The organism is Oribacterium sp. P6A1 (assembly GCF_000702885.1).
In the GTDB taxonomy this organism is placed as follows: domain Bacteria; phylum Bacillota; class Clostridia; order Lachnospirales; family Lachnospiraceae; genus Oribacterium.
Map to the genome: position 1 here is coordinate 57,672 of NZ_JNKO01000006.1, position 57,671 is coordinate 115,342.

At 40.0% G+C, this 57,671-nt stretch carries 48 protein-coding genes and 1 pseudogene (1 of these 49 only partly in view); 41 read left to right on the top strand and 8 right to left on the bottom strand.

Annotated features, from left to right (window positions below; genetic code table 11):
- Positions 1-281 precede the first annotated feature (281 nt).
- The 7 genes from T515_RS05820 to T515_RS16460 all read left to right on the top strand — a co-directional run bounded on the left by T515_RS05820 (position 282) and on the right by T515_RS16460 (position 10,840).
- Positions 282-2,360, top strand: a complete 2,079-nt coding sequence (locus T515_RS05820; RefSeq protein WP_036608742.1) for a methyl-accepting chemotaxis protein — start codon at positions 282-284, stop codon at positions 2,358-2,360.
- 216 nt (positions 2,361-2,576) lie between these two features.
- Positions 2,577-3,710, top strand: a complete 1,134-nt coding sequence (locus T515_RS05825) for a DUF975 family protein (protein ID WP_036608745.1) — start codon at positions 2,577-2,579, stop codon at positions 3,708-3,710.
- Between the two features lie 84 nt (positions 3,711-3,794).
- Positions 3,795-4,280, top strand: a complete 486-nt coding sequence (gene nrdR, locus T515_RS05830) for a transcriptional regulator NrdR (RefSeq protein ID WP_036608747.1) — start codon at positions 3,795-3,797, stop codon at positions 4,278-4,280.
- The gene (gene aroD / locus T515_RS16455; RefSeq protein ID WP_051671487.1) at positions 4,267-5,556 is read left to right on the top strand and encodes a type I 3-dehydroquinate dehydratase; all 1,290 of its coding nucleotides are present in this window, start codon (positions 4,267-4,269) and stop codon (positions 5,554-5,556) included. Before nrdR ends, aroD begins: the two co-directional genes overlap by 14 nt.
- Before the next feature lie 326 nt (positions 5,557-5,882).
- Complete coding sequence (locus T515_RS05840; protein ID WP_242839337.1) at positions 5,883-6,584, top strand: C40 family peptidase; 702 nt, start codon at positions 5,883-5,885, stop codon at positions 6,582-6,584.
- A gap of 150 nt (positions 6,585-6,734) precedes the next feature.
- A complete protein-coding gene (locus tag T515_RS05845) occupies positions 6,735-7,469 on the top strand; it encodes a hypothetical protein (RefSeq protein WP_051671489.1) in 735 nt (244 codons plus the stop codon).
- A gap of 227 nt (positions 7,470-7,696) precedes the next feature.
- Positions 7,697-10,840: a response regulator gene (locus T515_RS16460; protein WP_051671490.1), complete on the top strand. Its 3,144-nt coding sequence runs from the start codon at positions 7,697-7,699 to the stop codon at positions 10,838-10,840.
- A gap of 44 nt (positions 10,841-10,884) precedes the next feature.
- Here the strand turns inward: T515_RS16460 and T515_RS05855 are convergent, their stop codons facing one another.
- Complete coding sequence (locus tag T515_RS05855) at positions 10,885-11,796, bottom strand: LysR family transcriptional regulator (protein WP_036608750.1); 912 nt, start codon at positions 11,794-11,796, stop codon at positions 10,885-10,887.
- A 367-nt stretch (positions 11,797-12,163) separates the two neighbouring features.
- Between T515_RS05855 and T515_RS05860 the strand changes: the two genes are divergently transcribed.
- From T515_RS05860 to T515_RS05890, 7 genes are all read left to right on the top strand, one after another.
- Positions 12,164-13,687 (top strand): UxaA family hydrolase, encoded by a 1,524-nt coding sequence (locus T515_RS05860; RefSeq protein WP_036608752.1) that lies wholly within the window; start codon positions 12,164-12,166, stop codon positions 13,685-13,687.
- A gap of 332 nt (positions 13,688-14,019) precedes the next feature.
- Positions 14,020-14,517 (top strand): tripartite tricarboxylate transporter TctB family protein, encoded by a 498-nt coding sequence (locus T515_RS05865; protein WP_036608754.1) that lies wholly within the window; start codon positions 14,020-14,022, stop codon positions 14,515-14,517.
- A gap of 13 nt (positions 14,518-14,530) precedes the next feature.
- Complete coding sequence (locus tag T515_RS05870) at positions 14,531-16,048, top strand: tripartite tricarboxylate transporter permease (RefSeq protein ID WP_036608756.1); 1,518 nt, start codon at positions 14,531-14,533, stop codon at positions 16,046-16,048.
- Positions 16,049-16,218: 170 nt separating this feature from the next.
- Positions 16,219-17,265, top strand: coding sequence for a tripartite tricarboxylate transporter substrate binding protein (locus T515_RS05875; protein WP_036608758.1), 1,047 nt, complete (start codon positions 16,219-16,221; stop codon positions 17,263-17,265).
- 307 nt (positions 17,266-17,572) lie between these two features.
- The gene (locus T515_RS17565; RefSeq protein WP_197026399.1) at positions 17,573-18,529 is read left to right on the top strand and encodes a hypothetical protein; all 957 of its coding nucleotides are present in this window, start codon (positions 17,573-17,575) and stop codon (positions 18,527-18,529) included.
- 78 nt (positions 18,530-18,607) lie between these two features.
- Positions 18,608-19,939 carry an enolase C-terminal domain-like protein gene (locus T515_RS05885; RefSeq protein WP_036608762.1) on the top strand — a complete coding sequence of 444 codons (1,332 nt, stop codon included), beginning with the start codon at positions 18,608-18,610 and terminating at the stop codon, positions 19,937-19,939.
- Between the two features lie 11 nt (positions 19,940-19,950).
- Complete coding sequence (locus tag T515_RS05890) at positions 19,951-21,300, top strand: enolase C-terminal domain-like protein (protein ID WP_036608764.1); 1,350 nt, start codon at positions 19,951-19,953, stop codon at positions 21,298-21,300.
- 210 nt (positions 21,301-21,510) lie between these two features.
- Here the strand turns inward: T515_RS05890 and T515_RS05895 are convergent, their stop codons facing one another.
- Together T515_RS05895 and T515_RS05900 are read right to left on the bottom strand one after the other, a co-directional pair.
- Positions 21,511-21,924, bottom strand: a complete 414-nt coding sequence (locus tag T515_RS05895; RefSeq protein ID WP_036608766.1) for a type II toxin-antitoxin system HicB family antitoxin — start codon at positions 21,922-21,924, stop codon at positions 21,511-21,513.
- A gap of 26 nt (positions 21,925-21,950) precedes the next feature.
- Complete coding sequence (locus tag T515_RS05900) at positions 21,951-22,133, bottom strand: type II toxin-antitoxin system HicA family toxin (RefSeq protein WP_036608768.1); 183 nt, start codon at positions 22,131-22,133, stop codon at positions 21,951-21,953.
- A 483-nt stretch (positions 22,134-22,616) separates the two neighbouring features.
- On the opposite strand from T515_RS05900, the gene garR reads away from it, so the two are divergent.
- The 9 genes from garR (at position 22,617) to T515_RS16465 (ending at position 33,623) form a co-directional block, all read left to right on the top strand.
- Positions 22,617-23,504: a 2-hydroxy-3-oxopropionate reductase gene (gene garR / locus T515_RS05905; RefSeq protein ID WP_036608770.1), complete on the top strand. Its 888-nt coding sequence runs from the start codon at positions 22,617-22,619 to the stop codon at positions 23,502-23,504.
- Positions 23,505-23,659: 155 nt separating this feature from the next.
- Positions 23,660-24,559, top strand: a complete 900-nt coding sequence (locus T515_RS05910) for a dihydrodipicolinate synthase family protein (protein WP_036608772.1) — start codon at positions 23,660-23,662, stop codon at positions 24,557-24,559.
- Between the two features lie 15 nt (positions 24,560-24,574).
- Positions 24,575-24,799 carry a hypothetical protein gene (locus T515_RS05915; RefSeq protein WP_036608774.1) on the top strand — a complete coding sequence of 75 codons (225 nt, stop codon included), beginning with the start codon at positions 24,575-24,577 and terminating at the stop codon, positions 24,797-24,799.
- A 106-nt stretch (positions 24,800-24,905) separates the two neighbouring features.
- Positions 24,906-25,817: a LysR family transcriptional regulator gene (locus tag T515_RS05920; RefSeq protein WP_036608776.1), complete on the top strand. Its 912-nt coding sequence runs from the start codon at positions 24,906-24,908 to the stop codon at positions 25,815-25,817.
- Between the two features lie 248 nt (positions 25,818-26,065).
- Complete coding sequence (locus tag T515_RS05925; protein WP_051671491.1) at positions 26,066-27,388, top strand: SLC13 family permease; 1,323 nt, start codon at positions 26,066-26,068, stop codon at positions 27,386-27,388.
- 114 nt (positions 27,389-27,502) lie between these two features.
- Entirely contained in the window at positions 27,503-28,417 is a 915-nt protein-coding gene (locus T515_RS05930; protein ID WP_036608778.1) for an MBL fold metallo-hydrolase, read from the top strand.
- Positions 28,418-28,691: 274 nt separating this feature from the next.
- On the top strand, positions 28,692-29,012 hold the full coding sequence (locus T515_RS05935; protein WP_036608780.1) for a hypothetical protein: 321 nt from the start codon (positions 28,692-28,694) through the stop codon (positions 29,010-29,012).
- Complete coding sequence (locus T515_RS05940) at positions 29,002-29,856, top strand: aldo/keto reductase (protein ID WP_036608782.1); 855 nt, start codon at positions 29,002-29,004, stop codon at positions 29,854-29,856. Before T515_RS05935 ends, T515_RS05940 begins: the two co-directional genes overlap by 11 nt.
- 368 nt (positions 29,857-30,224) lie before the next feature.
- Positions 30,225-33,623 (top strand): DEAD/DEAH box helicase, encoded by a 3,399-nt coding sequence (locus T515_RS16465; RefSeq protein ID WP_051671492.1) that lies wholly within the window; start codon positions 30,225-30,227, stop codon positions 33,621-33,623.
- 260 nt (positions 33,624-33,883) lie between these two features.
- Here T515_RS16465 and T515_RS05950 read toward each other — a convergent pair whose 3' ends face one another.
- Positions 33,884-34,828 carry a hypothetical protein gene (locus T515_RS05950; RefSeq protein WP_051671493.1) on the bottom strand — a complete coding sequence of 315 codons (945 nt, stop codon included), beginning with the start codon at positions 34,826-34,828 and terminating at the stop codon, positions 33,884-33,886.
- Positions 34,829-35,439: 611 nt separating this feature from the next.
- A complete protein-coding gene (locus T515_RS05955) occupies positions 35,440-35,796 on the bottom strand; it encodes a helix-turn-helix domain-containing protein (protein ID WP_036608784.1) in 357 nt (118 codons plus the stop codon).
- A 231-nt stretch (positions 35,797-36,027) separates the two neighbouring features.
- Here T515_RS05955 and T515_RS05960 point away from each other — a divergent pair, with 231 nt between their 5' ends.
- The 8 genes from T515_RS05960 to T515_RS05990 all read left to right on the top strand — a co-directional run bounded on the left by T515_RS05960 (position 36,028) and on the right by T515_RS05990 (position 43,900).
- Positions 36,028-37,959 carry an AAA family ATPase gene (locus tag T515_RS05960; protein ID WP_036608786.1) on the top strand — a complete coding sequence of 644 codons (1,932 nt, stop codon included), beginning with the start codon at positions 36,028-36,030 and terminating at the stop codon, positions 37,957-37,959.
- A 13-nt stretch (positions 37,960-37,972) separates the two neighbouring features.
- Positions 37,973-38,473 carry a hypothetical protein gene (locus tag T515_RS16470; protein WP_155988291.1) on the top strand — a complete coding sequence of 167 codons (501 nt, stop codon included), beginning with the start codon at positions 37,973-37,975 and terminating at the stop codon, positions 38,471-38,473.
- A 237-nt stretch (positions 38,474-38,710) separates the two neighbouring features.
- The gene (locus tag T515_RS05970; protein ID WP_036608788.1) at positions 38,711-40,078 is read left to right on the top strand and encodes a hypothetical protein; all 1,368 of its coding nucleotides are present in this window, start codon (positions 38,711-38,713) and stop codon (positions 40,076-40,078) included.
- A 235-nt stretch (positions 40,079-40,313) separates the two neighbouring features.
- Positions 40,314-41,042 (top strand): IspD/TarI family cytidylyltransferase, encoded by a 729-nt coding sequence (locus T515_RS05975; RefSeq protein ID WP_036608790.1) that lies wholly within the window; start codon positions 40,314-40,316, stop codon positions 41,040-41,042.
- A 51-nt stretch (positions 41,043-41,093) separates the two neighbouring features.
- The gene (locus T515_RS05980) at positions 41,094-42,131 is read left to right on the top strand and encodes an NAD-dependent epimerase/dehydratase family protein (protein ID WP_036608792.1); all 1,038 of its coding nucleotides are present in this window, start codon (positions 41,094-41,096) and stop codon (positions 42,129-42,131) included.
- Between the two features lie 77 nt (positions 42,132-42,208).
- A complete protein-coding gene (locus tag T515_RS16475) occupies positions 42,209-43,294 on the top strand; it encodes a DUF4422 domain-containing protein (RefSeq protein WP_051671495.1) in 1,086 nt (361 codons plus the stop codon).
- A gap of 30 nt (positions 43,295-43,324) precedes the next feature.
- On the top strand, positions 43,325-43,456 hold the full coding sequence (locus tag T515_RS18190) for a transcription termination/antitermination NusG family protein (RefSeq protein WP_278245405.1): 132 nt from the start codon (positions 43,325-43,327) through the stop codon (positions 43,454-43,456).
- A gap of 105 nt (positions 43,457-43,561) precedes the next feature.
- Positions 43,562-43,900 carry a KOW motif-containing protein gene (locus tag T515_RS05990; RefSeq protein ID WP_051671496.1) on the top strand — a complete coding sequence of 113 codons (339 nt, stop codon included), beginning with the start codon at positions 43,562-43,564 and terminating at the stop codon, positions 43,898-43,900.
- Between the two features lie 72 nt (positions 43,901-43,972).
- Here T515_RS05990 and T515_RS17960 read toward each other — a convergent pair whose 3' ends face one another.
- The 3 genes and pseudogenes from T515_RS17960 to T515_RS18430 form a co-directional block, all read right to left on the bottom strand.
- A complete protein-coding gene (locus tag T515_RS17960) occupies positions 43,973-44,560 on the bottom strand; it encodes a HipA domain-containing protein (protein ID WP_330372644.1) in 588 nt (195 codons plus the stop codon).
- A gap of 150 nt (positions 44,561-44,710) precedes the next feature.
- Entirely contained in the window at positions 44,711-44,959 is a 249-nt protein-coding gene (locus tag T515_RS17965) for a hypothetical protein (protein WP_242839339.1), read from the bottom strand.
- A pseudogene (locus T515_RS18430) lies at positions 44,956-45,261 on the bottom strand (HipA N-terminal domain-containing protein); the annotation flags it as partial. The gene T515_RS17965 and the pseudogene T515_RS18430, both read right to left, overlap by 4 nt.
- Positions 45,262-45,575: 314 nt before the next feature.
- Between T515_RS18430 and T515_RS06000 the strand changes: the two are divergent.
- The 10 genes from T515_RS06000 to T515_RS06040 form a co-directional block, all read left to right on the top strand.
- Positions 45,576-46,517 (top strand): hypothetical protein, encoded by a 942-nt coding sequence (locus tag T515_RS06000; protein ID WP_155988292.1) that lies wholly within the window; start codon positions 45,576-45,578, stop codon positions 46,515-46,517.
- Between the two features lie 606 nt (positions 46,518-47,123).
- Positions 47,124-47,249, top strand: coding sequence for a hypothetical protein (locus T515_RS18195; RefSeq protein ID WP_278245406.1), 126 nt, complete (start codon positions 47,124-47,126; stop codon positions 47,247-47,249).
- 416 nt (positions 47,250-47,665) lie between these two features.
- Positions 47,666-48,703 carry a polysaccharide biosynthesis protein gene (locus T515_RS06005; protein WP_036608794.1) on the top strand — a complete coding sequence of 346 codons (1,038 nt, stop codon included), beginning with the start codon at positions 47,666-47,668 and terminating at the stop codon, positions 48,701-48,703.
- Positions 48,700-49,929, top strand: a complete 1,230-nt coding sequence (locus T515_RS06010) for a polysaccharide biosynthesis C-terminal domain-containing protein (protein ID WP_036608797.1) — start codon at positions 48,700-48,702, stop codon at positions 49,927-49,929. The genes T515_RS06005 and T515_RS06010 overlap by 4 nt, the downstream gene beginning before the upstream one ends.
- 60 nt (positions 49,930-49,989) lie before the next feature.
- Positions 49,990-51,165 (top strand): non-hydrolyzing UDP-N-acetylglucosamine 2-epimerase, encoded by a 1,176-nt coding sequence (gene wecB, locus T515_RS06015; protein WP_036608798.1) that lies wholly within the window; start codon positions 49,990-49,992, stop codon positions 51,163-51,165.
- Positions 51,166-51,167: 2 nt separating this feature from the next.
- On the top strand, positions 51,168-52,301 hold the full coding sequence (locus tag T515_RS06020) for a hypothetical protein (protein ID WP_036608799.1): 1,134 nt from the start codon (positions 51,168-51,170) through the stop codon (positions 52,299-52,301).
- Positions 52,282-53,469, top strand: coding sequence for a hypothetical protein (locus tag T515_RS06025; protein ID WP_036608801.1), 1,188 nt, complete (start codon positions 52,282-52,284; stop codon positions 53,467-53,469). Before T515_RS06020 ends, T515_RS06025 begins: the two co-directional genes overlap by 20 nt.
- Positions 53,470-53,491: 22 nt before the next feature.
- Positions 53,492-54,676: a glycosyltransferase family 2 protein gene (locus tag T515_RS06030; protein WP_197026400.1), complete on the top strand. Its 1,185-nt coding sequence runs from the start codon at positions 53,492-53,494 to the stop codon at positions 54,674-54,676.
- A gap of 124 nt (positions 54,677-54,800) precedes the next feature.
- Complete coding sequence (locus tag T515_RS16480) at positions 54,801-57,152, top strand: polysaccharide pyruvyl transferase family protein (RefSeq protein WP_051671498.1); 2,352 nt, start codon at positions 54,801-54,803, stop codon at positions 57,150-57,152.
- Positions 57,149-57,671, top strand: the 5' portion of a protein-coding gene (locus T515_RS06040; protein WP_036608805.1) for an SGNH/GDSL hydrolase family protein. It continues 68 nt past the right edge of the window; the window shows 523 of its 591 coding nt (coding positions 1-523); its start codon is at positions 57,149-57,151; its stop codon lies off the right edge, out of view. Before T515_RS16480 ends, T515_RS06040 begins: the two co-directional genes overlap by 4 nt.

Sequence of the window (57,671 nt, forward strand, 5' to 3'; positions counted from 1 at the left end):
GATATTTTCATCCGGGGCAGGTCTCTTTTTCTTTATTACTTTCATGAGTAAGGTACATATCAATGGAGTACATAAGGATATTTTGCGACCCGGGAGCGCGGAATGATCGAAGCGCGGATTTTTGACACTCATGATATAAAATTTGATTGTATTAGTGGAAATCAAGGGAAATTAATTAATTAAAGTCTGTTATATGTCGATAAAGACTATAGAAAAACTGTAGTTTTATGGAATTAATTATTAATTCCGTGGATAGTTTAGACATACAATCAGGAGGCAGTATGAGTAAGTCTAAAGAGAATATCAGAAAGGGTGGCAGCAAGCCGTATGTTAGTCTTGCTGTGCGTATTCCTGCCATCGTTGCGGCAGCTGTACTTGTAGTTGTAGCAATCATATGTGTTGTATTCGGTTTTATGACTTTCCGGAATGTGGATAATATGGCGAAGGACCAGTTCAGGAATATAGCAGGACAGAATGTGCTCACAGTTCAGAAATATATGAACGGAATGAATATCTATGCGGATGCCCTGGGCAGCAGTGTTCTGAATTATGAGAAGCTCGGGCGTGAGGCAGGAGAAGATGCCATAGTTTCAGCCTTAAAGGAAGCTGTTAATTCGGGAAAGATATTCTCGGCATATTTTGCCTTTGAACCAAACGGACTATTTGCAGATACACCGGATGGCCTTTCCTACTATGTATATCCAAGCGGAAGTGATATCAATACGGACATACTGTTTGATTATGATACCTACAGCGGGGAGGATTATTACGCGCCTACAAAGGAAACACTTAAGACACATATAACAGCCCCCTATGCATACGAGCTTACAGACGGAACGAAGGTATTTCTCATCACATTAAGCACACCCATAATAAAAAACGGTCAGTTCATCGGAGTTGCCAATTGCGATATGCTTGTTGACACTCTTGAGAAGCTTCAGTATGCAAACGGAGGATTTGACAGTACCTATCTTACCCTTTCCGATTCCGAAAATACCTACATCGCACATACGGCTGATCCTAAATCCGTAGGTGAGAAGGCAGGATTCTCAATGGAAAAGACTGAGAAGACATTGAGCGGAGAGACATTTATAAACTCGGTTCATGATTTCATAGGAGATGCCTCTTCCTTCGCCATCTTTACACCAGTCACTCTGGAGGGCTCAGATCTCGGATGGGTACTTACAAATATAGTACATAAGAGTGAATTATACGCAGATCTTTACCGGTCACTTGCCATAGTGGGATTTATCGGAGTACTGGGAATCGTATTTCTGGCACTTATTTCAGCATTCATCGTAAGGCGGGCTTTAGCTCCCATTAAGCCTCTTATGGGCATAGCCGAAGACGTAGGAGCATTCAATCTGAGAAACGATCACTCCGGCTATGATTATCCGAATGACGAGCTTGGCACACTGGCAAAGATATTCCTTAAAATGGCAGATAATCTGAAACTCATCATTCATGATATGGATCAGGTGCTTGCTTACATGGCCCAGGGTGATTTCACAAAGAGCAGCTCCTGCCCGGACAGATATGTGGGAGATATGAGGAATACTCTCGAGTCTATCAACAAGATAAAATCCATACTTGGAAATTCTCTGAAGGAGATCAATGCTTCTGCAGCCAAGGTTGCCAACAACTCTTCACAGATCTCAGACGGAGCACAGGCCCTTGCCCAGGGTGCTACGGAGCAGGCAGGTTCCGTTCAGGAGCTGAGCGCTACCATCAGTTCTGTCAACGAAGAGGTTAAGGGCAATGCCGACAACGCTGAGAGAGCAAGAGAGATTGCTCTGAAGACCCAGGACGCAATCAAGGTAAGTAATGATGAGATGCATAAGCTTACGGATTCCATGGATGCCATAGAGGAAGCATCAAATAAGATTCAGGATGTCATCAGCATAATTGACAATATAGCATTCCAGACCAATATCCTGTCTCTGAATGCCGCGATTGAGGCAGCCCGTGCCGGTCAGGCAGGAAAGGGCTTTGCGGTTGTTGCGGATGAGGTAGGAAATCTTGCTAAGCGAAGTCAGGAGGCAGCACAGAGTACCAGTGATCTTATCCAGATGGTGACTGAGGCAGTCAATAACGGTAAGGTTATAACCGATGACACGGCAGAAGCATTGAGAACGGTATCAGGTTATGCTGAAGAAACAAACAAGATGATAAAAGAGATTTCTAAAGCATCTGTGAAGCAGGCGGATTCCCTCAACCAGATCAGTATAGGAATCAATCAGATTTCGGAGGTCGTACAGAACAACTCTTCAACATCGGAGGAGAGTGCAGCTGCCAGTATCGAGCTTGCCAATGAAGCAAACAGACTCAATGAACTGGTAGAGCCTTTCAAACTGCCATAGGTAAAAGGATAAATTTCAGATATAATCAGTGTAATAATTAAAAAAGCTCAGAAAAAGGACTTCAGGTTGAGACACATATTCATGGAATAACTCTCATGAATATAAGTATGATACCTTGAAGCCCTTTTTTATGTACTAAGCTATAGGAATAACACAAGATGTGGTATAATTACATGGTTCAAGAACTTCATTTTATGAGGAGGTTTTTCCGGTATTATGATGACGATTTCTCAGATAAAGAGCTTTGCAAAGCGTCAGTTAAAGGGCAATCTTTTGTCAGCCATAGGCGCGATGCTGCTTTCTTCTATTTGCTTTTCTCTTTGGGCATCGGTGTTTTTTACCGTGATTCTGGTGGGTATCATAGGTCCCGTAACAGGAAGATTACAGCTTATAAACATTGGCAGTAATCCTGAAACGAGACTTTTATTCTTTGCGATTCTTGGAATCGTTATTGCAGCGCTGCTGTTCCTGGGAGTGTATATATGTGTGGGACTTATGCTGGGAACCCAGATGTTCTATCTTGATATGGTCAAGGGAAAGAGGGTAGGAGCATTTTATATTTTCAGGGGATTTTCAGATAATGCACACCTTAGGCACTATCTGGGAGTGGTTCTTATCCTCTATCTTGTGGAGTTTATCCTTATGATACCCATGAGTTTAGTGGGATTGAATTCGGGATATAAATCTATGGATTATGAACTTACAAAGCTTATCACCAGTTTTGTGAGTTTTATAATCACACTGTTCCTGGGATTTTCGACTTATGCTTCTGCAGACAATAAGGATATGAAAGCCCTTGATGCTTTAAAGGTGTCCTTTCACCTCATGCGTGCACGTAAGTTCAAGCTGATTTTATTTGAGCTCAGTTTCTTTTTATGGTTCCTGCTGGTGATGATCACCTGCGGCATTGCGGCTTTTTGGGTCATACCGTATTTCTACGCGGCTTATTCCGTTTTCTACCTGAGCGCATACAGTCAGGATTTTAAGAGAAAAGAGGAGTCAGAGGAACCGGAGGAAACAGAGGAACCAAAGGACACTTACGTAAGAGGCGATGCGGTGCCTGAAAAGGAAGAGCCTGAGCGGAGCTTTGAGGAAGTCAGAAGACAGTACACAGAGGTGGATAGTGATGCAGAAAAGGATATTGACAGTTCTGCAGTAACCTCCGGCAGCGATAATATCAAGGCGGATACAGAAAAAAACAATTATAAGTCTGAAGAAGATGGATTTGCAGCATACGAGAAGTGGAAAAAGGATCATGGAATAAGCATAGATAATCCGGATCCGTTCCATGGGAAGTATTCCGGTTCAAATGTGAAATCACAGGATTCAGACAACAGTACAAAAGAATAAAACTAACATATGTCCTTAAGCCACAGAGCGGCGGCAGGAAATCGGGAGCACAGGCATGAAATGCCTGACAGAGGGAGGAAGAATATGAAATGTCCGTTTTGCAATGCAGAAGATACGAGAGTTATCGACTCACGACCGGCAGATGACAATACAGCCATCAGAAGACGCCGTCAGTGTGAAGTCTGCGGTAAAAGATTTACAACCTATGAGAAGCTTGAGACCATGCCTATGATGGTCATCAAAAAGGATCAGAGCCGGGTTCCCTACGACCGGTCCAAGATAGAGGCCGGCATAGTCAGAAGCTGTCACAAGAGACCGGTTTCAACAGCTCAGATAAATCTCGTGGTGGATGAAATAGAAAATGAGATTTTTTCAACAGGAGAGCGTGAAATCACTACATCCGCAATAGGAGAACTGGTCATGGATAAGCTGAAGGCTCTTGATCAGGTAGCTTATGTAAGATTTGCATCTGTTTACAGAGAGTTCAAAGATGTAAATACTTTTGTGGATGAAATAGGAAAGCTGTTAAAAAATCAGAAAACGGAGACGGACACAGATGCCAATGCATAAGGTTAAGGTGATAGTTCCAATTACAGGGGCTGATGAAGACGCGATAATGAAGGAAGCCGCAGCTATAGCTGAGACAGATGCGGACGCAGTGGAGTGGAGATTTGATCTTGCAAAAAAACTCTACGATTTTAAATCATGGAATACAGCAGGCGATGCAGAGCTTTACGGTACCGCAGAGACTATACAGGATATACTAAGGCAGCTTTCGGAACGTCTCAGGGGGAAGGAAATACTGTTCACTATCAGGACCGGCTGTCAGGGCGGTGCTTTTCCGGATATTCAGGAGGTGTATGAGAAGCTTCTGTGTGAAGCTGCGAAGAGCGGATGCATTGACCTTATAGATATAGAGGATACAACTGCGGATTTCAGGATGTCTAAAATCATGGAGATCTCCGGGAAATATAAGGTGAAGACCATAGTGTCCTATCATGATTTTGAAAAGACTCCGGATTTTGAGGATATCCTTTCAAAGTTTGAATCCATAAGGAAGACGGGAGCAGACATAATAAAGACTGCATATATGCCGGTAACTGCAAGTGACGTAGCAAGGGTTCTAAGCGCAACTGCTTACTATAAGGAGCATGAGGGCAGGAACAGCAGTATGATCACCATGTCCATGGGGGACCTTGGGAAGATTAGTCGTGTCAGCGGTGCCGTCTTTGGCTCCGACTATACCTTTGCGGCGGTGGGAGAGACCAGCGCACCGGGCCAGCTGCCTATAAAAACAGCACGCTATATTATGGATGCACTGAGAGGCCATGAAGAACAAAATCTATACCTTATAGGCTTTATGGCTTCTGGAAAGTCTACAGTGGCGGCAAAGCTTAAAGAGCTTACGGGAAAGCCTGTTTTTGAGATGGATCAGTGTATAGTCGATAAGATGGGTATGAGCATAGCGGATATCTTCGACAAATTCGGGGAGGAGAGATTCAGAGAGATAGAGACTGAGACCCTGAAGGGAGTCGGGGATATGAAGGGAGCCATAATTTCAACAGGCGGCGGTGCCCCCATGAGGCCTGAGAACCGGGACATCATGGCTAGAAAGGGAAAGGTAGTGTATCTTTCCGTGAAACCCGAGACAGTTGTTAAAAGACTTTCGGTGAATCAGACAGAGCGTCCACTTCTGGCAGGTCACGTGGATATAGATTATGTAAAGGAACTTCTCGGTAAGAGAGATCCTGTCTATCGTGAAGCGGCGGATGAGGTGATAGAGACTGATGCCATGAGTGCTGAGGAAATAGGCAGGGCGATAGCTGATATGATGACCGGGGCTTAATACCTCAGGAAAGTGAGTCTATTGTGACATTGAACTTCACATAAGGATATGAGGTTAAAAGCAGACAGCAGAACCCTTTAGGTGCATCGAGCAGAATTAAAAAGCGTTATTCAGATGTTTTTTTCATCTGAATAACGCTTTTTTGCTTATTTGAAATTTTCAGAAGCCGAAATAAATCTTATAGATAAGGGTCCTGATTCCGGTTGGGGGAGAAGACATATTTTATTCAGGTAAAGTATGGGAGAATGATCCTTGTCCTGATAATCCGAAGGTACATTCTTATTAGGGAACGGTCGGAAAATTCCGGACCGTTTAGGGTGTATAGAGTGAAAAAAGATAGTAGAAATATGAGAAGATATGGCAGAATAAAACATTTTTCGACCGCTTTTATGTCTGTATTTACCGCTTTGTCTGTTTTTATGGCAACACCTGCTTTTTCGGCAGGCAGATATGGCCTCAGAACAGAGTATGGCAGCAGCGGAAGCAGCGGCAGCACCGGAAGTACAGGGAATCTCAATGAAGGAACGGTGGTTTACGATCCGGAAGAGGTACTGACGAAAGAGCAGGAGGAAGAGGTTCTCAGCACTGCCGAGATAGAAAAGTATGTTAAGGCGAACTATTCTGTTCTTCAGCAGTTTACAAATGAAAGCGAATATACCACAAGATCCCGTCAGGCCTTGATCAGTTATGCCATGCAGTTTATAGGGAATCCCTACGTCTGGGGCGGAACGTCCCTTACAAACGGAGCGGACTGCTCGGGATTCGTACAGGAGATATTCAAGCATTTCGGAATAGTGACGGGAAGAACTTCCAGGGATCAGTATGCTAACTGTCTCTATCTTAAGGGCAGGGAGGTTATGCCCGGAGATCTGGTTTTTTATGCAGATTCAACGGGATATATCAATCATGTGGCCATATATGCCGGAAATTACATGATCATACATGCCGCAAACAAAAAGGCGGGGATCAAGGTGAACCGTTATGATTATAAGCAGCCTTATGCCTATGGAAGATTTATCGCAAATTAAGGTCGGGAAATTCAGCTGAAATTATTGCTGTATCATGTTTTGACAGTTATAAAAAGTGAATAATGGTCGATATACTTGTAAGAAGGTAGAACGTATAGCTCTATCTTTGCGTAGTTATATGATGATAATTGTGATAGAGAGGAGACAAGGATGGCACTCGAAATTAACAATTTGACAAGTAAGATCATTAAAACAAGCGACAACCTGAAGAAGACTGAAGGGACAGGGAAGTCCGCGTCAGATTCAAAGGCGACCACAGCAGCGGATGTTTCAAAAGAAGCAGCGGAATTAAACATATCCGTTGATTCCTTTGTACATTCGAAGAGTTCGGAAGAAGGGACAGGAGATGGCTCTGCCGGTTCACAGAAAAAGGACAGTTCCCTTCTTGATGTATCAAAGGCCGACAGATTCGGTGTAACAAAGCTCAGTGAAGCAGACCGTTCGGCACTGGTATCCCAGCTCAAAGATGAGCAGGAATCCATACAGCAGCAGTTTTTACAGAAGATGACTACAGGTACCTTTGGCGAGCAGTTCCGTCAATGGAGTGCAGCCAATTCCCATCTGACCCAGGATGGTGACGGAATCTGGAAGTTCATTGCAAGCGGAAACTATACAGTGGATGCGGAGACAAAGGCTGCCGCCCAGGAAGCTATCTCTGAGGGAGGATATTACAGTATTGAAAATACTTCTCAGAGAATATTTGATTTTGTAGCTGCTATGGCAGGAGATAATGTTGAACTCATGCAGAAGCTTCAGTCATCGGTTATGGATGGATACAATGAAGCCACAAAGGCATGGGGTGGAGATCTTCCTGAGATTTGTTCAAAGACACTGGATGCAACCAATAAGCTCTTCGATGATTATTATAAGGAGCATGGTGCATAAGACACGGTCTTTCATAGCATTAATAGGACGTTAGGAGCTTATTCAAGTTTCTACTATACTTTTGCAAGCAGGGAGCCGAGAGGGGGAATCGGGCTCTCTGCATTGTATGTGGAGTGCAAAGCCTGAGACATCACCGTATCTCATAAAACGAAAAAACAAAAAGATCCAAAAAACGAAAGTCTAAATACCCAAAAAGCAGATTAATAGCATAAAAACAGAGGAAATACATGATTCAGAAGACCTTCATCATTCATGACGAAAGTGAAACATTTGAATTACTGGCGAGCGTGACATTGTATTCATGGTATCAGAAAGCAAAGACAACTCTTGCTTTTTTGAGCTGCTCAAATGTTCAGCATATACAGATGCAGCAGGTTGTGAGAGTGCTGAAAAGCGCTTATCCCGCGATAAAGATTATCGCAGGTTCTCAGGCTGTCAATGATGGAGCCCACGGCAGGTGCACTGTCAGGATCAGTTTCATATATTTTGATGAGTCGGATGTGGATACTGTTGTGTTCGACTATAACAAGCTGAGTAAAGAGGCAGTGATTGAGAATGCCAAGGATTTCCTGAGTAAGCAGATTGATCTGAGAGGTGTATGCCTTCTGAGTATAGGTGATAATCTGGAGATCGGTAGATTTATAGAGGAAGTTTCGGATGAATTTCCCGATGTTCCGTTTTTCGGATGCATCACAGGCGAACCTAAGGGATCGGAACTACCCGATGATCAGACAGGAGTGATCATGGCAGATTCCATGACTGATCGCGGTATCGTCATGGCAGCGATGTCTGGAAAAAATCTTCATATCATGGTGAATCAGCAGATTCCGTGGAAGGCTGTGGGAAGAGAACTGACAGCAAGTGTTAAAAAGAAAGAAACAGGCAATTATTCTTCGGAAGTCTGCCTTTCGCAGCTTGACGGAAAGCCCGCTGTTGATATATATACCCATTATCTTGGAGTGGAGTTCAATGAATTCTTTCTTCAAAATGTCATAGAGTTTCCGTTTATCAGGAAGTGCTACGGTTCAAGTGATGTAGTTTACATCCCCATGGATGTATCAAAGGAGGGCTCCCTGTACTTTAACAACGAGATCAGGGAGGGTGATAAGCTGAGACTCGGATACGGTAATCCGGAGGATTTCCTTTCCATGGCAGATTCCGGAAGCCAGTTCATAGATCTTTTCGGAGCAGAATCGGTTCTGCTGTTTGTTTGCTTTACCCATCCGATGATTCTGAAAAAGGATACTGCTGAGGAGATAAAGTACTATCTACGTAATTGCGTGAGCCTGAATTTCTTTTATTCACTTGGAGAGATATACAGATTTGATCATACAGGCGGAGTACAAAGCGGAAGTCTGACGGCAGTTGCCATGCGGGAAGGTGAAAAAAATGAGGAGGTTAGAAATGATCTCTTCAAAATGAAAAGTACTTCCGAAAAAAAGGATCTCATACCGCTGAATGAACGTCTGATAAACTTCCTGGAAGTCACAACCAGTGAATACGATGAAATGGCCCATATAGCAGAACAGGCAAACAAGGCCAAGTCGGATTTTCTGTCAAATATGTCCCATGAGATACGTACCCCTATAAATGCGGTTCTGGGAATGGATGAGATCATCCTCAGAGATACGAAGGAGGCAAAGACCAGGAAGTATGCAGAAAACATACAGAATGCCGGCAATATTCTTCTGTCACTTGTAAACGATATTCTTGATTTTTCAAAGATAGAAGCAGGAAAGATGAGCATCATACCTGTTGAGTATGACGTAAGATCTACTCTTAATGATCTTCTCAACATGGTAAAGAAGCGTGCCAGTGATAAGGGTCTGGAGTTCAGGGTTCAGATGGATCCGAGAATCCCTTGTATTATGCGGGGTGATGTTATACGACTCAAGCAGATCATCCTGAATATAGTCAACAATGCCATAAAATACACAAATTACGGTTCCATCATGCTCAAAGGAATCATGAAGGATTACGATCAGGAAAAGGGAACCGCCGATATAAGAATCAATATCATCGATTCGGGAATAGGAATCAAAAGGGAAGATATACCACGTCTTTTCAAAGCATTTGACCGTATCGAGGAGGACAGAAACCGGGCAATAGAAGGAACGGGACTGGGGATGAACATTACCCAGAGACTCCTGGAGGCTATGGACAGCCGTTTGGAAGTAGACAGTATATACGGTGTAGGTTCAAATTTCGGATTTACTTTGAAACAGGAAGTTACGGATTGGAGTCCTGTTGGTAATTTCGCCTTTTTCCTGAGTGTGAACAGTAAGCAGAATGAAGTTTACATTCCTGATTTTGAAGCTCCGGAAGCGAGAATTCTGATAGTTGATGATGCCCCCATGAACCTGCAGGTAGTGGAGGGACTTCTGGAGGGCACAAAGATGCAGATGGATACAGCCATAAGCGGTGAGGATTGTCTGAGCTGGGTGCAGGAAAATCAATATGACCTGATACTTCTTGACTACCGTATGCCGAATATGGACGGAATAGAAACTCTGCATGCCTTACGAAAACTTGGAGGTTGGAGAGAGAAAGTACCGGTTATCTGTCTTACTGCCAATGCCCTTACCGGAGCTAGAGAGCAGTACCTGAATGCCGGTTTTGACGATTATGTTACAAAACCCATCAAGCCTCAGGTTCTGGAAAAAACCATATTGCTTTATCTTCCGGAGGAGATGGTCACTATGAAGACTGTACCGGATAATACAGAGCGGGATATCAAGCTGCCTGAAAGCATAGTGGTGGATAACAAGGGTAATGTATCTGAGCCGCCGGTTCCTCTGGAGCTTTATCTCAATGAAGAGCTGGATATTTATCACGCCTTTGAAGCCTGCGGAGGTCCTCAGAGATTCTTTGTGAATCTTAAGGAATTCAATAAGTATCTTTTAAAGTCTGAGGAGGAAATAAGAGGGCTGTACAATGAAAAAGACATCAAAGGCTTCACCATCAAGGTACATGCATTGAAGAGTTCTTCCGGTTTGGTGGGATTTATGAGACTCAGCAGACTTTGCGGAATATTGGAAAAGGACGGAGATGCAGAAGATGTCAGGGATATCGATGAAAAGGTACAGGAGCTTTTTGAACTCATAAATAAAGTGTACTTAAGCATCAAAGATGTGGATTTCAGTAAGATAAGAGGGGATCAGAAACAGGGAGGAGCTGCAGGAGGAATTGATAAAGCCTACGAAGTCATAAGAGAAGCGGTAGAGAATTATGACTATGATAAGCTGACTTCGGTTCTTGAATCTGTTCAGGGATATGCTCTTCCGGAGCACCACAAGGCTAAAATCGGAAGACTCAGTCAGGCGGCAGATGAACTTGACTGGATGCTTCTTCAGGAAATACTTGATGAGTAAATAAAAAATAAGGGCACGGATCTATGAAAATAAATCCGCTGCCCTTATTTTTCGTCCTGCCAGTAGCTGTTGGCGAGCTTGATAAAGTCCTTGGCAGCTTTGCTGAGGTAGGCATTTCTGGGATAGGTTACGCACACCTTCCAGGTTGGGCGAAAGGGGAGCCGTAAGAAGCGTATGCCCTCAGGTTTCTGCTTTACATAGTGATACGGCAGGAGACCACAGGCCAGCTTTGCTCTTATCATGGAAAGGATAGTGATGTTGCTGGAAGTCTCAAAAAGAACCGTTGGAGTGAAGCCGGCGTCTCTGAAAATCTGATCCACAGTCTTACGAATGGTGGATTCCTTGTACATCATTACAAAAGGCTCATATTGTAAGGCTGAAAGAGGCATGGTAGGGTACTTGTCATCGGTTTTCAGATATTCCGGACTTATGGGGTACTCTTCCGGAATTGCGATGTAGATCTCTTCCTTGTACAAGTCTATATATTCATCATTGGTCTTCTGTGAATCTGTCAGTGTTATAAAACCTATGTCAAGTTCCCCTTTATGCACGGCTTCCTGCTGCTGCTTTACACTGAGCTCTCTTGGCTCAACAGTGAACTCCGGATACATATTGTGGAAGATGGGATATACATAGGAGAACATATCGTAACCTCTTCCCGGAGTCATGCCAACAGAAAGATAGCCGTTATGCTTGTTCACCATATCAGCGATGATGGTGTAGGTCTTTTGCTTTATACGAAGCATCTCCCTGGCGTTTTCCAGATATACCTGTCCCTCGGGAGTAGGAGCCCATGCTGCTTTGTTGCGGACGAAAAGAGGAGTCCCAACTTCCTTTTCCAGTTTCTGAAGCTGCTGGGAAAGGGCTGACTGGGTTATGAACAGCTTTTCGGCAGCCTTGGTAATGGAGCCTTCATCCGCTATTTTAATGATGTATTCAATCAGTTTGGTATCCATATATTCCTCTGATAAAACAAAGTGTAAAAGAATGACTTATTAGTTTTATAAAAGCTTTCCTGAGGGGCCGAAAAGAAACAATCAATGTTAGCAAAACTTATAGAAGATTCACTTTTATTAATTTTACTTAACCAGGCAGCACAATTATACTCATTTTACACAGAACAAATAGTTTTGTAAATGTTGATACATCATCATAACAGGTTATCATTGAAAACCAATTACAGGTATTGCTGTTGATATCAGGAAGATTTTGGTAAGAATATATACCACATACCTTAAACAAGGCTGAAAGATAAGGTATTAAGTGATAGCCCGAAAAGGACAGAAAAAACGGCTGGAAAATCAGAGGCAGAGGGAGGCTTATATGGCTGAAAGATTGTGTATTCGGATAACAGACAGAGATAATGTTGCGATAGCTATCCGTGATGTTCAAAAAGGAACAGAAGTGATGCCCGGCATAGTAACGGCAGAGGATATACCACAGGCACACAAGATAGCATTGAAAGAATTAAAGAAGGGGGCTGAGGTCCTGAGATACGGTGTTGTTTTAGGCACAGTTTCCGAGGATATCCCCGTAGGTGGCTGGATAAACGAAAAGAACCTCATCATGGCTCCGGCACCGGATCTTGACAGTATGGAGTTCGCAACCAATATCCGCACAGATCTCCCTAAGCCCAGGAGAACCACCTGGATGGGATATAGAAATCCGAATGGCTTTTATGCAGGTACAAGAAACATTCTCGGTATCAACACAACAGTGCAGTGTGTTGCCGGAGTTCTTAATGTTGCCATCAGAAAAATAAAGGAAGAGATACTTCCGAAGTATCCCAATGTTGACGACGTTGTTGCCATTAACCATCCCTATGGCTGCGGCGTTGCCATAGATGCCCCGGATGCATATATTCCCCAGAAGATCATCAGAAACATCGCCATGCATCCCAATTTCGGAGGTGTGTTTATGCTGGTGTCCCTGGGCTGTGAAAAGTTCACGGTGGACCGCTTCTGTGAGTGGTGGCCTGAGCTTAACAATGAGGACAATGTCATCGTCCTGCAGAATCACAAGGGTTATCAGGCTATGATGGACGCTATAATCGAAATGGCTGAGAGGAAACTCAAGATACTCAATGAGAGAAGACGAGAGGAGCTGCCTTTGTCCGATCTTCTGGTTGGTATGCAGTGCGGAGGATCAGATGCATTTTCCGGAATCACCGCAAATCCCACAGCGGGCTATGCCGCTGACCTTCTGGTGTCCGGGGGCGGTACAGCCATGTTCTCGGAAGTTACAGAGGTAAGGGACGGAGTGCAGTTCATCGCCCACAGATGCATAGATGAGACCGTAGGCAAGCGCCTTGTTGAAGAAATGAAATGGTATGACAATTACCTGAAGGCAGGGGGTGTGGACCGCGGTGCCAATACAACTCCCGGAAACAAGAAGGGGGGACTTTCCAATATTATAGAGAAGTCCATGGGCTCCATTGCAAAGTCCGGCTCATCCCCTATAGTTGAGGTCCTTTCACCCGGTGACCGCCCCACAAAGCACGGGGAGATCTTTGCGGCAACTCCTGCTTCCGATCTCGTCTGCGGTCCTTCACAGCTGGCTTCCGGTATGGGCCTTGAGGTGTTCATGACAGGAAGAGGAACGCCTTACGGCCTTGCGGCTGCTCCTGTTATCAAGCTCTGTTCCAGAAACGAAATGAAGGAGCAGTGGTCGGATATCATTGATTTCAATGCCGGCCCCGCAGCTGTCGGTGACAAGACCATAGCCGAGCAGGGAGAGGAGCTTTTTGACTTCATCCTTGATGTGGCTTCAGGTATAAAGAAGCCTTTTACGGAGCAGTATGGCTTTGCCAACGACCTTTGCATTTTCAATCCGGCACCTATAACCTGATTTAAGACCCTTTGTGTCCTGCTGTTTATACGGGATGCAGAGGGTTTTTCTTATGATAAATACCTGACATTATTTTTTCTAATGTAAGCATTAGCATAACTAACAGTAAAACTTATGAATGACAGAGTAATGATAAGATTTGCTAATGTAAGCATAAGATTTACGAGTTTTACAACGGATTTTGTGTAAGTTATCCTAATACCGTCAAAGAAAAAGACAATATTCAGTGACTTCCACGAAATTGAATAAGATCAGAATCTGGTCTTATGAAATGATAAATCACTGCCGAAGGGCAGGACCTCCGGGAGACCGGAAAGAAAGGGGGAACTTAAATGTTCTTTAGAAAATATGGCGACTTTGTTGTCGGCATCTTTTACGCAGTTCTGGGTGCAGCTCTTATCATAGGGTCCAGGGCACTTCCAAAATCGAAGGTCATGGAAATCGGTCCGGATTTCATGCCTACTCTGATCGGAACCATCATCCTTATTCTGGCAGGCATACTCCTGGTTGAGACAGCAACACGGTTTAAGAGCCAGTCAGCTGAACTTGAGTCATCAGGTTTCAAGGATACCTCGGACTACAAGAGAGTTCTGGGAAGTCTTGCGGCAGCCACGGTTTATGTAAATATCTTAAAGCCTGTGGGATTTATCATCAGCACACTGGTATATCTTCTGGTTCAGATTTACATACTGGCTCCGGATCAGAGCAGAACAAAAAAGGACGTCGTTACTTATCTCATCATAGATGTGGTTTTCACAGTAGTTGTTTATCTGCTTTTCCGTTACGGATTCAAGATAGTGCTTCCGGCGGGAATCTTCGCAATACAGTAAGGAGGGGAAACAAATGAATGCATTGGCACAATTAGGAGCTGCGGTGGTTTCCGTCTGTCAGCCCGTTTCCCTGCTCTTTATGGTGGCAGGTGTTGCAATCGGTATCGTCTTCGGATCAATCCCCGGACTATCCGCTTCCATGGCAGTAGCCCTGATGCTTCCGCTGACATTCACCATGGATTCATCCCTTGGAATGAATGTTCTGGTAGCCGTTTATATCGGAGGTATCTCCGGCGGACTTATCTCAGCGATACTTCTCAATATGCCGGGAACCGCTTCTTCAATAGCAACCACCTTTGACGGGTACCCAATGGCTCAGAAGGGAGAGGCCATGAGAGCCCTGGGAATCGGAATAGTTTTTTCCTTCCTGGGATCACTTTTCTCATTCTTCGTTCTTTCATTCTTTGCACCTATGCTTGCGGATGTGGCACTTAAGTTTACACCTGTTGAGAACTTCGGTATCTGCTTCTTCGCACTTACCATGGTGGCCATCCTTTCCTCCGGAAACATGGTGAAGGGTCTTCTGGCCGGACTATTCGGACTGGTTTTCTGTTTCGTAGGTATGGCACCTATCGACGGTACACCGAGATTCACCTTCGGAAATCAGGATCTTCTGGCAGGATTCAACCAGCTTACAACTCTTATCGGAATCTTCGCTGTTGCAGATATCCTCATATCAGCTGAGGAGATGAATCTGAAGGGGGTTCAGACCATTCCCGTGACCAAGGTAAAGGGCTTCGGCTTCTCCATGAAGGAATTTGTTTCATGGCTTCCGGGGGCAGTAAGATCAGCCATCATCGGAACCGGAATAGGTATCCTTCCGGGAATCGGTGGTTCCACATCAGGAATGCTTTCCTACGTAACAGCAAAGAATATGAGCAAGCATCCCGAAACCTTCGGACAGGGTGATCCGGAAGGAATCGTGGCAACAGAGTGTGCCAACAATGCTACCATCGGCGGAGCAATGATTCCTCTTCTGGTTCTAGGTATCCCGGGTGACGGTGTTACAGCCATGATGCTCGGTGGTTTCCTCATTCACGGTCTCTCAGCAGGTCCCCTTCTTTTCGTTAAGAACGCAGATGTGGTTTACGGAATATTCGCAGCATGTATGGTATGTGACCTCATAATGCTCCTGGTGGAATGGACATGTATCAAGGCATTTGTACAGGTACTTAAGGTTCCGAAGCATATACTCATGCCTCTTATCCTTGTACTTTGCGCAGTAGGCGCTTACGCAACAAACAACAGAGTTTTCGATGTACAGTCCATCATCGTATTTGGTGTGGTCGGTTACGTATATCACAAGTTCAGACTTCCCACCACTCCATTCGTACTCTGCTTCCTGGTAGGTTCCATGACAGAGACCTACTTAAGAAGAGGAATCATGAGCTACAAGAGTTTCGGAGCCTTCTTCACACATCCTATCTTCGACTTCTTCTGGTTTGTGGCCTGCGGAGTTCTGATATGGTCAGTTTATAAGGAAGTTATGACAGGAAAAAAGAAAAAGCTTGAGGCAAAGGCTGCCGCTTAACCAAAGGTAATTAAAGAAACGGCAAAGCCGGTTTCTGATCTGAACACATATGTTTTTCTCCGAAGGAAGCCTGTGGGCTATGAAGTCCATAATGAGTGATTTCTTTATTGAAGGGTGTTTGAAAAGAAATCACAGCTTCCCCAGGGGAGAGTAAATAAAAGGAGAAAAAAATGAAAAAGAGAATCTTATCAGCAGTACTTGCAGGAGGAATGGTACTTGGACTTGCAGCATGCGGTTCCTCAAACACAGCATCAACAACAGCCGCAGCAAAGGAAACAGCTCAACAGGCAGCTGAGACAAAGGCAGCTGAAGGCGGCGCTTCATCTGATGCTTCAGGATGGACACCATCAGGACCTATCTCACTGGTGCTTCCTGCAGGCGCAGGCGGAGATACAGACCTTTCAGCAAGAATCTTTGCCCAGTACGCAAAGGAGCTTACAGGAGCTGATTTCGTAGTTGTCAATGCTTCCGGCGCTTCAGGATCTGTTGCAGCAAACCAGGTCCTTTCAGCAGCAAACGATGGTCTAACAGTTCTTTACGGACATAACCTCGTAAACGTTGCCAATGTTGCGGGAATCACTGATTACGATTACACAGCATTCACACTGGGACCGACATTTGCAAAGAACGATGCCCAGGGTCTCTATGTAAACCCTGAGAAGTACAAGAGCCTTTCGGAGTTCATAGAGGCAGCAAAAGCAAATCCGGGACAGCTTAAGGCCTGCACAGAGGTTGGTGCTTACACATACTATGAGTTCCTTAAGTTCGAGCAGGTTGCCGGAATTGATCTTGATCTTGTAGACGTCGGATCAAACTCAGACAAGGTTACAGCCATGCTTTCCGGTCAGGTTGACATGATGCCGGGCGCATTTGTAAATACAAAGGATTACATCGATGCAGGACAGTTCCTCTGCGTAGGTATCCCGACTGCCGAGAAGTCATCTCTTATGCCGGATGTTCCTACACTTAAGGAGCAGGGCGTAGACCTGGTATATCCTGACTGCGACTATTCCTTCTACTTCCCGGCAGGAACTTCGGAGGCAGTTATCAAGTGGTTTGAGGAAACAACAAAGGCTGTTACAGAAAATGAGAAGTGCCAGGAGGATCTCAAGAACATGCAGATCAATCCTTACTACCTCTCAGCTGCTGACTCTGTAGAGAATGACAAGAACTATCTTGAGATCTTCAAGGAAGTTGCTGCTTCTGTAGAGAACTGAGAAAGCTTAAACAGCTAAGAATCAATAATACGATATCAGTGCCATAAGTCTTCTTCCACCTGTACTTGCACAAAAGTGGGAGATGTACTTTATGACACGCCCCGATATCGACTTTTGACACTTACGTCATATATCGGACACTATATCCTGATTTTTTATCCCGGGCCCGGCTTATCCGGGCCCATCCAAAAGAGTTCAGGATGATGCAAAGATACTCTTTACATGATCCCGAATCCTGTTGAAGATAGTGTCAGTTGCCTTTGTGGAAACTAAGGCCGGGGACACTATAAAAAGAGAGGTAAAAAAATTGGATACCAAAAAGACAGTTAAGGATCATATCAGTGATCTGAAAAAGGAAAACAAAAGAGTTCATATCATTGCATATTTTATGATGGCGGTACTTGTGGGAGTACTGATCGTGTCTCTCAGGAGACAGTTCTATCTGACCTTCGGGTTACTTATCATTGCGCTTATGATTCAGTTTTTTGTGTTTCGTAAGGCACAGAAAAAATACATAAAGCACTGTGAGGATGTAAACATTGCCCTGACCCTGAAAGAACCTTTGAATGCTTCCGAAATACAGGAAAAGGGAACATATATTACTGAAGAGACCCTTAAAAAGGCTCATATCATACCCTTTGTACCGAAGACCTTTAACGGATTCAAGGCCATAAAAGGCGAGAGAAAGGGAATAGAGGTCTCAGCCACAGATATTTCCGTTGTAGAAAGAAAAAACGATAAGGGAATAGCTGCGGAGGTAAATACAGGAAACTGGATTCATATCGTGCTTCCTGAAGGGACGGGCAAGAAGCTCTGTATAGTGGAAGATGATCTCATGAGGAATTCAGCAAGAACAGATTTTTTCTCAAAAGATTCATACAGAGAATATGATCTTCCCGAGGGCTTTCCCAAAAGATTCCATATTTATGAAAGCAGTGAAACAAAGAGCAGTGAAGCAAAGAGCAGTGAAACAAAGAGCAGTGAAACAAAGAGCAGTGAAGCAAAGAGCAGTGAAACAGAGAACAATGAAACAGTGAGCGAAAAGAAGCTCAGTGAGAGCTTTCTCGCTAAATTAAAGTCACTTTCTGATTACACTCCGGGAAAGCTTGGAGTATGTATCAGTGATGATACCGTAGATGTCTTCATAAAAAACAGATTTCTTGCAGCCGGTTTTACAGCCGGACAGGAGGTGGATGAAAGAACTCTCCTCCGTGATCCTTATCCTGAACTTATGCATGTTCTCGATATGGTTGAATTCCTTTGAGTATAAGACAGCATATGTCGACGGTGCTGTTTTATCAGATATAAAAGTTTAGCACCTATAGAAAAGGAGAATATAAAAATGATACCTGTAATTTCAAAGATGGAAGTATACCCTGTAGCCGGACATGATTGTATGGAGCTCAATCTTTCAGGAGCCCACGCACCTTATTTCACAAGAAATATCGTTATCCTTACAGATTCAAACGGAGTAGAGGGTGTCGGAGAAGTTCCGGGAGGACAGAAGATCACTAATGCTTTAGAGGCAGTCAAGGATCTGGTTATAGGAACAAAGATCTCTGATTACAAGAACACACTTAACAAGGTAAGAGCATGGCTTGATGCAAATATCAAGGATGATGTAAGAGGTCTTCAGACCTTTGACTTACGTACAGGTGTACATGTGGTTACTGCCATCGAGGCACCTCTTCTTGATCTTATGGGCAAGTTCTTGGAGGTTCCGGCAGCTTCCCTTATGGGTGACGGATTACAGAGATCATCCGTAAGATTCCTCTCATACCTTTTCTATGTGGGTGACAGAAAGAAGACAGATCTTCCCTATGAGGAAGAGCCTGATTCAGATTGCGACTGGTACAGATTACGTCATGAGGAAGCTATGGATCCCGAGCATATCGTAGCTCTTGCAAAGGCAACCCATGAGAAGTACGGATTTGAGGATTTCAAGCTTAAGGGCGGAGTTCTTCAGCCTGATGAGGAAGTTAAGGCTGTTACAGCAATTAAGGAAGCTTTCCCGGACGCAAGGGTGGACCTTGATCCAAACGGATGCTGGAGCCTTGCAGAAGCTGTCCGTGTTGCACCTGCTTTAAAGAAGGTTCTTGCTTATGTTGAGGACCCTTGTGGTGCTGAGAACGGTTTCTCAGGCCGTGAGATCATGGCTGAGTTCAAGCAGGAGACCGGAATGCCTACAGCTACCAACATGATCGACACAGACTGGAGACAGATGAGACATTGCATCCAGCTTAAGAGTGTAGACATTCCTCTTGCAGACCCTCATTTCTGGACTATGGAAGGCTCTGTCCGTGTAGGCCAGCTCTGCAATGAGTTCGGTCTTATGTGGGGCTGCCATTCAAACAACCACTTTGATATCTCCCTTGCGATGGTTGCGCAGTGCGCTGCAGCTGTTCCGGGCAAGCTTAACGGTATCGATACACACTGGATCTGGCAGGAAGGCAGAGAGCGTCTCACAAAGAATCCTATGCAGATCGTCGGCGGATGCATAAATGACATCGACAAGACTGTAGGTCTCGGTGTTGAAGTTGACCGTGAGCAGATTATGAAGGCTAACAAGCTTTACATCGACAATTGCCTCGGTGCACGCGATGATTCAATCGGAATGCAGTATCTGATCCCCGGATGGAAGTTTGATAACAAGCGTCCGTGTATGGTCCGCTAAGGGGTATAAATATGACAGATACACCTATTATTACAAAAATGGAGGTCATCCCTGTTGCGGGATACGACAGCATGATGATGACCTTGTCGGGATGTCACGCGCCTTGCTTCACCAGAAATCTGGTAGTACTTTCGGATAATGCCGGTCATCAGGGAATCGGCGAGATACACGGCGGTGATTATACCTGTGAATGTTTAAATGCCGTGCGTCCTCTCGTAGAGGGACAGCCCGTATCAAAATATCGTCAGATTCTTCAGAAGATACATAAGATGGCAAATCCATCTTCCGATGATGACGGCGAGGGCATACAGACCCTTGATATCTCAAAGCTTAAGTTCGTTGTGAAGAGCGAGTGGGCCATAGAATGTGCCATGCTTGATCTTATGGGACAGTTCCTCGGTGTTCCCATGTGCGATCTTTTAGGCGAAGGTCAGCAGCGTAAGGAAGTTGAGATGCTGGGATATCTTTTCTATGTTTCCGATAAGAAAAAGGTTCCGGCAGGAGATATGCAGTATCTTGATGAGAGTGACAGCTTTGATCCATGGTTCCGTTTAAGAAGAGAGGAGATACTTACTCCGGAGAGGATAGTTGAAGAGGCAGAGGCGCTTTTTGATAAATACGGTTTTAAAAATTTCAAGCTCAAGGGCGGAGTACTTGCGGGTTCAGATGAAATGGAAGCCTGCAGAGCATTAAAGAAGCGTTTCCCGGAGGCCCGCATTAACATTGATCCAAACGGTGCCTGGAGTCTTAATGAGGCTATAGAGCTTTGCAGGGATATGCACAATGTGATCACATACATGGAGGATCCCTGCGGACCTGAGGCAGGATATTCAAGCCGTGAGATCATGCGTGAGTTCAAGAATGCAACCCAGTTCCAGGTGGCAACCAACATGATTGCAACAGACTGGAGACAGTTCTATCATACCGTGAGTCTCAATGCCTGCGACATCATACTTGCGGATCCACATTTCTGGGGCTTTGACGGTGCTATCCGTATGTCGCAGCTCCTTGATTCATGGGGACTTACATGGGGTGTTCACTCCAACAATCATTTTGATATAACTCTTGCGGCCTTTGCTCAGGTTGGCGCCGCAGCTGTAGGTACTCCTGCACCTCTTGATACCCACTGGATCTGGCAGGACGGACAAAATCTGCTTTACGATACTCCAAAGATCGTTGGAGGAAAGCTACAGGTTCCGGATGCTCCCGGCCTTGGTGTCCATCTCAATATGGAAAGAGTTATGGAAGCCAATAAGCTTTACAACAGTCTTCCGAGCCATGACAGGGATGATGCGAAGTCAATGCAGTATCTGATCCCTGGGTGGAAGTATGATCATAAGAAGCCTTGTCTTGTGAGGTGAATTTAGACTTTCTAAGGCGGACGAAAATATCTTGAATTGATAAAAGCCGTCAATAATAATGATGTGAGTTTCAAAAAAAATTTGCCACACATTCATATGAAATGTGATTAATCATAATTATACAAAGCGAAAAGGATGCACAATGCTTCAACATTGGCATCCTTTTTTGCAGGACAACAGGAATTGCTGCTCCGGATTTACAATCGTGAATTACCCCTTAGCTCTAGTCTGGCTTTCAGCCTGTTTGAGTAGAGCATCCTGAAGTACTCTTGAAAAATTGATATTATTTTTTTCGCCGTATGTATTGAGCCACGCAGGAATAGTGATATTTTTTCTCACGGTTTTTGTACTGTATTTCTCGGCATATGCATCCATATCAAGGGATATAACGCTTTTGAAACAATTGGATTCTGTAATCCGGACATCAAAGAATGGTGTGGCAGCAGGTATGTTATTTCCTTCTTCCAGTTCGCCTAAAATCCAACCGCTGGCGGCATCTACAGCCATATCTATAGCTTCAGCAAGGTTTGATCCCTCTGTGATACAACCGGGGAGATCAGGTACTGTTACAGTATAGCTTCCGTCATCATTAGGATCAAATATTGCTGTATATACAAGTTTCATTTGTGTACCTCCTGATAAGGCGATCTTTATTTAAGACCTGCTTGTTTAAGAATAGTGTTTGCTGTTTTAATATTGATATCACCGGAATGTATAGGAAGTGTAATTTTCCCTGACTTTGTGGGGTGCTTGAATTGTTTATGAGACCCTACTTGAGAGACAGGAATCCAACCATCAGACTTAAGTATACGTTCAAGTTCTCGTGCTGTCATAGCTATTCTCCTATTATATTATTATGCGTATTATACACATGATAGTCAATTGCGTTAAAAAAATATCCTCAAATAACTTTATACTGTCATCTTAGGTAGGTGAACTATCAGTTGTGATACTTATAATACATAAGGAATCAGGGACTCGGTTATCAGTTGATAAAGTACAGACTGATAACCGAATCCCTATATTTTTTGTTGAATTTAAATCGAAAGTATTTGAAACGAGATCAAGCTGATCTGAAATAATTTGAAATATATCTGTAATTAAATGATCCATTTGACGAAAAGCACAGAATATATATTTTTTTTGGCTATTTTACGTGTTGTGGCAAAATCGTCAATTTAATATCATGACCATACAAGGTCTATAGAAATAAGGAAACAAAATTGTTTCCAAATATATGGATTTAATGTATGGATGTAAGCATTGATCCGTAATGTAAGATTAAGTATCAACAAATGAAAGTGAGGATTTAAAAAATGAAGGTTGGTTTTCTCGGACTTGGAATCATGGGTCGCCCGATGGCGAAGAATCTTTTAAAGGCAGGTCATGAGCTTATGGTTTATGATTTCAATCAGGAGGCGGTAAATGATGTGGTTTCCTGTGGTGCAAAGGCAGGTACCTGCGGAAAGGATCTTGCAGAGTTCGCAGATGTTGTCATCACCATGGTTCCAAATTCACCACATGTTAGAGCTGCTGTATTCAATGAGAAGGGCCTTGCAGAGGGATTCAGAAAGGGCGAGTCAGTACTCATCGACATGTCATCCATCGACCCGGTTGAGTCAAAGAAGATTTCTGCTGATCTTGAGAAGCTTGGCGTAGATATGCTGGATGCTCCTGTATCAGGCGGAGAGCCAAAGGCTATCGACGGAACACTTTCCGTAATGGTAGGCGGCAAGAAGGAGACATTTGACAAGTACTATGACATGCTCATGGTTATGGCAGGTTCAGTAGTATATGTCGGACCTATCGGTTCCGGAAATGTTGCAAAGCTTGCGAACCAGATGGTTGTGGCCGCAAATATTGGCATAGTTGCAGAAGCTCTTACATTTGCAAAGAAGGCAGGAACAGATCCTGAACTCGTATATCAGGCTATCCGCGGCGGACTTGCAGGATCAACAGTTATGGATGCAAAGGCGCCTATGATGCTTTCGGGCAACTACAAGCCGGGCTTCAGAATCGATCTTCACATCAAGGATCTCACCAATGCTCTTAACGCAGCACATGCTATCAACATGCCGGTTCCTATGACAGCCCAGATGATGGAAGTTATGCAGGAGCTTAAGAACCATGATGAGGGATCATGCGATCACGACGATATCGTAAGATACTATGAGAGAATCTCAGGAACATCAATCGTTAAGTAATTCTCTATAAACTAAATACCCGGTCCCGTGCGATTCCCCTTAGTTTACGCATCCTGGGCCGGGTTTCGTTATATAAGTAAAGTATCAGGCGGCTGTACAGGCTGCAGATATACTTACAAAGCATAAGCCATATTATCTAGTGAAAGGTGAAAATTATGAATACAGATTTTATAAAGGGCGTTGTAGTTCCCATTATTACTGTGATCGATAAGGAAGAAAAGATCGATGAAGCCGGAATGCGCAGACAGGTTGACTATGTTATAAATGGTGGACTGCATGGAATTCTCGCCTTTGGTTCAAACGGTGAGTTCTACCAGCTTGAAGAATCGGAGATGGAGAGAGGCCTGAAGATCATGGTTGATCAGGCAGCAGGCAGAGTTCCTGTATACTTTGGTATCGGAGCTATCAATACAAAGAAGTGTATCCGTCTTGCAAAGATGGCAGTTGCAAATGGCGCTGCATGTGTATCTATCCTTCAGCCTATGTTCTTAAAGCCTACTCACGATGAGCTTTTCAATCATTTCAAGGCTATCGCAGAGGCTATTCCCGAGACACCGGTGCTTCTTTACAATAACCCCGGCCGTGTTGGCTACGGTATGACAGCTGATTTCGTAACAGAGATCGCACATGCAGTTCCTAACATCGTTGGTATGAAGGATACTTCAGGAGATATCACTCTTACAGAAGAGTGCATTCGCAGAAACCGCGATGTTAACTTCAAGGTATTTGGAGGCAAGGATACACTTCTTTTTGCTTCTATGTGTGTAGGGGCAGTAGGCGGTGTATGTACAGCAGGAAACTTCATGCCTGAGCTTATAGGTGATGTTTATAACAAGTACGTTGCAGGCGATTTCGAGGGATCCCGTGAGGCACAGTTTAAGCTTAATCCTGTGCGTCTCGCCATGGACAAGGCATCTTTTCCTGTAGCGGCAAAGGATATGGCAAACATCCGTGGTGAGAATGTGGGAGATCCTTATCTTCCGTCACTGCCAACCACAAATGAAGCAACACTTGAGTACTTCAGAAAGGTCATGAAGGAAGCAGGGCTCATCTGATGATGGGAGGCAGTTATGAAACATGAAGTCACACTTGGAAATGGAGTAAAAGTACCGGAGATACTGCTTTCCTGGAACATAAGAAACGGACATACCATCGCGATCCCCAGAAGCTCGAAGCCTGATCACACATTAACTAACGTTCATGCAGACGGCATTGAACTGACAGAAGAGGAGCTTCAGCTTATAGACAAGGCATATCCCGCACCAACAAGCAAGGAATATCTGGATGTACAGTGATGATAAATCATTACTCAAGTGAGCGTAATCATTAATTTTTGAGTATACTTATGTATAAATAGTATTAGCTTGAAAGGTGAATATGCTAACGAAAGGATTTTAATCAATGAACATAAGGGATATTATATATATTACGTCTATTGCAGAAGCAGGCAGTATTGGAAAAGCAGCTGAGAAACTTTTTGTTGCGCAGCCATCGCTTAGCAAGTGTGTAAAAAAAGTAGAGAAGGAATATGATATTTCGTTGTTCAAGCGTGTTAAGGGAGTATCAGTCAAGTTGACAAAAGAAGGAGAACTTTTTTTGGAAATGGCGAGAGATATAGTAATTTCTCATTCTAGGTTTGAAAAACAACTAAGAAGGCTTAAACAACAGAGAGATACGTTGGTTTTGGGATTGACATATCAGAGAACAGTAAACTTGGCGGGAACCATTTTAGAAAAATTCTACAGAGAAAATCCGCAACAGATATTACAAATTCAAACCAGAGACACTCAAAGTTTGAAATATGGATTGTTGGATCAATCTTTGGATGCAGTAATCCTTGCAACATTAGATAAAGAGAATGATATGCATTATGAGCCTCTGCAAGACATTTGTGTTGGAGTCAGACTACGTACAGGGAGTCCACTGGCTAAAAAAGCTTGTTTTGTGGATGGGATAGAATACCCTGTATTGCGTCTTGAAGATCTCAAGAATGAAACATTCACGGTTAATGCACCTGGTAGTTCCAGCAGAAATATAGTTGAAAGTATGCTAAAGCAGAATGAGGTGTCTTTGGAAATAATGGATGTTACAAACAGTCAAAGCAGAGCTGCTATGGTTAAGTCCGGGATAGCCAGTACTTTTGTTCCTGTAGAAAAGAATGGTTGGAATAGTTCTGACAAGAAAGAGAATCTCTATTTGATACATCCGGAACAAAATATAAATTATCAAGTATACTTGACATGTTTAAATGAATTTTACAATACAGCGTCATATATACGTCTCATTAATGTGGTAAAGGCCATTTTTATGTAGTAGACTCCAGATGACATGAAAAGCTCGCTACAAAGTAGCGAGCTTTTTTGGTGCAAAAAAATGTATACAATCAGGTGCAAACTCATGCCAAATAGCTATGAGTTTCACGTTATGTGATATTGGACACATTGAGGTACGACCAATTAGAATAATCTCATCAAAGGTACCAAAAATAATATTTAAAGACAGTCTTGACTTGTGCAAATACCTGCATGCGATTAAAAAAAGAAAAAGGGGAACATGTAATAATGACTATTCAAATGATACTATGTCTGGCGGTTTTGATATTTATGATGTCGGGCTATGTGTTTGGAAAAAAATTCAAAATATCCAACGGCGCAGTTGCTATGATGGCAATTCTTATGATTGATATAACTGGTATATTGCCGGCAAAAACTATAGTGTCGGATATTCTCACGTCTAATTCGATTCAAATCATATGTATGTTTATTATAGCCGCAGGTTTTAGCAGAACTCAGGCTGTAAAGAAAGTAACTCAACTTGTATATAAAGTAAGTGGTGGTAGATTTACTGTCATGCTTGCGGGATATTCGATTTTGACATTTGCGCTTGTCAACCTTGGACTTCTTCCTACAACGGCATTTGCTATCGTTGGACCATTGGCAGTATGTTGTTGTGATGATTTTAATGTAAGTCCTTCTAAGATGATTTTTCCGCTTGCACTTGTAGATATCGCTGGATGCGGAGTAGTACCGCTCAGTGTTGCTGCAACTACCTATGCATCGCAAAATGCCTATCTTGAAAGTTACGGTTATACAGATTACGCAATGACTTTACTTGACCCCATGAAGGGGCGGCTTCCTATAGCACTGATGATAATGATCTATGCTATCTTTTTTGCACCTAAATTATGTCCAGATCAGCCTTCGGCGGAGATCAATATTGGTGCAGCAGATGCAAAGAAAAAGAATAAGGAAGAGCTTCCGCCACTTAATCCGGTAAGGGAAGCCTTGGGATATATTATTTTTGCGGTTGTTACACTTTGTCTCATTTTCCAAAGTCAGCTGGGCGATATAAAAGCCTGGGAAATAGCATTTGCAGGCGCTTCGATAGTCATGTTTACCGGTGTTCTTACACCTAAGGAGGGTATCAAAGCAATTCCTATGCGTATCATCCTGATGTTGGCTGCAGCGGGTGTTGTTGGAGGCGCTATGGTGGAATGTGGCCTTGGCGAAGTTATAGGTGATGTCCTTGCCGCTTTAGTTGGAAACACAAGAAATGGTTATATAATTGGCGGAATGTTTTTCTTTATACCATTCATAATGACTCAATTTATGAACAATACCAGTGTAGGTCAGATTTTTACGCCTATCGTGATTCTAACATGTCAGTCATTGAATTGTAATCCTGTGGGACCTTTGCTTCTTCTTTTTTGCGCAAGACAGAGTGCATTCTGGACACCTGCTTCAACCGGAACTATAGCTCTTGCTGTAGGACTTGGAGGTTATGATCAGAAAGATCTCATTAAGATGAGTTGGATTCCAAGTCTTATCATCGGAATAATTGGTGTATTGTGGATCATGACTATATTTCCGGCTTACACAGCTTGAATTTGAATACGGAAAATGAAGATAAGAATTAGGTCATTCAACCGACTTATAGATAGAATTATTTGCCAAAAATGTAAAATACATATGCTTAAAGAGAAATGAAAGGGATTATAAATGAGTGAAGATTATAAAACAGAGATAATATCCTGCGCTTTAAAGATTAGATGGATATCTGTTCAATGCTACGAGATAGTGCTGCCTAATGGAAAAGTTATTGTAACAGATCCATTCTATCTGGATGCATCAAAATATGATGGGATAACTGATCTTAGCAAAAGTCAAAAAATGGAAAGGGATATTTATTCACAGACTGGTTTTTCTGTTGATGATTTTACAGGTGCCGATTATATTATCTTGAATCATGTTCATGGAGATCATTGTAATCTTGTTGGTGAACTTTGGAATAAGTTTTACGGCAGAGTGCTGTGTCCGGCAGGATGCTGTGAAGAACTGGCGAGAACATTTGATATACCATATGGGACAATATATCCTTTGTATCCCAGCAATACTTATTATTTCGATGATTTTACATTAAAAACTTATCCGGGAGCCCACGATAACAGATCTTTCAGAGAAGGTAGGTTCCGCAGGCCGAGTGATCCGGGTAACCTTACAGGAGGGCTTGAGGGATTTGGTGTTCCATGTCCGACTCGACTTGGAGCACTGGGGTCAATCTTTAACATGAATTTTATGATTGAAACCCATGAGAATTTCAAAATAGATTTTTCTGCAGGACGTGACTATGAGGAACATGTAAAGCATATGACTGAGGAAAAGCCAAATCTTATGCTTCGCCACAGAATCAGAAGCTATAGCCCTGAATATTGTGCTCAGCAGATCTTAGATATGGGGGCGCAGTTGATGATGCCGTTACATCACAATAATGCAAGAGCTTCCAGAGAAGATCTCAATGAATACTTTAGTAAGGTGAATGAAATTCTTTCAAGTAAAGGGAGCCCTTCCAGAGCCTTTAATCCTGAACCATATCGCTGGTATAGTGTAAATCTTTCGATAGTAGCTAACGATTAGTATACCCCCTTCCCCCCTTAAGGGTATATTTAGCTGAATAAGGAGATTGAGAAAAACTTATAAAGAAATCAGTATTTCTAATCTGACTAAGAGCATGGTACTCTGTACCGTGCTCATTTTTGTGCTAAAATACAAAAATGAAACAAGATGAAATAATTTGAAATCAATATTACATGCTAAGGGCTTAATAAAATTGAGATATAAGCAATCAGGTCGGAATCAGAATGAATTTACGTATTCATTTGGAGCTATACCTGTACATTTTGGAGGATTTATGGCAAATATTGCATTACTTGTACCTAATGATGAACTGTTCCGCCTGGCGCATGACGCACTGCAGGAGATGAAGAAACGTCTCTTTATGATGAAAGTAATCGAAACTGAAAGTGCTGTTACGGAAGCGAGACAGGCTATAAATCAAGGCGCAGATATCATCATCGCAAGTTTTATGATACACGGTACTAATATTGTTTGGAAATTCCGGATAACATGGGGAAAGTGCCATGGAAAGCAGATATTCATTGTAAAAAATCTTCTGCCATGTGGTATATTTAATTTAATAAACAGGATGATGGGAGGCAGTTATGAGACATGAAGTTACACTAAGAAATGGTACAAAAGTACCGGCTCTCGGACAGGGAACCTGGTATCTGGGAGAGAGCAGTCTTCTGAGAAAAAGAGAAATCGAGGGTATACGTAAGGGCATTGAAGCCGGAATGACCCTTATTGATACAGCGGAAATGTACGGAAACGGTGCGGCAGAGGATATGCTTGGTGAGGCTATCAGCACTGTAGACAGAAGTAAGCTCTATCTGGTATCGAAGGTTCTTCCCACAAATGCAGGAGGAAAGCGCATGCGTCAGGCTCTTCAGAGAAGTCTCTCACGTATGGGGGTCGATTATCTTGATCTGTATCTTTACCACTGGAGAGGATCCTTCAAGTTGTCCGAAACAGTGTCGAGACTTGAGGAGCTTAAGGCAGAGGGACTCATAAAAGCCTGGGGAGTTTCCAACTTTGATATAGATGACATGGAAGAGCTCTTTAGTGTGCCGGAGGGAAAGAACTGTCTCGTCAATCAGGTGCTTTATCATGCAGGTTCAAGAGGCATAGAGTATTCACTTCTTCCATGGATGATGGAGCATGATGTGGCCCTTATGTCCTACTGTCCGCTGGCTCAGGCGGGTTCACTTAAGAGAGGTCTCATGCAGAATCAGACTTTGGAGGAGCTTGCAAAGAAGTACGGGGTATCGGTACCTGAAATCCTTCTTGCATGGAATATAAGAAACGGTCATACCATCGCCATACCAAGAAGTTCCAGACCTGAGCACACCCTGTCCAATGCTCATGCAGACAGCATTGAACTTACTGAAGAGGATCTTCTTCTCATAGATAAGGCATATCCTGCGCCTGCGAAGAAGGTGTATTTGGATATGCAGTGAGGATCAATTACAAGTTTTTTATAGACATAGAGTAAGAAACTATTAAGAAGTGGCATGAAGTGGTTCCGTTTAATAAAAATGTGAGTACAGAGGGAATTGTAATATGGAAGGCAGCATGATTGATTTATCGAAGTATAGGTATCTTGAGAAAAGATGGAGACCATAGTTATTTCATCGTGATTGTAAGATAATTTACCTATGGCATTTGCGGCTTGTGTTGCAAGTGTCATAGGTTTTTTAGTACAATCTTTCAGTATGTCCATATTCAGGATAGTGGGCCGAATAGAGTGACTTCAGTATACATGAATAATAGGCAGATACATACGTATACTGAGGCGAAAGAATAAGCGGGGAGCAGTGACCATATAATGAGAAAAAAGGGGATTCGGAATAAAGAGGATAACTTAAAGTGGGGCTATAGATTTAAATCAGCCCTTGGGAATACATATTTTAATGTATTAAAGCTTCTTGATGACTATATGATAGACGAGGATGATATCGATAAGGCCAGGGAGTTGGTTGAAAATGGAGAAGTTCAATTTACTAAGGCAAGCATAACATATCTCAGATCCACATCAGGTGAAAATCAGCTGGCAATGTATATTTTCGGAAAAATAGATGATGAGATCTACCGCTATTCAGGCCTTAAGCTGCTTATCACAAAAGACAGTCTGCTTTTAGGCAGCTGCCCTATCCACGGAAGTAATTATCACTCATATTACTATAACACTCTTTGTATGCATACACTGGCGTTGATGCTGCTGGCAGATGACTATATAGCAAAATACAATCCCGGCGATGACACCGATATGAATGGGGATAAGGTTCTCAATGCCTACCGAAAAATCATAAGTAACAAGATCATTGATGAGACTTCACAAAAGAAGAATGTTTTAAGGATAGAGCCGAAGCTGTCTTATGGCAGGAATTCATATTCCGAACTGGCACTTACCTTCAGAATAGGCATTGAAAAACTTTTTAAGGTCAAGAGCTTAAACGAACTTGTGGAGACCAGAGAGCAGAACGGAACCCTTAAGCTTGGAACAAAAACTTTGATTTCCTTCATGGACTATGATTTTGATGAGGAAGCCAAAAAATATTATGAAATAATAGAAAAAACCAAAAGAGAATATGAGTATATTTCAGATAAGATATATAAGATGCATTATTACTACGGTGAGCAGATTACTCTTAAAGACAGGGTGGATTTATCACCGGAAATTCTCGATATGTTTTTTGAAGCGGCTCAAGGGAAAACCGTCGATCTGGACGGAAGTCCATTTACAAAGAAAGTTACAATAACAGAAGGCACTTTAAATATCCGGGTTGAAATAAGCCGGTATGTGGATGAGACGGATGAATTCGCAGGACTGTCGGTGGAGGTTGATTCCCCTGAAATAATGAAGGGCAAGGATTACAGTTATTTCATAGACGAAGAAAAAGCAGCTTTTTACAGGATTGGCAATATGTCTCCTATGGCGAAGATGCTGATAGATAGTGTAAGTGAAACAGATGATAATTCCTTTACGATAGGAAAAAAGAAACTGCCCGAGTTCTACTACAGGATACTGCCTAAGCTCATTGAGTGTCCCGAAATAGAAGTTATAGAAAAGGGAAAAGTGCCATTAAAAAATTATCTTCCTGCAGAATGTGAAATCACTTACTATATGGACGCAAATGAGGATTATATTTCAGGAAGAGTACAGGCAAAATACGGTGATGAAGAGATAACTCTTCATAAGCTGACAGATTCGGATTTTCCATTCCCTGAATCAAGAGATATGGAGTATGAACAGAATGCATTGAGCACTCTGGAAAAATATCTTCCTGATGTAAGCGCAGACGGGGAGGCATTCACCTGTGAAAAAACCGGAGAGAATACCTTTAACCTTTTAAATGAAGGCTTAAAGGAGCTTATGGCAATAGGTGAAATCCATGCAAGTAAGGATTTTGAAAATCTAAAAATACGTAAGGCTCCGGTTACAAGAGTTGGTGTATCAGTGGAAAGCGGAATATTGAACCTTGAGATATCAACTGATGACATGTCAGAGGATGAGCTCCTGGAGCTGCTGGAGAGTTATCGGAAAAAGAAGAAGTTCTATAAGCTTAAAAACGGTGAGTTCATAAGACTTGAGCAGGACGATACAATCGAAGAACTCATGACTACAATGCAGGCCATGAGAGTAAGTGAAAGGGACTTCACAAAGGGTAAGCTTCATTTACCGCTTTATCGCGCTATATTCATCAATAAACTTCTTGAAGAGCATGATGAGATTGCTTCCGAAAGGGACAAGAACTTTAAGTCACTTATAAGAAATTTCAACACTGTAAAAGAAAGTGATATAGAGGTGCCGGAGGGGCTCACAAAGGTTCTTCGGGGGTATCAGGTATACGGTTTTAAATGGCTGAGCATGCTTTCTGAGGTCGGCTTTGGTGGAATACTTGCAGATGATATGGGCCTTGGAAAAACCATTCAGGTCATAACACTTCTGAAAAGCAGGAAAGAGCTTAATGAAAAGGACGGTAAGAAGATAACCGCCCTTATAGTATGCCCTGCATCACTTGTGTATAACTGGGAGGAAGAATTTAAGAGATTTGCTCCCGACATGAACATTAAGACTGTAACGGGTACCCAGACGGATAGAAAAGCTATAATGTCTGCTGATAAACTTCCGGAAGTACTCATTACATCTTATGACCTTTTGAAGCGGGATATCGGGATATATGAGGATAAATATTTTGATTATGAAATCATCGATGAGGCACAGTTTATCAAAAATCCCAAAGCAGCTGCAACGAAGTCGGTAAAGGTGATAAATGCAGAGCACCGGTTCGCTCTTACAGGTACGCCTATCGAGAACAGGCTTAGTGAGCTGTGGAGTATTTTTGACTATCTCATGCCCGGATTCCTTTATACCTATGACAGGTTCAGGAGTGATTTTGAAACTGCCATAACCAGACATAAGGATGAAGAAATCACAAAGCAACTTAAGAATATGGTGGGACCATTTATCCTTAGGAGACTAAAGGATAATGTACTAAAGGATCTGCCTGACAAGATGGAGGAGATACGTTTCTCAAAGTTCGATACTGCACAGAGAAAGCTTTATGATGCTCAGGTCACTCACATGAAGAAGGTTTTGGAAAGCGAAGAGTACAAGTCCGGTAAGGACAGGCTCAAAGTCCTGGCGGAGCTCACAAAGATAAGGCAGATATGCTGCGATCCGGAACTGATCACAGCAGGTTACAAAGGAGAGTCAGCTAAGCGCGAATCCTGCCTTGAACTCATTGAAAGCGCAATAGATGGAGGACATAAGATTCTCTTATTCTCGCAATTTACATCAATGTTCGAACTTTTGGAAAGGGATCTTAAGGCAAAGGGAATTGAGTTTTATAAGATAACAGGAGAAACCAGAAAAGAGGACAGAATCAGACTGGTTCACGCATTTAATGAGAATGAGGTGCCTCTTTTCCTTATATCACTGAAGGCAGGCGGTACCGGACTTAATCTTACGGGAGCAGATGTAGTTATCCATTATGATCCATGGTGGAATCTTGCAGCTCAAAATCAGGCAACAGATCGTGCTCACAGAATAGGACAGACCAAAAAAGTTTCTGTATTTAAACTAATCGTAAAGGATACCATCGAAGAAAAAATCGTCGAGATGCAGAATGCCAAGAAAGACCTGGCTGATGCCATACTTAGCGGTGAAAGTGAATCTCTGATGAACATGAGCAAGGAGCAACTCATGGAACTGTTGGGGTGAAGCTTTTCCGACAAGCCAGATGGGGGGCTACAGACGCAGGCTGATAGACAAAGGCCTTATCAGAGAAAATGGTCATGGCAAAGTGAGATTCAGCCTGCCGAGATTTGCAGAGATAATAAAGAAATGGCAGATGTTTGAATGAACGTGTAATTACTACCTACGAGATTTTTTAAGCTCCTGATATAATATATGTGAATGGTTTTTATCAGGGGCGAGGAAAATCTTATATTTTTATTGTAATGGTACACGGTACCCATGTGTTATTTAATGCCGTATTTCAGATACATTTTCTGTCTTTCTTCTGATGTTGCGTTCAAAGCCTTGTTGAATTCTGTACTTCCGGGATCAAGTTTCTTAAGAAGTTTTGATAGCATTTCCTCGCCCTTAGATTGACCTTCAGTTTGTCCTTCAATACGTATATCTTCCATTAATTCTTTCCAGGCATTACCCATATTAATGTGCCCTCCTTCTGCATTTTCAGTTGAAATTTTTGCACCGGTATATTCATTAATCATCTTAACAGTGTTTGTACTGATATTATCGTATTCACCTGAATTGAGTATATCACGAGTTGCTGTTTTATTATCTGAAATCTGTATGAATTTTAATAGGGCTCCGAGTTCACTTTTGAATTTTCCAAAATCGTCTATTTCGGCAGGAGCTATAAGATTAAGCTTATAGTTATTTACATATTTCAGTATTTCCTGCGGAATATCACTAAACATATCATAAAGAGATTTAGGGCCATCCCAAGTGTTGTTATCAAAGCATATACAAAGTGTAATCACCGGTAAAATATGGTCTTTTTTGGAAAAACCTGATATTTTCTCAGCGTCAGTTAAGTCTTTTGCCTTATCGTGATTCCTCTTTATATCATCAACTTGAGCTGCGTAATTCAGTGCATCATACAGATAATCCCTCACAGGCATGGCATAATGTACATCTGACTGACCTTCGATACCAAGAAGGATAAGAGTGGTCTGTCCGAAATGTCTGATGTTACAAAGTCTCAAAACGTCTCTGAATTTCTGGTTGGTAAATAATTTGTCGGTTTTATATATGGCTGAGAGTTCAGTTGTATCCTTCTCTACTAAATCTGACGGCCTGATGTAAGGCTTTCCGTCGAACAAATAATAGTTAAAGGCATCTGCGAAGATTTCATTCTGTCCAAGATACATTTTTGCAAGTACATCTTTCTTTCCCATATAATTAACTACAACACCTCCGGAGAATAAATTGATATGCAGTTTTTTGATAATATGAATAATAGCCGTCATTTTGCGAAATTTTTTACGGCGATTTGAAATGAGGAATTTAAAACTTGAAACTAAATATAGAAAGCTATGATGATTGATAAATTTAATAGAACTGCATGTTTAAAGATGTGAGAATCATATCACAACTCCAAAGAATTGCATATTGTCTATTTTAAGACCATATTGCTCGTTCCTGTCCTAATACATTATATGATGCAGAATGGCTTATAAATCCTATAGATCCGGGAGCTGATTACGAATATGCAAACAGATAAACCGAAGGGAATACAGATAAAAACAGAATATCTATTAATGGTGACAGGCACCTAGCTGTTGAGCACACCCTGTCCAATGCTCATGCAGACAGCATTGAACTGACGGAAGAGGATCTTCTTCTCATTGATAAGGCATATCCTGCGCCCGATCACAAGGTGTATCTCGATATGCAGTAATACAGTAAAGAATATAAGGTACTTAGTAGATATATTTTTTTAATTTCAGAATCGCGGCATCATTTAATGTTGAAGCCGCGGTTTTTTGTGTGATGCTTTATATATGTATTATCTCTTTTTATACATTTCCTTCAGCGAATCTATATATCCCATTAATCTGGCTCTCTGAATACTGTTCATTTTATTGTATTCAATAATCACATTTCCTAACTCGCATTTTTTATCAACCACAAACCAGTCTACCTGGTTTCTGTATTCACCTTTAACTTCTGTTCCGGACAATAGCCATTCAGGACTTACTTTGAGCACTGAACAAATAACCATTACTTTATCTGTTGAGGGATTGGTGTTGTTTCTTTTCCACTCACTAACGGTAGTTTGTCTAATGCCAGTCAGATTACAAAAAGTTTTCTGAGTCATATTTAGTTCGTCCATTTTTTCGAAAATTCGTTCACTTATTGTCATAGAAATCCTTGCTGTGAATGTTAATGATCATTTAAATTCTAAGTCTTTTCTGTTAGTTCCATTTACATATTCAAAGTATAGCATTGCTAATCAAAAAAATTAAAGAAATTGCGTATTATATTGAAAATCATATATATGTAATATATCATATAAATGGTAGCAAGGCATCGAAAGTATCATTTAACGTAGTGGACAAGTAGTAAAATGATTATTTTTGTCGCAGGTTGTTCCATGGGAAAGAACGTAATGGAGATGGAAAAGATGGGCATGTTTGATAACTATGATGAATCGTACCTCGAGGATATGTATTTTAAGTGTGAAAATATTTGTGGACCCAGAGGGACGGGGAAGACGAGTTTTTTAAAGGCGCTTATGAAATATTTCGGTGATATCGGCGAAGAAAGGCTTGATTCTGAACCTATTGAGAGGGAACATCTGTCAAATTATGGAAAGCATCCTATCATTTTCCTTGATTTTTCGGATTGTTCTTCAAATACTCCGGAAAAAATGATGAAGTATATAAGGAAGAAAATGTCTGAGCTATATATTTCTCTTTGGAAAGAATGTCGGGACGAGTTGTGGGGGTATTCTTCATATTCTGAATATTTGGATATTATCGAAGGAACCTGTAACGATAAACTGCTGTCCCGTTCTTTGGTTAAGATTGTACATCTGTCAAGGATGCGCCGTACCTTAGGTGGATGTCATGAAAGGCCTATGATTTTTATTGATGAAATATCAAAGCCATTGTTATATGCTTCGGAATACGGTTTTTATAATGATTTGCAAAAGTTTTATGATGATTTTTTGGAAATTGATCATTACGAATTAACAGGGGGAATTTACACTACATCTTTCGCACCTCTGAATACTGATGTCAAGTATAAGCTGAAATACATCAGTGACAGGCCGGTTAATGATGTTGAACCGTTAGCGATATATTGCCTAAGTCATTCGATGGCTATGAATATGGATTGTCAGAGAAGGATTCATGGTTGGGACTACAGATATTTTGATAAAGAGATAACATTATCGGAATGCTTTCATGTGTATAAGAAGGAATACAAAGATAAATGCGCAAGGGAGACAGGAGAAGAGATTGCTTTAAGTCCTGAAATGAAAGCATTAGTATGTGAGAAAAGAAAATGGATCAAGGAAGAAGAGAAAAAGGCTATTGAGCAAAAGTGTTTGGAAGAAAAGCGGAAAGCAGAGGAATATGCGGCTAATCTTCCAGATGGAAGCAATATTCCATCGAAATATGCCGGAATCAGAAATTTGGATATAACTGTGTGCGATAAGAAGAAATATGAGAGACTAAACTGTATTATACAGACGCTTGCCCGCGAACATGGAAATAGGATAAAACTTCATGATGTCTATGATTATATGCAGGGCTTAAAAAGAAACGAAAAAATCACAGGTATTGATTCATTGGTTATTCGGTTAAAAGAAATTGCTAGTTCTAATACGTCTTTGCATCGATGTGAAGTAAAGGCAAATGATAGTCACTGGGTGAGATTTGATGTGAGAAGGCTTGAAAAAGAACCTGGGTATGGTGATCTCGGATTGGTGAAGGTTTACCTATCGGTATGTGATGAGAGCAGAATCACAGAAGTGTTTGAAGATGTTGTAAACTTTTTAATTGATCATGGACAACATCTGTTTCATTCGAAAATATCCTGTTATAGAAGAAATGACCATATTTGTATATGGGTGGCAAGAGAAGATTTCTTTACACTGGAACAACATCTCGGAAAGTACGATAGTATTTTGTTTACGCCGCTTCCATTTGTAGCATACAGAAATAAACTAGGAATAAGCAGAGAGTTCTGGTCGTGGGAGAGTCATAACGGGGTGCAGGCAACATTGATCTGTACTTATTTGAGGAGCAAATCTGATACGGCAAAGATAGATGTTTTAGAAATGTATTCGAAATATGTTAGTGCCTGGAATGGAGATCTTGCTGCGGAAGATGTTTTCACAAAGGAATTTAAAGGTGGAAATGCCCAGGAGTTTCTAGTGCTGTTGGAAACTCTAGATGTACTTATGGGTAATGATGTTATAGATGATGGGCACTTACTTTTGAATGCTGATGCTAAGTTATGGCATGATTTGGGTAAATCAAAAAACTGGTATGAAGTTGGGATGAACAGAAAGGCGTAGGATGATGAAGAATATGGATCAATTTGAGAGAAACTTAAACAGTAAGAATAGAAATAAAAATGGGGAAGATATTATGGCGAGTAATAAGTTTTATGAGTCAGTTGGCAAAGTTTCCATCTTGGATGATAAGAAAGATAAGCTAAATCAAACCATACTAGAGGATATTGAGAAGGCGGTGGATTCAGCAGTTGATTCATGCATAAAGGATGGGATACTAAAGGACTTCCTGCTTACCCATAGGGAAGAGGTGACAGATATATGCTTGACAGAGTTTGAAGAGATGACATTTGTAAATGGAATTAAAGAGGAAGGTCGTGAAGAAGGCCGAATTGAATGGCTTGTACGCCAGATATGTCGCAAACTACGTAAAGGAAAAACTATACCACAAATAGCTGAAGAGCTTGAAGAAGATGAAGCCAGGGTTTCAGCAATCTGTAACGAAGCTGCTGAGTTTTCACCAGATTATGATGAAGATAAGGTTATAAAAGCGGTGTTGGAATCAGTGGATAACTGAATGAATTAAAATATAGAAAATACACAGAGCCACTATATCGAAAGGTATGGTGGCTTTGTGTATATTAAAAATTAAAGGGAACCGGAAACATAAGAAAAGGAATCGGAGTACGATGAAAAAATATTTATAAAAATCTTATGAATAGTCGAAAATTTATATAATGATGAGAATACGTTAGCTAAACGATTCGATATCGCTATATTCAGTTGGCAAAGATTAGATTTGTGAGGGTGTGGTATGCGGAAGGCGCTAAAAAATCAATTGGCAGAGCTTATCGCGCTCTTGCCGGAAGCTCATGAAACGATACTAAAAGGTATCGATGATAACGATGCCAATACGATTACTGTATGCCTTACCGACTGCCAGAACGCTGCTGTTTCGATAGGTACAAAAATCGATGAGTCAGAGGGAGAAGGAACAACCACAGTGAAGGCTCTGGAAGCATACTGTGAGCTGCTGTTCAGGATTCATCAGGAAGTAACGGGCGGAAATGCCGAAAAAAAGAGCATTCAAAAAAAGTTAAAGAAATGCTACATAGACATTTCCAATAAATTACTGTACGAGATTCCCGATACAAAGGAAGTGGTTTTCCTTCCATATAAAGCATCGATGTGGGATTCTCTGGAAAGCGTGTGGAAAAAAGCAGCAGCCGATCCGATGGTGAATGCCATAGTTATTCCGATTCCGTACTATGACAAAAATCCGGATGGTTCCTTCAGGGAGTTTCACTACGAGGGAGGAGAATTTCCAAAGGATGTTCCCATAGTCTCATATGAAAAGTACAGTCTGGAAAAGAATCATCCTGACGAGATATACATTCATAATCCTTATGATGACAGAAATTTTGTAACCAGTGTACATCCCTATTTTTACTCTTCAAATATAAGAAAGTTTACAGATAAGCTTGTATATATTCCGTACTTCGTGCTTGATGAGATTGACCCCGGAAACCGGGCTGCAATAGAAGGAATAAAGCATTTTATAGAGACTCCGGGTGTTCTAAACTCCCATGAAGTTATCGTGCAGTCAGAGAATATGCGACAGGCCTATATTGAGTGTCTTATGGAGTATACGGGAGAGAAAAACAGACGTTTCCTTGAGAACAAAATAAAGGGAACGGGCTCTCCAAAGATAGAGAAGATCAAGTCCATGACCATCGATGATGTGGAAATCCCCGAGGAATGGAAGAAACACATCTTCAAGGAGGACGGAAGCCGTAAGAAGATAATCATTTACAATACAAGTGTGACAGCACTTCTTCAGGAATCGGAACAGATGCTCAGGAAGCTTCTGGATGTTTTCAGGATTTTTAAGGAGCATAGGGATGAGGTGACACTTCTCTGGCGACCACATCCTCTTATAAAAGCAACTATCTGTTCCATGAGACCGCAGTTGTATGAAGCCTATGAGAAAATCGTGGATATATATAAGGCTGAGGATTTCGGTATTTATGATGATACTGCGGATATGGACAGGGCTCTCGTTATGGCGGATGCCTACTACGGAGATGCAAGCAGTCTGGTAACGTTATGTAAGGCAATAGGGATGCCGATAATGATACAGAACGCACATGCGATAGAAGAATCAAAGGATATGAATCCTTAGGTAAGGGAGTAGCTGTTGTTTTTAGAGAAGGTTATTTGGAGTGGGTTGACGCAAAGCTATTTTAAGGAATTAAGTCTTCAACCTTTCAAAATATAAAATAATGTTTATAAATTCCAGCTTAAAAGTCGACTCTTTTATATGATAGAATCATTTAAAAGAGTAAAGAATGTCAGTATTGTAATAAGTGTTTTTATAGTAAGAATTCGGTCATAAAAAAAAGAGGGGTGTTTTAGTATTGAATATAGGGGTAATATTCGCTGGCGGAGTCGGTTCCAGAATGCACAGTAAAGATAAACCAAAACAATTTTTAAAACTCTATAATAAGCCGATTATTCTGCATACATTAGAACCTTTTGAGCTGAATAACGAGATAGATGCGGTTGTTATAGCCTGTGTAGAAGATTGGATACCATATCTTGAAAAGCTTATATATAAGTTTAGGATTGAAAAAGTCAAGAAGATCGTTCCCGGTGGGCCAACAGTACAACTATCGATATATGAAGGATTAAAGGCTGCAAAAAAAATAGCGGGGGATGAACCGAGTATAGTGCTTATTCATGATGGAGTCAGACCGCTTATTAATACAAGGCTGCTGTCTGATAATATCGATAGTGTAAAGAAATATGGATCTGCAATTACAGCGGGGATTGTAAAGGAAACTATTGTGCTTGTCGATGAAAACCAGGATATAGAACAGGTTCCTTCCAGAAAGTATTCGCGAATGGCGAAGGCTCCACAGTCGTTCTGGCTTGATGAAATACTGGCTGTCCATGAAAAAGCACTGGAAGATGGAGAGAGAAGTACTATTGATTCATGTAGTCTTATGAAGCAGTATGGAAAAAAACTTCATATGATCGATGGACCATATGAGAACATCAAAATAACTACTCCGGATGATTTTTATACCATGCGTGCAATTCTGGAAGCGAAGGAAAATAGCCAGATATATGGATATGATGATTAAGTACAGATATGTGTTTTAATATTTATGAAAATAGAGAAAAAGGTGTAAAATGTGGATCGTTATTTAGAAGAAGACTTATATCGTCTTTCTCAAAACAAAAAATTACAAGGAAAATATAAGAATAAGACAATATTTGTCACTGGGGCCACTGGTCTTATTGGTTCTTTAATTATTAAAGCATTACTTAGATTAGATCATAGAGTAAATGTAATAGCTCTAATTAGGGATTTAGAAAAAGCAAAAGATATCTATGAAGATGATTTTGAAAGAATTCAATTTGTTATTAATGATATCTTGGATCCTTTTAATGTAGATGGCGATATAGATTATATATTTCATTGCGCCAGCATCACATCTTCAAAGAAGATGATTTTATGTCCTGTAGAAACAATTGATGTCGCAATCACAGGTACACGAAATATACTAGAATTAGCAAGAAAGAAACATGTACAGTCTTTTGTTTACATTTCATCTATGGAAGTATATGGTACTTTTACAATATCGACTTCTGATGTAAAGGAAGATGATATGGGATATGTAAATCCATTACTTGTACGCAGTAATTATCCTGAGTGTAAGAGACTATGTGAAAACATGTGCATAGCTTATTATTCGGAATTTGGTATACCTGTTAAAATTGCCAGATTGGCACAGACGTTTGGACCAGGGATTTTAAAGACAGAAAACAGAGTATTTGCACAATTTGCAAGAAGTGTAATTAGAAATGAGGACATTGTATTACATACAAAGGGGTTATCAGAGGGCAATTATTGCTATTCCAGAGATGCGATAAATGCGTTGTTATTACTTTTGATATGTGGAAAGGATGGAGAAGCATATAATATTTCAAATCCTAAAGCACATACAACTATTGCAAATATGGCTGATATGATTTGCAAAAAGATTACAAATAACAAAATCAGGGTGATATTTGATGTTCCGGAAGATAACGTATTTGGATATGCAGCGGATACTAAGATGCGTTTAAACTCTGAAAAAATGATGGCATTAGGATGGAAACCGGAAATTGGTCTCGAAGAAGCTTATAGCAGGTTAATAGGAAGCATGATTGAAACACATAACTACTAAGAAGAGAGTATGAAATATTATAATACAACGATACTTAGTATTATTCGTTTTGAAAACAAAAAGAACGGGTGTTTTATATGGTTGCTGATGAAGTTTTGAAAAACAAAAAATACGTTATATATGGTGCTCAGGTAATAGCATTTGGAGCATATAAGGCATTAATGAATTTAACGGGCATATCTCCTGAATGCTTTGCTGTAGGGAAATCGAAAGGCAAACCTACATATCCTTTGGGAAATCCAGAAGATATCGAGGGAATTCCTGTCAGACCGATTGAAGAAATATCTAAGGAGATGTTCATAATTGTTGGTGTGACCGAAATGATTCAAAAAGAAGTGTTACCATTTCTTGCTGAGAATGGATATAAACATGTATTTCCATTAATTCAGCATGAAGAGCATCTCTTGATGAGTGAATACTATAGAAGATTAGGGTTATTTCCGACTATTGAAAAATTAAGTGTGATCAATGAATCAACAAAGCGACAGCCTGATTTTATGCTTTATGAGGTTAAAAATGATAGAGATAAACCATTATCATGTTTTCCTCAATTATATTCATATGAAAAAACAATTCAGGCGGGAGCTGCAATTGCAGAAAAGAGTATTGCCGATATAAGAGATGATGCAGGAATCAATATTTCGGAGAAGAATCGTATGTATTGCGAAATGTCTGCGGTGTACTGGATATGGAAGAATACTGATCATGATTGGATAGGGATAGAACATTATCGCAGACATTTTTTGGTAAAACCGGAAATGCTAAGGGATGATATTGATGTATTTTTGCCTTTACCATATATGTGTTATCCACATGAGATGAAACATGTTCTCAGATTTACGACTGAAAAAGTGATGTATGCATTATTGGAAACTCTGAAGGTTCTATATCCTGATAAATATGAAGAGTATCGCAAGATTTTGTATGGACAATATCAATACTGTTACAATATTATATGTGCCCGAAGATATGTATTTGATAATTATTGCAGATGGTTGTTTGGAATCACAGAGTATATGGAAAAGAATTTTGCAGAAGAGGTTACGGATTTGATGACAACCAGAACTTTGGGATATGTGTCTGAGGTTTTGACGAGTGTTTATTATATGTCCCATCAGCATGATCTGCGAATAATGCATGTTGAAAAAGAGTTCTATGTATAGGCATGAGATTATCTTATATAGGGAGTCGTTATGTGGTATGTGATTCAGACAATGAAAGGTCGTGAAGAAAAAGTCGCAGATGCAATCAGATATGATGTAGCGGAAGCGGATGAAACGGTCTTTGTCTTTGAAAATGAAATGGAATATAAGGTAAAAGGCTAATGGATCAAAGATACAAATCCATTTTTTCCGGGATATATATTTATAGATAATGATGAAGCCAAGGCGGAAGACTTCGATATCAGACTGAGAAAGGAAAAATATCCCTTGAAGCTTCTTCTGGTGGATGGCAAGGTCACACCTATAAGACCAGAGGAAGAGGAATATCTCACAAGAATCGGAGGAGATGAACATATTGTCAGAAATTCAATAGGATTTCGTGTGGATGATATGGTGAGTATCACCTCAGGGTCCTTTAAAGGATGGAAGGGTGAAATCATAAAAATCGATCGTCACAAACGAAGAGCAGTCATCAGTGTTCCTATGATGGGAAGAGATGTGGAAGTGACTATAGGTCTTGAGATAATCAAGAATATTTCCGGTGACGAGCTTCAGCCAGACGAAAAACCTGATAGAGGGGAAATGGCGAGGATAGTAAGTGCATAGAGCAGGGGCTCCTACATTCTAAAAATGTCGTAATAGGCGAATGGCGGCTCTGATTTGTTGTTAGGAAGAGAATCAATTCAGCCTGTCAATCCTTGAAATGATTAGTTCTTTCATCGAAAGTTTCATATCATCCGGGAGAAAAGAATCGTCAACAAGTTTAAGAAAAGCCGAATTCTTTGACACGATACTTTGCATCAGCTTAATGGCGGCTTTTTGTGAAAGTCCGGCTGAATCGGCAAAGGCAAAGAAATCTTTTTTTCGTATATTCCTTTTTTTACCATTCAGAGTCAGAGCAGTTTCTTCCTTATCTTCAAGCATGACGAGATTTACAGGAAGAAGATCGTATGCCGGCGACAAACTGAAATGTCTTGATGCAGGAGCGGACTCGATCAGAGAAAAGTTTTTTAAATGCATATCGGAATTACCGGTGATGAAACAAACTAAAAGCCTCAGATATAATTCTGAAATATCAAGCATTCTTTTTTCGGAATACTTATTGATGATTCCTGCGCACCTTTCGTAAGCCCCTTTATATTTATCCTCAGTTAATCTGAAACTTAACTGGCAAAAGTCTTCCATGGCATATAAACTTACACGAGATACAACCCCTTTTTTGAAGGCGATATCTCTATCCATACGTTTTGTGATGTAAGCATAGATCCCCCCCCGGAGCTACTGTTCATTCTGATTAGTGCATGAGACGCAGTTTTGACACCTGCCAGATTAGCTATGTTCATTACCAATGCCTCAGCCTTGGGAAGATGGCTGAAACTTCTGGTCTGTGGCTTCAGAATGTATCCGGAAGGAAAATCAACAATAGTCAATTTTTTTTTCATCGCTTTGTGAAAGATGCAAAGACAGTTTCTTCTGAACGCCGGTGACTGTGAATCCATGAGAGACAGTTTCCTCCGCGAGTTTTTCCAGTTCATCATCTGATATATCTATCTTAGGCATATCAGAAGTCTGAAAAAATTTCCGGATGCATCTTGAGTGCCAGCCGGAAACCATTTCCTGCCCGTCTTCTTTATTCAATTCCTTTCCACAACATAAACATCTCATAATTCCTTACCTTCAGGTCTAATGCTTATATCTCCGATACAATCAAAGCATGAGGCAAGTAATAAACCGAAACGATCCTTTCTGTCTATTTTCCTGTTTCGGCTAACTAAATTGAGAAGCCAGCCCTCAGGTATAAGACCATCAAAAAACGAAAATAAAACAGAAGAGGTATACGGTTCCTGTCTCAGCGGCAAAGTTATACTGATTGAAGGATTTGTACCGGTCAGATACGAAGCGTCATATGTGAAACTATAGCCCTCATCAGTCTCACATAAGATACCGGCTTTTACATTCTGAACGTAAACATCTGCCTTTCATAATATATCAGAACTCTGCATCTTCAATCCTTCCCGGAACAGCCTGCATTCCGAACATCGCCAAAAAGTGAAAAATGTTTCTTCAAGATTAGGTATTGACAGAGCGGGCTGGATTCCAGTATTCTGAATAAGTAGTTCAGTAGCTCCACTTCTTTGGAGTACGTAATTCTAAGATTATTTCCGGATCATAATCTTCTATTATTTCAATAAGGAAACCAAGATAACTAAAAACGTAAACCAACGTTTGTTAACAAAAAATTTAATAAATGCTGTTATTTTTGATGCTATACTAAAGCTATATGAAGGAACATATATATGGGAAAAGAAAAAATCAATATAAAGACAGGCTATTCAGACTTCTGTTTGGCAGAGAGGAAAATAAAGAGCCCATCATGAGTCTCTATAATGCATTGAACAATTCTGACTACAAGGATGTATCAGAACTGGAACTATACACCATAGAAGATGTTATTTATATCAAGATGAAGAATGATGTGGCTTTCATTTTGGAGAGCTACTTGTCATTGTGGGAACAACAAAGTACATATAATCCGAACATGCCGGTGCGGGGATTGATGTATTACGCTAAAATGTATGATAAATATATTAAAAGCAGGTCACTCAATATCTATGGATCAAAGCTGATAAAGATTCCAACACCGCGATATATAGTTTTTTACAATGGAACAGAGGATATCAATTCGATAAAGCAGCTGAGATTATCAGATTCCTTTATTAAGCCGGATCAGACAGGAGCTTTTGAATGGACAGCAACATTGTGTAATCTTAATAAGGGAAAAAATGACGAGCTCAGATTTCAATGTAAAGTATTGGACGGATATATGACGCTGATCGAGAGAATCAGGGCAAATCTAAAAAGCACAGAAGATATTGAGAAGGCTGTGGATTCAGCAGTTGTTTCATGTATTGATGAAGGGATATTAAGAGACTTTCTTATTGCTCATCGAGCGGAGGTAATAGATATGTGCTTGACAGAATATGATGAAAAAACGTTTGTGAATGGTATTAAAGAGGAAGGCCGTGAGGAAGGTTGTAAAGAGCAAATTATCAGACTGATATGTCGAAAGCTTCGTAAGGCAAAGACTGTTTCTCAGATTGCTGAAGACCTTGAAGAAGATGAAACAAAGATAAAGATTATTTGCGATGCTGTCGCAAAGTTTGCACCAGATTTTGATGAAGAGAAGGTTATTAGAAGTGTACTTGAAGAAGTCAAAGTTTGATAAAGAAAAGTGATTCCGGGTAAAAACAGAATATATAAAAGTCTTAGAGCAGGACTTCCTACATTCTCAAATTGTATGGAACCCTGCTCTTTTTGTAATATAAAATATATTTATAAGAAATGAACCCATCAAGCGCCCCGAATTAAAAAATGTTTATAAAATCCAGATAAAGAGTCGACAATTTATATAATCTAAATGTTTGAGAAGATAATTTTTTGGATAATATGGTGAAAAAATATTTCACCAATGATATGATGCTTATAGATAGGTTTTTTTAAGATTTTTAAATGGTACAGAAGACTAAAAGAAATTGAAGAACAAAGTGTCGTGATAGGCGCATGGCGGGAGGCAGTTGACATAGCGATAGCGGGTGGCGACTGAATGAAGTCATCATGGTGAAGCTATGAGAAAGATAAAAGTTGTGTTTGAAGTGTTGTAATACTAACTTAAAAGAGGTTAGGTAGTAACTACTAGACCTTCAATCCAAGATTGAATATCTAAGTTCAGGGGTTTTCCTTAAGGCATAGTAGTTAATATTATATGGGAAGGTCGTATTCGTTACAGTGACAGGCACCAAGGCTTCGTAAGTCAAGGACTGTTTCTAAGATGGCCGAAGATCTTGAAGAAAATGAAATAAAGATAAAGACTATTTATGATGCTGTGGCAAAGTTTTCACCAGATTTTAATGGAAAGAAGGTTATTAGAAGTGTATTGAAAGAAGTCCATGCTTGATAAAGCAGTGATAAAGACATGAGTATATGATTATCAATATCAGGGATTTGGAAAATCAAGAAATAGACGTAGAAAAGTAATTACTACTACAACAGAATATCTAAAAACCTTAGAGCAGGAATTTTTATATTCTTGAATTGTAGAATTTTCTATTCTTTTTGCAATATCAATTCGATTTTTAAGGAATAGGCCCTTCGACCTCTTCATAATAAAAAATTATAAAATTCAGATAAAGAGCCGACATTTTATACAACCCAATGGTATAAGAAGAATGTATTATTTGGATGGTTTGACGAACAAAGATTTTCTAGCGATATGATATTTATAGATGATATTTTCAAATGTATTCGTGAAGTACAATTACTTAAGCGATTACGTAAGGGTGACAGACACCAGATTTTGGGAGGCATATTTTTATGACTGATTTTAATGGCGCAACGTTATTGATTACAGGAGGGACAGGCTCATTTGGTCAGACGGTTCTAAAACGTTTTATTAACTCCAATCTACATGAGATTAAAATCTTTTCTCGTGATGAGAAAAAGCAGGATGATATGCGTCATGAGCTTCAGTCGAAATATCCGGATGTTTATTCAAAAGTAAAGTTCTATATTGGCGACGTCAGAAATCTTCAATCAATACGAGATGTAATGAATGGTGTAGATTTTGTATTTCATGCCGCTGCCTTAAAACAGGTTCCGAGTTGTGAATTCTTTCCTATGGAAGCTGTGAGAACAAACATATACGGAACAGATAATCTATTACATGCGGCCATGGAAGCAAAGGTTGAAAAGGTTGTTTGTCTCAGTACTGACAAGGCGGCTTATCCTATAAATGCAATGGGAACATCAAAGGCAATGATGGAGCATGTGATAAGAGCTAATGCACGAGTAGCTGCTGAACAGAATGGGCCTGTCATATGTTGTACTAGATATGGTAATGTTATGTGCTCAAGAGGTTCTGTTATTCCACTGTTCATTGATCAGATTAAAAATGGTCAGAAGATTACTATAACTAATCCGGAAATGACTAGATTTTTAATGAACTTGGACGAAGCTGTAGAATTAGTGATGTTCGCATTTGAAAATGCTTCTCCTGGAGATTTATTCATTCAGAAAGCCGATGCAAGCACTATAGGAGTTTTGGCAAAAGCAGTTCAGAAATTATTCGGTTCAACAGGTGAGAAAATCATTGGAACGAGGCATGGAGAAAAACTATGTGAAACTCTGATGACCAGTGAAGAGAGTCTTCGTTCTGTAGACATGGGAAAATATTTCAGAGTGGCAGCAGACAATAGAGATCTGAACTACGACAAATATTTCAGTAAAGGTAATAAAAGTTTTAATGATGAACCATATACTTCATCTAATACAAGACTTCTTAACGTGGAGGATACTGTTTTAAAACTGTTAACAACGGATTATGTAAATAACGCATTGAAGGGTAGTAAATGAATATATTGATCACTGGAAGTGAAGGTTTTGTAGGTCAGAATATGGTATGGAATCTTAGAGAGATAAGAGATGGTAAGAACCGTACAAGGCCTGATCTCAAAATAGATGATATCTTTGAATATGACACTAAAAGCAGGTATGAAGAACTTGAGTCAGCATGTGAAAAAGCTGATTTTGTATTTCATTTTGCTGGAGTTAACAGACCAAAGAATATTGAAGAATTTAAAAAAGGTAATGCTGATTTTACAGTGGAATTGTTAGAACTTCTTATTAAGAAGAAAAATACTTGTCCCGTGTTGCTTTCAAGCTCAATTCAGGCGAGTCTCGTTGGTAGATTTGCAAATTCCGAATATGGAAAGAGTAAACTGAGAGCAGAAGAGATTTTTTTTGAATATGGGAAAAGAACCGGTGCAAAAGTCTTAGTTTATAGATTTACAAATCTCTTTGGCAAATGGAGCAGACCAAATTACAATTCGGTGGTTGCTACCTTCTGTAATGCCATAGCGAACGATCTTGAATATAAGATGAATGATCCAAATACGGAACTGGAATTACTATATATCGATGATTTTTTTGAAGGCATGTTAGATGCGCTTGAAGAGAAAGAGAAACATTGTGAATACGACGGATTAAAAGTTTGTGAAGATATCAGGGGAAGATACTGTTATATACCATATACACACAGAGTTACACTTGGGTATATTGTTGAGAAACTAAAAGAGTATAAAACAATTACTGAAACAAAAATCATACCGGACATACCTGAGGGTTCCTTTGAAAAAAAGCTGTTAAGTACATATCTTACGTATCTTCCACAGGATAAGCTTGTATACAATCTGGATATGAAGATCGATAATAGGGGCTCTTTTACAGAACTCATAAAGACAAAGACATCGGGACAGATAAGTATAAATATCACCAAACCAGGGATAACAAAGGGGGAACATTGGCATAACACTAAGTGGGAAATATTTATGGTCGTGTCAGGGCACGGATTAATACAGGAAAGACGATTGGGAATCGATCCTGCGACGAGGAAAGAGTATCCGATAATAGAATTTGAAGTAAATGGGAATGAGATGAAGGCTGTTCAGATGATCCCGGGATACACGCATAACATTATTAATTTGAGCGACTCAGAAGATTTGATTACGGTTATGTGGGCAAACGAACAGTTCGATGCCGGACATCCGGATACCTTTTATGAGGCTGTGACTCCAAACTGATTTGCCGGTAAGTATTTAAGTATTGTTGTAAAAATGTGTGTAAACAAAGGGTGATGTGATATGAATTCATGGAAAAACAATGGGAAATTAAAGCTTGCGATCATAGTTGGAACCAGACCTGAAATCATACGTTTATCTGCGACTATAAAGAAATGCAGATTATATTTCGATACACTGCTTATACATACCGGGCAGAATTATGACTACAATTTGAATGAAGTTTTCTTTAAAGATCTGGAAATAGATGCTCCTGATCTGAATCTGGAGGTAAAAGGGGATGATCTCGGGGATATGATTGGAGCAATCCTTTCAAAATCATATAAAGCCTTAAAGAAACTTAATCCGAATGCACTTTTAGTATTGGGTGATACTAATTCCTGCTTGTCTGCAATATCGGCAAAACGTCTTCATATTCCTATATTTCATATGGAAGCAGGAAACCGATGCAGAGATGAAAGACTTCCTGAAGAAACTAACCGGAGAATAGTTGATATCATTTCGGATGTAAATATGGCATATTCCGAACAGGCCAGAAGATGGCTTAGGGACTGTGGATTGCCGCCAGAAAGAACATTTGTGACGGGATCACCCATGGCGGAGGTACTTTCTGAGAATTTGAAAAAGATAGAAAGTTCAGATATCTGCAGACGGCTAACAGAGGAGTTGGGAGTAATTATAGAGACAGGAAAATATATACTGTTATCAGCTCACAGAGAAGAGAATATCGATGATGATGAACAGTTTATCAGTTTATTTGACGCAGTAAACGTCATGGCTGAAAAATATCAAATGCCGGTGATCTATTCATGTCATCCGAGATCAAAGAAACGATTAGAGACCAAAGGATTTATATTACATAGAAATGTGTATAGCCACAGTCCTATGGGATTTCATGATTACAACCATCTTCAGATGAATAGTTATGTAACGGTATCCGATAGTGGAACTTTACCAGAAGAAAGTGCATATTTCAGCAATATTGGAAAATCCTTTCCAGCAGTATGTATCAGGTCTTCTACAGAGAGACAGGAAGCAATGGAAAAAGGGTGTTTTATCCTGTCTGGTATAACAGAGACCGGACTATTACAGTCGGTAGATATGGCAATAAAAATGAGGAATAAAAAAGATTATTCAGCAGATGTTCCGGATTATTCAGATTTAAATGTAAGTACTAAGGTTGTAAAAATCATACAGTCATATACCGGAGTTGTAGATAAGTTTGTTTGGAGAAAGTAATTATGTTTCCTAATATTTTGTTTCATCATATAAAACTGGTAACAAATGGCACAAAAGTCTGGTACATAGCACAACCATATTCTTTTCTTATGGAATTGGAGATTGAAACCATGAAGCTAAGATGTTTGGGACAGATTCCAGGACCGGTTGAAAGAATAGCATATCGAGGACTAGTATACCATGAGGATACTTTGATTTTGCTTCCATATAGAAGTAATAATATGTATTTGTATGACCTCAAAGAGGAAATATACAGGCGATTGGAAATTGATTGTGGAAATAAGCCCGAATTTATCGGAGGTACATTTCTGGATGAGTATTTATATATATATAGCAATACTGATGATGAAGTAATTAGATATGATATAAAGAAAGAAAAGGTCATATCTAAGATAAAACTCAGTGATTATATAAGTGATGTTCATATTTCTTTTTGGTGGGACGGAGAAGTTGTCAATGATAAGTTGATGCTGCCATGTTTTGGTTCTAACATTATTGCAGAATTAAGTAACAATGGTGACGTGTCTTTAAATGTGATGGGCACTACCACCGAAAAATGGGTTGAAAATATAGTGTGCATTAGGGATGGAAAAAGCGAATGTATTCGTTTGGGAAATGAGGGAGATATTAATGTAGAAGAGTATTATCAAAGTGAAAGGGTATGGAAAAGAACTCATATTGAAACGTGGGCATCAAATAAAAAGAAGAACCCATATTGCTGGAGTACTTTAGTTGATGGTAAATGGTTTTTCATTCCTCAATTTAGGGGGAACTTATTTTATGTTGATACCGACAAAGATGAACTTAAGTACTTTCATAGGTTTGAAATGGTTGATGTGAAAAAATATGGAATACAAAACTTTTTATGTGGAATCAAGGTGGCAGAAAAGATATTAACTATTGATATGAATCTTGGACATTTGATTGAAATCGATACAGAGTCACTTTCGGTAAAAGAATCAGTTATTGTGATTGGCGAAGAAGTGCTTCAATTTTTAAACAAGTACTATAAAGAAAAACTTGATAATAATGAAGTGGTCATTGAAAATGATTTTTTTCCAGGTATGTGTGTTGCAAATTTAGATAGTTTTATTGAATATATTACAAGTGAAAATAATGTGGAATATAGATTTTAGTAAGGAATTAGCTGAAAAAGTCACACTATTATTTAGAACAGCATATAAATATCCGGAATTGATTTCTCGGAGAAAAAATAGTGAATATATCTGCAGAATAAAGAATCTTCTTACAGGGTATAGAGAATACAGATATAGAGATAATGATTCATCTATTCTTATTGTTTATCCGCATGATTTCTTTACTAAAAATCACTTTTCTTATTATTATAACTTTATTTCCTATTTTGATAAGTATGATGCTTTTTACTATGCAGAGAAAAAAGGCAGCAGGCGTGGGGTACTTAAGAGTCTTCTGTGGGTCATTAGAAATATGCCTAAAGTTAAAGGTGTCAATTATCAGCTTGGTGTAATGGCGGTTATGTCAAATTTTCCCATTTTTCTTGAACAATGGGAAAGAATAGATTTATCCAGATATAAACTTGTGGTCGTATATAATGAGCTCTCACCAATAGGTAGATATATCGTGGAATCCTGTAAGGAAAGGAATATAAAAACAGCGACATTACAACATGGATATTTTTGTGGAGCTGGCGTAGACAAAAATGAATGGAATTCAATAGAACTATCACAAAGTGTTGTTGATTACTTTCTGATGTGGAACAATTTCACAAAGAGTGAAGCCATTAGATCTGGAATGAAGAAAGAGAAGATCATAGTTGCCGGCATGCCTGGATATATTGGTAAATGTTTTGAAATAAGAAATACTGATGACAGGAGTATATGTATCTTTTTAGGATCCTTTGATGATGACAATAGTCACATTTTAGCTATATGTAAAAGATATGCTGAAATACATGGGTATAAATACTATGTAAGATATCATCATGGCACAAATAATCTTTATAGAGAATTATTTGATTCTAATTATGCAGGTACGATGAATGAAATTTCCATACAAGAAATTGTAGGGAGCGTAGAGTTTTCAGTTTGTGTTCCAAGTTCTGTATTTATCGAAGTCATGATCATGGGAGGGGAAATATATAGAATGGGAAGCAATAATGATACATTAGGGGGAACAAATAACAATGTATTCATCGATGAAGTTGAACTTGATATCTGCAGAAATAATTGGACTGAAATAAAGAAAAAAATAAGTATAGAAATGCTGCCGCCAGATGATCAGGAAGAAAGGTATAGAATTTTCTTTGATCAATTTGATATTTGATATTTATGGAAGGTTTAAACAGATGTCACCTATTATAAGTTTTGTGATTCCGGTCTATAATAATGAATATTATCTTGGAAATGCCGTATTTAGCATATTGAGACAATTGGAGTCAATAAAAGAAGAAGCGATAGAAGTGATAATAGTGGATGATGGGTCAACTGACAGAACAGGAATCATAGCTGATGAGCTAGCTGAAAAAGACAGTCGTATACATGTTATACATCAAGAAAATAAATGGATTTTTGGCAGTATGAACAGTGGTGTGAAAAATGCTGTTGGTGAATATGTTTATATATTAAATTCAGATGATCTGTTGGTTAAGGGAACTGTTCCGCTTCTTTTGAGCACAATTGACGAATATGACAATCCTGATGTGATTTGGACAAAGGTAGTATGGGAACTCGTCGATGATGAACAGAGAGTATTAGATTCAAGGGATTTTAACGAAAAAGTCAAGGAGGATTTTTATTGTAAGAATAGAAATGAGGTACACAAAAAATGGTTTTTCCTTCAGGAATCGGGACTGGCTACAAATCAGGCGAATCTTTATAAAAAAGCACTGTTAGAAAAACATAGTTTTAGAGAAGATGTATACGGTGCTGATACTATCCTGAATTTGGAAATAGCCGATGAAGTTAACAGTATGGTGATCCTGAAAGAGCCTGTTTATCGATATCTTGAATATAAAAGAAAAGGATTTAACGCTTCATTAAAATACTATGATTATACGCATGACATGTTTAATGAAATTATGAATATGTCATTAAAGTTATATGAAAAATGGTTGATACCTAAGAATGTATATATAGATTTTGTGATTTTAAAACGTTTAAGAAATTTGACAATAGAAATCGAAAGTATGCTTAATGAGAACTGCAAATTAAGTATAGATAGTAAATTGGAAAAGGTATTCTCTGTCAGTGCAGATCCGGAATTAAGAGAAAAGGCTTGGGGAGTCGGGAGAGAAAGAGAATATGAGAGCCGTATACTAAACGGCTCAAATAAAATATTAAAAAATAGCAATTATTGTTCTTCAGAATACGGTTTTGTAAAAGTGCTTACGGCGGGACTACCACTGGATTATTGGGGGGAAATAAATGCTGAGGTCATTGACTTAGAAGCATTAAAAGCCGCAGTTAACGATCCATTAAATAAAGATAAAATCGGAAAAATATACTATTCGGATGTGCTACAGAGTAAATGATTGTTAAGTCAGTTAGTTCAGTATTTTCGCAAGTAAGAGCATAAGATAGTGTATCGATAAGGATTAGGCCTGTGAGTGAGATATTGCAGTAGAAAAAACTACAGCAATAGAGGAGGTAGACAGGATGACTTACGTTGCATTTGGAGTTGGTCAATTTTTTCATTCTTTTTTGGAAAGGTTGGACACCATAATTGGCATTGAATTCTTTTGCGATAATGACAGTAGAAAATGGGGTCAGTATCTGATGGGAGATGACAGAGTATGTATCTCACCTGAGGATCTTAAAAAGATCAATGATCCCATGGTTATAATTTGTTCTGCAAAAGACAATTCTGTACGTGATATAGGTAAACAACTGGAAGAACAGGGTATTCCATATATAAGTGCGAAATCATTTTTACATCAACATGAGATAAAGAATCATAGTGTAGAGTGGCCTCAGAAAATTCAGAAAACAAGAATACATAAATTCATAGAATTGTTGGTAAATGGTACAACAGCATGTAATCTACACTGCGAATATTGCTATGTATGGAGGAGCAGAGGGTTTCAGGCTGGTAGAATTTCATCAGAGTATAGTGCTGATGAAATACGAAAAGCGTTATCCTTAGAACGTCTCGGTGGTCCGTGTCATATTAATCTTTGTGCACTTGGAGAGACATTGATTTCAGAAGGAATTATAAGAATAGTACGAGCGCTCACAGAGGAAGGGCACTATTTAGGGATAGTGACTAACGGAACCATTTCGCCGGCTATAGATGAGATTTTGTTATTTGATAAAGATCTTCAGGAAAAGATATTTTTTAAGATATCCTATCATAAAAAAGAATTGGAAAGATTGAAGCTTGTTGATGTTTTTTGGAATAATGTTGAAAAAATCAAATCATCAGCATGCTCATTTACTTTAGAGATTACTCCTTCTGATCTCTTGATTGATGAAACTGAAGAAATAAAAAAAGAGTTCTCGATACGTATGGGTGGAGCTTTACCGCATATTACCTTTACACGTGATAGCCAAAAGGAGGGCCTGGATCTATATTCAGAATTGTCATTGGATGAGTATCGCAGAATTTGGGGGCAGTTTGAATCATGCCTGTTTAATCTGAAATCCTATTTATATAAAAGAAAAATCACAGAGAATTGTTATGCTGGGTGCTGGAGCTATCGGATAAACCTGGTGAATGGAAATCTGCAAAGCTGTTATAAGCAACAGCTATCAGGTACCATCTATGATCATATGGAAAGTCCGTTTCAGAATGTGACAGTAAAGAATAAATGTGCTCAGACTTATTGCTTTAATAATCATGCATTTATTGCTTGGGGGGATGTTCCGGATATAGAGTGTGACACTTATCTTGCAATGAGGGATAGAATTGAAAAGGACGGTACTGTCTGGATAAAAAAACCATATCGAGCACTGATGAATCAGAAATTATATGATAATAATTTTCCATGGATAGACAGATGGAGTGACTATCCCAAATTGTTCAGAGCTGAGAGAGAAGGTGCATTTATACTTTTTAATAGTCCGGATTATGGAAATCTGGGAGATCAGGCTATAGCCTATTCGGAGAGAGTGTTTTTTAGCAGGCTGTTTCCTGATAAAGAATTTATAGAAATATCATGTACCCAGTATATAAAAGAATGTCTTCAAATTAAAAAGGCAGTACGAAATGATGATGTAATATTGCTTACAGGCGGAGGATATATGGGATCCATATGGCTCTGGCTGGAAGACATGGTTATCAACATACTGGAACAGTTTCCGGATAACAGAGTGGTTATAATGCCTCAGACTATATTTTTTGAAGATGATCAATTTGGTCATTCGGAGCGATATATGTTTGAAGAAGCGGTGATAAGACATGGAAATGTACATATATTTGCAAGAGATGTATCAACTTATGAATATCTGAAGAAAAGCAGTATAGATGATTCGTGCTTTGAATTAGCAAATGATATGGCGATGGCACTGGATATCAAATCTAATGCCTTAGAAAAGAATCAAGGAAAAGTACTCATATGCCTAAGGAAAGATGAGGAAAGTGTAAATTATGATAGGACAAAACTTATTGAAGAAATTGAAAAGATTTTCGGAAATGAAACTGTAGAATTCTCCACTGTTGTAGAGGAAAATGTTTTCCTTGATGACAGAGAAAGATACCTTAGTGATTTATGGTCACAGATGAGTAAAGCAGAGCTTATCATAACAGACCGTCTGCATGCATCTATTTTCAGCTGTTTGCTTTCAATACCTTGTTTTGCACTGAGTAATTCTACTGGAAAAGTCAGGGATTTTTGCGACAGGTATGGAGATTTATATGATATCAGGCTGGCGAAAGATGAAGATGAAGTTGTGGATTTTGCTAAAGAGTATATAACACCTAAGCCTAAAAGAATAAAAAAACATGAAAATATCAATGAACATTTTATGGAGTCTGTGACACGTTATTTTAAGGAGAAATGTTTTGTATGATCAATGTTCTGTTGCTTGGAGATTCAATACGTCTAAACTATCAGGAAGAGGTAGCTAGGCTTTTAAATGTGAATGCGAATGTTGTCTATCCAAAAGATAACGGCAGGTTTTGTCTTTATACCCTGAGGTACATACATGAGTGGATAAAGGATTTATCTCCAAAGGATGGAGAGTTTGATATCGTACATTTTAATTGTGGTCTTTGGGATGTACTTAGACTTTCAAATGAATCTGGGCCTATGATAAGTGAAGAATTGTATCATGAATCGCTTGTCAGAATCGTGGAAAGGATACGGTTCATGTGTCCGGGGGTAAAGATAATATTTGCACTTACAACCTCAGTAAAGGAACCTGGGTTCGAACCGGGAATAGAAATTGGAGAGCGGAGAAATCAGGACATCGTGAGGTACAACGAGATTGCGAAGGGTGTCTTTAATAAAATGGGAATAGATATAAATGATTTATGGGAAGTCTCAAAAAAAATTCCTGATGATGCCAGATCTGATCAGGTTCATTTTG

Bases quoted from the DNA above. Each gene is read 5' to 3' on its own strand.
- T515_RS05820 (WP_036608742.1), top strand. From the start codon at position 282: ATGAGTAAGTCTAAAGAGAATATCAGAAAGGGTGGCAGCAAGCCGTAT.
- T515_RS05825 (WP_036608745.1), top strand. From the start codon at position 2,577: ATGATGACGATTTCTCAGATAAAGAGCTTTGCAAAGCGTCAGTTAAAG.
- nrdR (WP_036608747.1), top strand. From the start codon at position 3,795: ATGAAATGTCCGTTTTGCAATGCAGAAGATACGAGAGTTATCGACTCA.
- aroD (WP_051671487.1), top strand. From the start codon at position 4,267: ATGCCAATGCATAAGGTTAAGGTGATAGTTCCAATTACAGGGGCTGAT.
- T515_RS05845 (WP_051671489.1), top strand. From the start codon at position 6,735: ATGGCACTCGAAATTAACAATTTGACAAGTAAGATCATTAAAACAAGC.
- T515_RS16460 (WP_051671490.1), top strand. From the start codon at position 7,697: ATGATTCAGAAGACCTTCATCATTCATGACGAAAGTGAAACATTTGAA.
- T515_RS05855 (WP_036608750.1), bottom strand. From the start codon at position 11,796: ATGGATACCAAACTGATTGAATACATCATTAAAATAGCGGATGAAGGC.
- T515_RS05860 (WP_036608752.1), top strand. From the start codon at position 12,164: ATGGCTGAAAGATTGTGTATTCGGATAACAGACAGAGATAATGTTGCG.
- T515_RS05865 (WP_036608754.1), top strand. From the start codon at position 14,020: ATGTTCTTTAGAAAATATGGCGACTTTGTTGTCGGCATCTTTTACGCA.
- T515_RS05870 (WP_036608756.1), top strand. From the start codon at position 14,531: ATGAATGCATTGGCACAATTAGGAGCTGCGGTGGTTTCCGTCTGTCAG.
- T515_RS05875 (WP_036608758.1), top strand. From the start codon at position 16,219: ATGAAAAAGAGAATCTTATCAGCAGTACTTGCAGGAGGAATGGTACTT.
- T515_RS05885 (WP_036608762.1), top strand. From the start codon at position 18,608: ATGATACCTGTAATTTCAAAGATGGAAGTATACCCTGTAGCCGGACAT.
- T515_RS05890 (WP_036608764.1), top strand. From the start codon at position 19,951: ATGACAGATACACCTATTATTACAAAAATGGAGGTCATCCCTGTTGCG.
- T515_RS05895 (WP_036608766.1), bottom strand. From the start codon at position 21,924: ATGAAACTTGTATATACAGCAATATTTGATCCTAATGATGACGGAAGC.
- T515_RS05900 (WP_036608768.1), bottom strand. From the start codon at position 22,133: ATGACAGCACGAGAACTTGAACGTATACTTAAGTCTGATGGTTGGATT.
- garR (WP_036608770.1), top strand. From the start codon at position 22,617: ATGAAGGTTGGTTTTCTCGGACTTGGAATCATGGGTCGCCCGATGGCG.
- T515_RS05910 (WP_036608772.1), top strand. From the start codon at position 23,660: ATGAATACAGATTTTATAAAGGGCGTTGTAGTTCCCATTATTACTGTG.
- T515_RS05915 (WP_036608774.1), top strand. From the start codon at position 24,575: ATGAAACATGAAGTCACACTTGGAAATGGAGTAAAAGTACCGGAGATA.
- T515_RS05920 (WP_036608776.1), top strand. From the start codon at position 24,906: ATGAACATAAGGGATATTATATATATTACGTCTATTGCAGAAGCAGGC.
- T515_RS05925 (WP_051671491.1), top strand. From the start codon at position 26,066: ATGACTATTCAAATGATACTATGTCTGGCGGTTTTGATATTTATGATG.
- T515_RS05930 (WP_036608778.1), top strand. From the start codon at position 27,503: ATGAGTGAAGATTATAAAACAGAGATAATATCCTGCGCTTTAAAGATT.
- T515_RS05935 (WP_036608780.1), top strand. From the start codon at position 28,692: ATGGCAAATATTGCATTACTTGTACCTAATGATGAACTGTTCCGCCTG.
- T515_RS05940 (WP_036608782.1), top strand. From the start codon at position 29,002: ATGAGACATGAAGTTACACTAAGAAATGGTACAAAAGTACCGGCTCTC.
- T515_RS16465 (WP_051671492.1), top strand. From the start codon at position 30,225: ATGAGAAAAAAGGGGATTCGGAATAAAGAGGATAACTTAAAGTGGGGC.
- T515_RS05950 (WP_051671493.1), bottom strand. From the start codon at position 34,828: ATGGGAAAGAAAGATGTACTTGCAAAAATGTATCTTGGACAGAATGAA.
- T515_RS05955 (WP_036608784.1), bottom strand. From the start codon at position 35,796: ATGACAATAAGTGAACGAATTTTCGAAAAAATGGACGAACTAAATATG.
- T515_RS05960 (WP_036608786.1), top strand. From the start codon at position 36,028: ATGGGAAAGAACGTAATGGAGATGGAAAAGATGGGCATGTTTGATAAC.
- T515_RS16470 (WP_155988291.1), top strand. From the start codon at position 37,973: ATGGATCAATTTGAGAGAAACTTAAACAGTAAGAATAGAAATAAAAAT.
- T515_RS05970 (WP_036608788.1), top strand. From the start codon at position 38,711: ATGCGGAAGGCGCTAAAAAATCAATTGGCAGAGCTTATCGCGCTCTTG.
- T515_RS16475 (WP_051671495.1), top strand. From the start codon at position 42,209: ATGGTTGCTGATGAAGTTTTGAAAAACAAAAAATACGTTATATATGGT.
- T515_RS18190 (WP_278245405.1), top strand. From the start codon at position 43,325: ATGTGGTATGTGATTCAGACAATGAAAGGTCGTGAAGAAAAAGTCGCA.
- T515_RS17965 (WP_242839339.1), bottom strand. From the start codon at position 44,959: ATGAGATGTTTATGTTGTGGAAAGGAATTGAATAAAGAAGACGGGCAG.
- T515_RS06000 (WP_155988292.1), top strand. From the start codon at position 45,576: ATGAAGGAACATATATATGGGAAAAGAAAAAATCAATATAAAGACAGG.
- T515_RS18195 (WP_278245406.1), top strand. From the start codon at position 47,124: ATGGCCGAAGATCTTGAAGAAAATGAAATAAAGATAAAGACTATTTAT.
- T515_RS06005 (WP_036608794.1), top strand. From the start codon at position 47,666: ATGACTGATTTTAATGGCGCAACGTTATTGATTACAGGAGGGACAGGC.
- T515_RS06010 (WP_036608797.1), top strand. From the start codon at position 48,700: ATGAATATATTGATCACTGGAAGTGAAGGTTTTGTAGGTCAGAATATG.
- wecB (WP_036608798.1), top strand. From the start codon at position 49,990: ATGAATTCATGGAAAAACAATGGGAAATTAAAGCTTGCGATCATAGTT.
- T515_RS06020 (WP_036608799.1), top strand. From the start codon at position 51,168: ATGTTTCCTAATATTTTGTTTCATCATATAAAACTGGTAACAAATGGC.
- T515_RS06025 (WP_036608801.1), top strand. From the start codon at position 52,282: ATGTGGAATATAGATTTTAGTAAGGAATTAGCTGAAAAAGTCACACTA.
- T515_RS06030 (WP_197026400.1), top strand. From the start codon at position 53,492: ATGTCACCTATTATAAGTTTTGTGATTCCGGTCTATAATAATGAATAT.
- T515_RS16480 (WP_051671498.1), top strand. From the start codon at position 54,801: ATGACTTACGTTGCATTTGGAGTTGGTCAATTTTTTCATTCTTTTTTG.